This is a genomic window from Pseudarthrobacter sp. NPDC092202 (assembly GCF_044755505.1).
Classification (GTDB): domain Bacteria; phylum Actinomycetota; class Actinomycetes; order Actinomycetales; family Micrococcaceae; genus Arthrobacter.
This window is the reverse complement of sequence record NZ_JBIVRG010000007.1, coordinates 112,953-169,641: the sequence shown is the minus strand read 5'-3', so window position 1 is coordinate 169,641 and position 56,689 is coordinate 112,953. Positions and strand designations below refer to the sequence as shown.

General features: G+C 66.4%; 50 protein-coding genes (2 of these 50 only partly in view). 26 read left to right on the top strand and 24 right to left on the bottom strand.

The genetic code is table 11. From position 1 onward, the window contains the following. From ACIQF4_RS12930 to ACIQF4_RS12915, 4 genes are all read left to right on the top strand, one after another. Positions 1-500, top strand: the 3' portion of a protein-coding gene (locus tag ACIQF4_RS12930; RefSeq protein WP_400515913.1) for a DeoR/GlpR family DNA-binding transcription regulator. The gene continues 307 nt to the left of window position 1, outside the view; the window shows 500 of its 807 coding nt (coding positions 308-807); its start codon lies off the left edge, out of view; it ends in the stop codon at positions 498-500. Further along, positions 497-1,504, top strand: coding sequence for a 1-phosphofructokinase family hexose kinase (locus tag ACIQF4_RS12925; RefSeq protein WP_400515912.1), 1,008 nt, complete (start codon positions 497-499; stop codon positions 1,502-1,504). The genes ACIQF4_RS12930 and ACIQF4_RS12925 overlap by 4 nt, the downstream gene beginning before the upstream one ends. Positions 1,505-1,506: 2 nt before the next feature. Next, positions 1,507-3,567 (top strand): fructose-specific PTS transporter subunit EIIC, encoded by a 2,061-nt coding sequence (locus ACIQF4_RS12920; RefSeq protein WP_400515911.1) that lies wholly within the window; start codon positions 1,507-1,509, stop codon positions 3,565-3,567. A gap of 63 nt (positions 3,568-3,630) precedes the next feature. After that, entirely contained in the window at positions 3,631-3,909 is a 279-nt protein-coding gene (locus ACIQF4_RS12915; RefSeq protein ID WP_104185572.1) for an HPr family phosphocarrier protein, read from the top strand. Between the two features lie 86 nt (positions 3,910-3,995). Here the strand turns inward: ACIQF4_RS12915 and ACIQF4_RS12910 are convergent, their stop codons facing one another. Both ACIQF4_RS12910 and ACIQF4_RS12905 read right to left on the bottom strand, forming a co-directional pair. Then, positions 3,996-4,841, bottom strand: coding sequence for a class I SAM-dependent methyltransferase (locus ACIQF4_RS12910; RefSeq protein ID WP_400515910.1), 846 nt, complete (start codon positions 4,839-4,841; stop codon positions 3,996-3,998). Positions 4,842-5,051: 210 nt separating this feature from the next. After that, positions 5,052-6,212: a Ku protein gene (locus ACIQF4_RS12905; protein WP_400515909.1), complete on the bottom strand. Its 1,161-nt coding sequence runs from the start codon at positions 6,210-6,212 to the stop codon at positions 5,052-5,054. A 40-nt stretch (positions 6,213-6,252) separates the two neighbouring features. Between ACIQF4_RS12905 and ACIQF4_RS12900 the strand changes: the two genes are divergently transcribed. After that, positions 6,253-8,763 (top strand): ATP-dependent DNA ligase, encoded by a 2,511-nt coding sequence (locus ACIQF4_RS12900; protein ID WP_400515908.1) that lies wholly within the window; start codon positions 6,253-6,255, stop codon positions 8,761-8,763. 156 nt (positions 8,764-8,919) lie between these two features. Here ACIQF4_RS12900 and ACIQF4_RS12895 read toward each other — a convergent pair whose 3' ends face one another. After that, positions 8,920-9,180 carry a hypothetical protein gene (locus tag ACIQF4_RS12895; protein WP_400515907.1) on the bottom strand — a complete coding sequence of 87 codons (261 nt, stop codon included), beginning with the start codon at positions 9,178-9,180 and terminating at the stop codon, positions 8,920-8,922. A 527-nt stretch (positions 9,181-9,707) separates the two neighbouring features. Between ACIQF4_RS12895 and ACIQF4_RS12890 the strand changes: the two genes are divergently transcribed. Continuing rightward, on the top strand, positions 9,708-11,324 hold the full coding sequence (locus tag ACIQF4_RS12890; protein ID WP_400515906.1) for an MFS transporter: 1,617 nt from the start codon (positions 9,708-9,710) through the stop codon (positions 11,322-11,324). A 230-nt stretch (positions 11,325-11,554) separates the two neighbouring features. After that, positions 11,555-12,664 (top strand): FUSC family protein, encoded by a 1,110-nt coding sequence (locus ACIQF4_RS12885; RefSeq protein WP_400515905.1) that lies wholly within the window; start codon positions 11,555-11,557, stop codon positions 12,662-12,664. Here the strand turns inward: ACIQF4_RS12885 and ACIQF4_RS12880 are convergent. The 5 genes from ACIQF4_RS12880 to ACIQF4_RS12860 form a co-directional block, all read right to left on the bottom strand. Then, a complete protein-coding gene (locus tag ACIQF4_RS12880; protein ID WP_400515904.1) occupies positions 12,614-13,417 on the bottom strand; it encodes an SDR family NAD(P)-dependent oxidoreductase in 804 nt (267 codons plus the stop codon). The two genes, ACIQF4_RS12885 and ACIQF4_RS12880, sit on opposite strands and share 51 nt — an antisense overlap. 9 nt (positions 13,418-13,426) lie before the next feature. Beyond that, positions 13,427-15,265 (bottom strand): IucA/IucC family protein, encoded by a 1,839-nt coding sequence (locus ACIQF4_RS12875; protein ID WP_400515939.1) that lies wholly within the window; start codon positions 15,263-15,265, stop codon positions 13,427-13,429. A gap of 209 nt (positions 15,266-15,474) precedes the next feature. Next, complete coding sequence (locus tag ACIQF4_RS12870; RefSeq protein WP_400515903.1) at positions 15,475-16,050, bottom strand: GNAT family N-acetyltransferase; 576 nt, start codon at positions 16,048-16,050, stop codon at positions 15,475-15,477. Continuing rightward, positions 16,047-17,477 (bottom strand): lysine N(6)-hydroxylase/L-ornithine N(5)-oxygenase family protein, encoded by a 1,431-nt coding sequence (locus ACIQF4_RS12865; RefSeq protein ID WP_400515902.1) that lies wholly within the window; start codon positions 17,475-17,477, stop codon positions 16,047-16,049. The genes ACIQF4_RS12870 and ACIQF4_RS12865 overlap by 4 nt, the downstream gene beginning before the upstream one ends. Next, on the bottom strand, positions 17,474-19,153 hold the full coding sequence (locus ACIQF4_RS12860; protein WP_400515938.1) for a pyridoxal phosphate-dependent decarboxylase family protein: 1,680 nt from the start codon (positions 19,151-19,153) through the stop codon (positions 17,474-17,476). Before ACIQF4_RS12860 ends, ACIQF4_RS12865 begins: the two co-directional genes overlap by 4 nt. Before the next feature lie 280 nt (positions 19,154-19,433). Here ACIQF4_RS12860 and ACIQF4_RS12855 point away from each other — a divergent pair, with 280 nt between their 5' ends. Both ACIQF4_RS12855 and ACIQF4_RS12850 read left to right on the top strand, forming a co-directional pair. Then, positions 19,434-19,778 carry a hypothetical protein gene (locus ACIQF4_RS12855; RefSeq protein ID WP_400515901.1) on the top strand — a complete coding sequence of 115 codons (345 nt, stop codon included), beginning with the start codon at positions 19,434-19,436 and terminating at the stop codon, positions 19,776-19,778. Positions 19,779-19,970: 192 nt separating this feature from the next. After that, positions 19,971-20,282, top strand: a complete 312-nt coding sequence (locus tag ACIQF4_RS12850; protein WP_400515900.1) for a hypothetical protein — start codon at positions 19,971-19,973, stop codon at positions 20,280-20,282. 83 nt (positions 20,283-20,365) lie between these two features. On the opposite strand, the gene ACIQF4_RS12845 is transcribed toward ACIQF4_RS12850, so the two are convergent. The 6 genes from ACIQF4_RS12845 to ACIQF4_RS12820 all read right to left on the bottom strand — a co-directional run bounded on the left by ACIQF4_RS12845 (position 20,366) and on the right by ACIQF4_RS12820 (position 26,187). Continuing rightward, positions 20,366-20,695, bottom strand: a complete 330-nt coding sequence (locus tag ACIQF4_RS12845) for a GNAT family N-acetyltransferase (protein WP_350001082.1) — start codon at positions 20,693-20,695, stop codon at positions 20,366-20,368. 98 nt (positions 20,696-20,793) lie between these two features. Next, positions 20,794-21,198, bottom strand: a complete 405-nt coding sequence (locus ACIQF4_RS12840) for a DUF1304 domain-containing protein (protein WP_400515899.1) — start codon at positions 21,196-21,198, stop codon at positions 20,794-20,796. Between the two features lie 97 nt (positions 21,199-21,295). After that, positions 21,296-22,147, bottom strand: coding sequence for a class II fructose-bisphosphate aldolase (locus ACIQF4_RS12835; RefSeq protein WP_400515898.1), 852 nt, complete (start codon positions 22,145-22,147; stop codon positions 21,296-21,298). After that, positions 22,147-23,565: a GntP family transporter gene (locus ACIQF4_RS12830; protein WP_231457104.1), complete on the bottom strand. Its 1,419-nt coding sequence runs from the start codon at positions 23,563-23,565 to the stop codon at positions 22,147-22,149. Before ACIQF4_RS12830 ends, ACIQF4_RS12835 begins: the two co-directional genes overlap by 1 nt. Before the next feature lie 202 nt (positions 23,566-23,767). Next, positions 23,768-24,667, bottom strand: coding sequence for an NAD(P)-dependent oxidoreductase (locus ACIQF4_RS12825; RefSeq protein WP_350001090.1), 900 nt, complete (start codon positions 24,665-24,667; stop codon positions 23,768-23,770). Positions 24,668-24,702: 35 nt separating this feature from the next. After that, a complete protein-coding gene (locus ACIQF4_RS12820) occupies positions 24,703-26,187 on the bottom strand; it encodes a four-carbon acid sugar kinase family protein (RefSeq protein ID WP_400515897.1) in 1,485 nt (494 codons plus the stop codon). A 172-nt stretch (positions 26,188-26,359) separates the two neighbouring features. Between ACIQF4_RS12820 and ACIQF4_RS12815 the strand changes: the two genes are divergently transcribed. Then, positions 26,360-27,064 (top strand): FadR/GntR family transcriptional regulator, encoded by a 705-nt coding sequence (locus tag ACIQF4_RS12815; RefSeq protein ID WP_400515896.1) that lies wholly within the window; start codon positions 26,360-26,362, stop codon positions 27,062-27,064. A gap of 159 nt (positions 27,065-27,223) precedes the next feature. After that, the gene (locus ACIQF4_RS12810) at positions 27,224-27,433 is read left to right on the top strand and encodes a dodecin (protein WP_231457108.1); all 210 of its coding nucleotides are present in this window, start codon (positions 27,224-27,226) and stop codon (positions 27,431-27,433) included. An 82-nt stretch (positions 27,434-27,515) separates the two neighbouring features. Here the strand turns inward: ACIQF4_RS12810 and ACIQF4_RS12805 are convergent, their stop codons facing one another. Beyond that, positions 27,516-27,731 (bottom strand): hypothetical protein, encoded by a 216-nt coding sequence (locus ACIQF4_RS12805; RefSeq protein WP_400515895.1) that lies wholly within the window; start codon positions 27,729-27,731, stop codon positions 27,516-27,518. A gap of 127 nt (positions 27,732-27,858) precedes the next feature. Continuing rightward, positions 27,859-28,758 (bottom strand): helix-turn-helix domain-containing protein, encoded by a 900-nt coding sequence (locus ACIQF4_RS12800; RefSeq protein ID WP_400515894.1) that lies wholly within the window; start codon positions 28,756-28,758, stop codon positions 27,859-27,861. Between the two features lie 198 nt (positions 28,759-28,956). Here ACIQF4_RS12800 and ACIQF4_RS12795 point away from each other — a divergent pair, with 198 nt between their 5' ends. From ACIQF4_RS12795 to ACIQF4_RS12755, 9 genes are all read left to right on the top strand, one after another. Next, positions 28,957-29,778, top strand: coding sequence for an aldo/keto reductase (locus ACIQF4_RS12795; RefSeq protein ID WP_400515893.1), 822 nt, complete (start codon positions 28,957-28,959; stop codon positions 29,776-29,778). A 38-nt stretch (positions 29,779-29,816) separates the two neighbouring features. Continuing rightward, positions 29,817-30,788 carry an aldo/keto reductase gene (locus ACIQF4_RS12790; protein WP_400515892.1) on the top strand — a complete coding sequence of 324 codons (972 nt, stop codon included), beginning with the start codon at positions 29,817-29,819 and terminating at the stop codon, positions 30,786-30,788. Then, positions 30,782-31,810 (top strand): SDR family oxidoreductase, encoded by a 1,029-nt coding sequence (locus ACIQF4_RS12785; RefSeq protein WP_400515891.1) that lies wholly within the window; start codon positions 30,782-30,784, stop codon positions 31,808-31,810. The genes ACIQF4_RS12790 and ACIQF4_RS12785 overlap by 7 nt, the downstream gene beginning before the upstream one ends. A gap of 240 nt (positions 31,811-32,050) precedes the next feature. After that, on the top strand, positions 32,051-34,603 hold the full coding sequence (locus ACIQF4_RS12780; RefSeq protein ID WP_400515890.1) for a rhamnogalacturonan lyase: 2,553 nt from the start codon (positions 32,051-32,053) through the stop codon (positions 34,601-34,603). A 28-nt stretch (positions 34,604-34,631) separates the two neighbouring features. After that, positions 34,632-35,465, top strand: coding sequence for an aldo/keto reductase (locus ACIQF4_RS12775; RefSeq protein WP_400515889.1), 834 nt, complete (start codon positions 34,632-34,634; stop codon positions 35,463-35,465). 132 nt (positions 35,466-35,597) lie between these two features. Further along, positions 35,598-35,864 (top strand): GlsB/YeaQ/YmgE family stress response membrane protein, encoded by a 267-nt coding sequence (locus ACIQF4_RS12770; protein ID WP_231457116.1) that lies wholly within the window; start codon positions 35,598-35,600, stop codon positions 35,862-35,864. Positions 35,865-35,975: 111 nt separating this feature from the next. Further along, on the top strand, positions 35,976-36,476 hold the full coding sequence (locus ACIQF4_RS12765) for a hypothetical protein (protein WP_400515888.1): 501 nt from the start codon (positions 35,976-35,978) through the stop codon (positions 36,474-36,476). A 280-nt stretch (positions 36,477-36,756) separates the two neighbouring features. After that, a complete protein-coding gene (locus tag ACIQF4_RS12760; protein WP_400515887.1) occupies positions 36,757-39,066 on the top strand; it encodes an HNH endonuclease in 2,310 nt (769 codons plus the stop codon). Between the two features lie 178 nt (positions 39,067-39,244). Beyond that, on the top strand, positions 39,245-39,895 hold the full coding sequence (locus tag ACIQF4_RS12755) for a maleylpyruvate isomerase family mycothiol-dependent enzyme (RefSeq protein ID WP_350001112.1): 651 nt from the start codon (positions 39,245-39,247) through the stop codon (positions 39,893-39,895). A 48-nt stretch (positions 39,896-39,943) separates the two neighbouring features. Here the strand turns inward: ACIQF4_RS12755 and ACIQF4_RS12750 are convergent, their stop codons facing one another. Beyond that, complete coding sequence (locus ACIQF4_RS12750) at positions 39,944-40,786, bottom strand: putative protein N(5)-glutamine methyltransferase (protein WP_400515886.1); 843 nt, start codon at positions 40,784-40,786, stop codon at positions 39,944-39,946. Positions 40,787-40,886: 100 nt separating this feature from the next. Between ACIQF4_RS12750 and ACIQF4_RS12745 the strand changes: the two genes are divergently transcribed. Then, positions 40,887-41,933, top strand: a complete 1,047-nt coding sequence (locus ACIQF4_RS12745; RefSeq protein ID WP_400515885.1) for a lactonase family protein — start codon at positions 40,887-40,889, stop codon at positions 41,931-41,933. A 245-nt stretch (positions 41,934-42,178) separates the two neighbouring features. Continuing rightward, positions 42,179-45,283 carry an alpha-amylase family glycosyl hydrolase gene (locus tag ACIQF4_RS12740; RefSeq protein WP_400515884.1) on the top strand — a complete coding sequence of 1,035 codons (3,105 nt, stop codon included), beginning with the start codon at positions 42,179-42,181 and terminating at the stop codon, positions 45,281-45,283. Between the two features lie 143 nt (positions 45,284-45,426). On the opposite strand, the gene malQ is transcribed toward ACIQF4_RS12740, so the two are convergent. Beyond that, positions 45,427-47,661 (bottom strand): 4-alpha-glucanotransferase, encoded by a 2,235-nt coding sequence (malQ, locus tag ACIQF4_RS12735; RefSeq protein WP_400515883.1) that lies wholly within the window; start codon positions 47,659-47,661, stop codon positions 45,427-45,429. 215 nt (positions 47,662-47,876) lie between these two features. Between malQ and ACIQF4_RS12730 the strand changes: the two genes are divergently transcribed. Next, positions 47,877-48,419 carry a DUF488 family protein gene (locus ACIQF4_RS12730; protein ID WP_400515882.1) on the top strand — a complete coding sequence of 181 codons (543 nt, stop codon included), beginning with the start codon at positions 47,877-47,879 and terminating at the stop codon, positions 48,417-48,419. 102 nt (positions 48,420-48,521) lie between these two features. Beyond that, the gene (locus tag ACIQF4_RS12725; protein WP_350001580.1) at positions 48,522-48,815 is read left to right on the top strand and encodes a DUF3040 domain-containing protein; all 294 of its coding nucleotides are present in this window, start codon (positions 48,522-48,524) and stop codon (positions 48,813-48,815) included. Here the strand turns inward: ACIQF4_RS12725 and ACIQF4_RS12720 are convergent. Further along, complete coding sequence (locus ACIQF4_RS12720; RefSeq protein WP_400515881.1) at positions 48,732-49,730, bottom strand: DMT family transporter; 999 nt, start codon at positions 49,728-49,730, stop codon at positions 48,732-48,734. The genes ACIQF4_RS12725 and ACIQF4_RS12720 overlap by 84 nt on opposite strands. Continuing rightward, a complete protein-coding gene (locus ACIQF4_RS12715) occupies positions 49,727-50,335 on the bottom strand; it encodes a TetR/AcrR family transcriptional regulator (RefSeq protein ID WP_400515880.1) in 609 nt (202 codons plus the stop codon). The genes ACIQF4_RS12720 and ACIQF4_RS12715 overlap by 4 nt, the downstream gene beginning before the upstream one ends. 129 nt (positions 50,336-50,464) lie before the next feature. Here ACIQF4_RS12715 and ACIQF4_RS12710 point away from each other — a divergent pair, with 129 nt between their 5' ends. Both ACIQF4_RS12710 and ACIQF4_RS12705 read left to right on the top strand, forming a co-directional pair. After that, positions 50,465-50,764, top strand: coding sequence for a DUF4193 domain-containing protein (locus ACIQF4_RS12710; protein WP_350001131.1), 300 nt, complete (start codon positions 50,465-50,467; stop codon positions 50,762-50,764). Between the two features lie 162 nt (positions 50,765-50,926). Continuing rightward, positions 50,927-51,997 carry a quercetin 2,3-dioxygenase gene (locus ACIQF4_RS12705; RefSeq protein WP_400515879.1) on the top strand — a complete coding sequence of 357 codons (1,071 nt, stop codon included), beginning with the start codon at positions 50,927-50,929 and terminating at the stop codon, positions 51,995-51,997. Between the two features lie 121 nt (positions 51,998-52,118). On the opposite strand, the gene ACIQF4_RS12700 is transcribed toward ACIQF4_RS12705, so the two are convergent. The 4 genes in view from ACIQF4_RS12700 to ACIQF4_RS12685 are tightly spaced (at most 55 nt apart) and all read right to left on the bottom strand, a layout consistent with a single transcriptional unit that may run on beyond the window. After that, positions 52,119-53,363 (bottom strand): DUF3500 domain-containing protein, encoded by a 1,245-nt coding sequence (locus tag ACIQF4_RS12700; protein WP_400515878.1) that lies wholly within the window; start codon positions 53,361-53,363, stop codon positions 52,119-52,121. Next, the gene (locus tag ACIQF4_RS12695) at positions 53,341-55,155 is read right to left on the bottom strand and encodes an FAD-dependent monooxygenase (protein WP_400515877.1); all 1,815 of its coding nucleotides are present in this window, start codon (positions 55,153-55,155) and stop codon (positions 53,341-53,343) included. Before ACIQF4_RS12695 ends, ACIQF4_RS12700 begins: the two co-directional genes overlap by 23 nt. Next, entirely contained in the window at positions 55,155-56,051 is an 897-nt protein-coding gene (locus ACIQF4_RS12690; protein WP_400515876.1) for a fumarylacetoacetate hydrolase family protein, read from the bottom strand. The genes ACIQF4_RS12695 and ACIQF4_RS12690 overlap by 1 nt, the downstream gene beginning before the upstream one ends. A 55-nt stretch (positions 56,052-56,106) precedes the next feature. Then, positions 56,107-56,689, bottom strand: the 3' portion of a protein-coding gene (locus tag ACIQF4_RS12685) for an alpha/beta hydrolase fold domain-containing protein (protein ID WP_400515875.1). Its footprint extends 311 nt past the window's final position; only the last 583 of its 894 coding nucleotides appear in the window; its start codon lies off the right edge, out of view; the stop codon is at positions 56,107-56,109.

Sequence of the window (56,689 nt, the reverse complement as noted above, 5' to 3'; positions counted from 1 at the left end):
GCGGAACCACCACCGAAGTCCTGGCCGACATGCTCTCCCGCCGCGCCGCCGTCGAACCTTCCGACGCAACCGAACCGCGGGCGGAACTGGTTGCCATCACCCACGCCGTTCCCATCGCCGGCAAGCTGTCCAGCGTTCCCGGGATTGCCCTTGACGTCCTGGGCGGCCGGGTACGCGGCATCACCCAGGTGGCCGTAGGGCAGGCAACCGTGGAGGCTGCCGGCAGGCTCCGTCCCGACATTGCCTTCATCGGCACCAACGGGATCCACGCAACTTTTGGCCTGAGCACACCCGATCCTGAAGAAGCCGCCGTCAAGGCAGCCTTCGTCCGTTCGGCCCGCCGCATTGTGGTGCTGGCCGATTCCTCCAAGCTGGACACGGAAACCCTGGTCCAGTTCGCCTCCCTGAAAGATCTGGACACCTTGATTACAGACAGCCAACCAGGCCCGGAACTCGCGGCCGCCCTGGAAGAAGCCGGCGTTGACGTGGTGATCGCATGATCGTCACGTTCACCGCCAACCCAAGCCTGGACCGCACGGTCGCACTTCCCGGTCCCCTGGAACGTGGCGAAGTGCAGCGTGCCGTCTCCGTCAGCCAGGAATCGGGGGGCAAGGGAGTCAACGTTTCGCGCGCGCTCGTCGCCTCCGGCCTGGAATCCGTGGCGGTGCTTCCCGGCGCCGACAGCGACCCCGTCCTCGCGGGCCTGCGGGAAATCGGGGTGCCGTTCGTATCGCTCCCCATCGATGAGCCGCTGCGCACCAACGTTGCCCTCACCGAGCCCGGCGGCGTGACCACCAAGATCAACGAACCCGGCCCCAGGCTGGACGAGGACCAGCAGGAGGCCCTCATCAAGCTGCTGCTGGAAAGCTCGCGCGGCGCCAGCTGGGTGGTCCTGGCCGGTTCCCTCCCGCCGGGGTTCCCGGCAGACTTCTACGCCACGGCGGCCCGGCGGATCCGCGCGGCCGGAAACGGCAGCGCCCCGCGCATCGCCGTGGACTCCTCCGGAGCGCCGCTCGCCGCGGCAATGTCCGGCGACGGTGCCGGCGTTGACGGGACCCCCACTGGTTCCGGGAAACCGGACCTCCTCAAACCCAACGCCGAAGAACTGGCGGAACTGGCTGCTGCAGCCGGCTTTGCCACGGCCACCGCTGACGAATTGGAAGCGGATCCGGTGGCTGCCGCGGCAGCCGCCGCCGCCGTCGTGCGTTCCGGTGTGGGTGCTGTGCTGGCAACTCTCGGTTCCAAGGGAGCTGTCCTGGTAACGGCCGACGGCGCGTGGCTGGCCACGCATCCGCCGGTCGCCGCGGTCAGCACGGTAGGCGCGGGCGACTCCGCGCTTGCCGGCTACCTGCTCGCCCACGGCCAGGGCGCCGCCCCGGCCGACTGCCTTCGACAGGCTGTGGCCCACGGTGCCGCAGCCGCCTCCCTGCCCGGTTCCACCGTTCCGGCAGTACACCAAACCACCCCGGATGCCGTAACCATCACGGCCCTTCGAAAGGATTGACAGTGACCCAGCTCATCACCACGGAACTGGTCGAGCTCGACCAGAACCTGGGCAACTCCCCCGAAGCGGTGATCCGGCACCTGGCAAGCAAGGTTGCAGCCACCGGACGCGCATCAGAAGTCGAAGGCCTCTTCGCCGACGCCTTCGCCCGCGAGCAGAAGACCGCCACCGGCATCCCCGGCGGCATTGCCATCCCGCACTGCCGCTCGGCCGCCGTCACCGAACCCACCCTGGCCATGGCCCGCCTGAACCCCAAGGTGGACTTCGGGGCAAAGGACGGCCCCGCGGACCTGATCTTCTTCATCGCGGCACCGGACGGAGCAGACCAGGCGCACCTGAAGCTGCTCTCCAAGCTCGCCCGGTCCCTCATCAAGAAGGACTTCACCGCAGCCCTGCGCAACGCCTCCTCGCGCGAGGAGATCGTGGAACTGGTGGACGGTGCACTGGCTGACAAGCCGGCCTCCCACGCAGCCGCCGCCCCCGCGGATGCTGCGTCCGCTGCTGCCCCGACAGCTGCTACACCTGCTGCCGCCGGTTCTTCTGCCGCCGGGGCCGCCCCCGCAGCCGGGCCCAAGCGCCTGGTGGCCGTAACTGCCTGCCCCACCGGCATCGCCCACACCTACATGGCTGCCGACTCGCTCGTCGCCGCTGCCCAGGAAATGGGCGTGGACCTCCAGGTGGAAACCCAGGGCTCCTCCGGCGCCAAGCCGCTGGACCCCGCCGTGATCGCTGCTGCTGACGCCGTCATCTTCGCGGTGGACGTGGACGTACGCGGCAAGGAGCGCTTCGCCGGCAAACCGGTGATCAACGCACCCGTCAAGCGCGGCATCGACGAGCCCGCCAAGATGGTCCAGGAAGCCCTGGCTGCTGCGGACAACCCCAACGCCCGCCGGGTTCCGCACTTCGGTGCCGAGGAACAGGCAGAGCACGACGCCGAGGAAAAGGGCGAGCACATCGGCCAGAAGCTCAAGCGGGCCCTGCTGACCGGCGTGAGCTATATGATCCCGTTCGTCGCGGGCGGCGGCCTGCTGATCGCCCTGGGCTTCCTGCTGGGCGGCTACGACATCACCGACGTAGCGGACACCGTGGTGGTGGAGAACAACTTCGGGAACCTTCCCGAAGGTGGCCTCGCCATCTACCTCGGTGCTGTGCTGTTCAAGATCGGCGCCCTGTCCATGGGCTTCCTGGTTCCGGCGCTGGCTGGCTACATCGCCTACGCCATTGCTGACCGGCCAGGCATTGCACCGGGCTTCGTCGCCGGCGCGGTCTCCGGGTTCATGGGCGCAGGCTTCCTGGGCGGCATCGTGGGCGGCCTGCTGGCCGGTTACATGGCACACCTGATCGGAACCTGGACCGTCCCCAGGTGGCTGCGCGGCCTGATGCCGGTTGTCATCATCCCGCTGCTCGCCTCCATTTTCGCCTCCGGCCTGATGTTCCTGGTCCTCGGCGGTCCCATCGCAGGCCTGACGCTGGCCCTCAACGGCTGGCTGTCCGGAATGACCGGCGCCTCCGCCGTCGTCCTGGGCATTATCCTCGGCCTGATGATGTGCTTTGACCTCGGCGGCCCGGTCAACAAGGTGGCCTACGCCTTCGCCGTCGCCGGCCTGAGCGCCGGCAGCGCAGACAACCAGGCGCCGTGGCAGATCATGGCAACCGTCATGGCCGCCGGCATGGTTCCTCCCCTGGCTATGGCCCTGGCCACGGTCCTGGACAAGAAGCTCTTCAGCTTGGCCGAGCGTGAAAACGGCAAGGCCGCCTGGCTGTTGGGTGCATCCTTTATTTCCGAAGGAGCCATCCCGTTCGCTGCCGCCGATCCGCTGCGCGTTATCCCCGCGAGCATGCTGGGCGGTGCCCTCACCGGCGCGCTGACCATGGCCTTCGGCGTCACATCGCAGGCACCCCACGGCGGCATCTTCGTGTTCTTCGCCATCGGCAACGTGCTGATGTTCGTACTCTCGATCATTGCCGGTACCATCGTCACAGCCCTGGCCGTGGTGGCACTGAAGCGCTGGGCAGCCCCCAAGACCGCTGATACCGTGGAACCCGTTCCCGCAACGGTCTGACCCTAACCACCACAGCTATCCGGCACTGGACCTACAGCAAGCCGAAAGACAAAAGGAGCAACAATGCCAGAACGCACCGCAACCGTCGCCAGCCGAGTAGGCCTGCACGCCCGCCCCGCCGCCATCTTTGCCGAGGCAGCAGGAGAGTACGACCTGGACATCACCATCGCACGTGAAGGCGAGCCGGCCGACGAGGCCATGGATGCTGCCAGCATCCTTTCCCTCATGAGCCTGGGAGCCTCACACGGCGACGTTGTGGTGCTCCGCGCAGAGGGCGACGGCGCGGACGATGCGCTGAACCACCTGGTCCAGATCCTGGAAACGGATCACGACGCCGAGTAGCGCACCCGCTTCAGCGGCCGCCGTCGGGCCTTCCCTTCCCGGGAAAATGCCCGACGGCGGCCGCTGGCTTTTAAGCCCTTCCTTGCCTATTTGGCCTTCTTGGCTGTGAACAGCAGGTACTCCCACTCCATCTGGAAGGGAGAGTCGCCATGGGCATCGCCGAACGAATCAGCCAGTTCAGTCAGTGCCTGGTCCAGGGCTTTGACCTTGTCCGCGTCCTCCCCAATGTATTTGTAGACGGAGATGGTGGGGCCGTAGTGGGATTTGAAGTAGCGGACAAAATCGCCGGGCTGGTGGAAGCTCCGCACAGCCAGTGTCTGCTTGCGGGACGCGGTGTCCGTGATCCCGTCCCCCAGCAGTTCGCGGACGTGGTCCTCGCTCCCCCACTGCGGCGCCGGCTGGGCGCCGGGCGGAGGCGGGGGTGCGAAAGGCTTCATGGTGGCGAACATCTTGCCGATGAACCCGTCCGGAGTCCAGTGGAGGAGTCCGACGGTGCCGCCCGGCTTGCACACCCTCAAGAGTTCGTCAGCCGCCTGCTGATGATGGGGAGCGAACATGACGCCAAGGCAGGACATCACGACGTCGAACTCGGCGTCAGCGAAGGGCAGGGCTTCCGCGTCGGCCTCCTTCCAGTCCAGGCTGACACCCCGGTTGGCTGCCTCACGCCGGCCGGCCTCGAAAAGCTCAGGGGTGAGATCACTGGCCACCACCTTTGCGCCCATCATCGCCGCCGGAATGGCCGCATTGCCTGATCCGGCGGCGACATCCAGCACGCTGTTGCGCGACGTGATGCCGCAGGCTTCCACCAGGATGGCGCCCAACTCCAGGAGCATCTCGTCTGCGAGGGCCGGGTAGTCGCCGGAGGCCCACATGGCCCGGTGCTTCTGTTTGAGCTCCCGGTCCGCCGTGGCTGCGTCCGTCTGATCGTTCATTTCCGCGCCCCTCTCAGGTGGCAGGTCAGAGTGAGTGACAGCACGCTGTGGGCCACAGCGGAGGCTGTGATGCGACTCATTGTGGACGCCCCGGACGCCGCTGTAAAGGACCCGCCGCAAAGGGGCCGCCGCTACCGCAACGCAAGCAGCCTTAGTAGTTTCTTAGGCATGGCATTGAGCAAGGGAGCAGGCTCCGGAATCCGCGGACCATCACGCAGGCTTGCGCGCCCGCGTTCCTGTTGCCTTTCCCGCGGCGGTTTTCGCGGCAGGTTTTTCGGCGGACTTAGCGGTGGACCTGGCCGTACCGGATTTAGCGGCCGTGGACTTTGTCGCCGCGGGTTTGGACGCACCGGACTTGCTTGCCGTGCCCTTGGCACCGGAGGACGTCGCGGTGCCTGCCTTGTCATCATCCGATTTCGCGGAACTGGTGCTGCGGGCAGCAGGCTTCCCATCGGACTTGGCCGCGGCGGGTTTGGCGGACGCGGACCGCTTGCGCGCCGGCTTCGCTTCGTCCCCGCCATCCCCGGCAGCGTCGCCGGAGTCCCCGCCGGCGTCTTCTTCCGAGGTTCCTGCGGCAGACCCGTCGCCGCGTTTCCGGTCGAGGCTGCGCTTCAGGGCCTCCATCAGGTCGATGACTTCGCCCTTGCCGCCCTCGCCGGCCTCCACCCCGAAGGTTTCCTCCGTGTCCAGGGATTCGCCCTGCTCCAGCTTGGCCTCGATGAGCTGGCGGAGCTGCACCTGGTACTCGTCAGTGAACGAGGCGGGATCGAAATCCGCCGCCATGGACTCCACCAGGGCGGCGGACATGTCGCGTTCCTGCGCGCTGATCCGGACATCCGCCTCCAACGACGGGAAGTTCGCCTCGCGCACCTCGTCCGGCCAGAGCAGGGACTGGAGCACCAGGACATCGTCCTTGATCCGCAAAGCGCCGAGCCTCGTCTTCTCCCGCAGGGCGAACTGGACGATGGCCACCCTGTCCGTGTCCTCCAGCGCCCTGCGCAGCAGCACGTAGGCCTTGGGCGACTTGGAGTCCGGCTCCAGGTAGTAGCTCTTCTCGAACATCATGGGTTCCAGCTGCTCCGACGGAACGAACTGCACCACTTCAATCTCGTGGCTGTTCTCGGCCGGAATCGCCTTGAGCTCGTCTTTGGACAGGACCACCGTCCGGCCGTCCTCCTCGAAGGCCTTCTCGATGTCCGAGTAGTCGATGACCTGGCTGCAGACCTCGCAGCGGCGCTGGTAGCGGATCCTGCCGCCGTCGGCGTTGTGGACCTGGTGCAGACTGATGTCATGATCCTCAGTGGCGCTGTAGACCTTCACAGGCACGTTGACCAGCCCGAACGCGATGGCACCCTTCCAAATGGCTCTCATTCATCAAGTGAACATCACGCAACGCCGCAGGTGAAGCCCCATGCCCGCAGCTAAGGAACGTGTCCGGGTCGCCGGGCGGGAACTGACCCTCACCAACCTGGACAAGGTCATCTATCCGGAGGCCGGCACCACCAAGGCGGACGTGCTGGCCTACTACGCCGCCGTGGCCCACGTCCTGATCCCCGCGGCGTACAACAGGCCGGCCACCCGGAAGCGGTGGGTGAACGGCGTGGGGACCGCAGAGAAACCCGGCGAGGTGTTCTTCCAGAAAAACCTGGAGGACTCGGCCCCGGGGTGGCTCCCCCGGGCCGCCATCACCCACAAGGACCGCACCATCCACTATCCGATGGTCAACGACCCCGCCACGCTCACCTGGTTCGGCCAGATCAACTCGCTGGAAATCCACGTGCCCCAGTGGCAGGTGGATTCCCACGGCAGCCAGCTGAACCCTGACAGGCTCGTCCTGGACCTGGATCCCGGGGAAGGCGCAGGCCTGGAGGCCTGCGTGGAGGTGGCGCTCCTGGCCCGCTCCATCCTGCAGGACGTGGGGATGGAGCCGGTCCCGGTAACGAGCGGCAGCAAGGGCATCCACCTGTACGCCGCCCTGGACAGGTCCCAGACCTCGGAGCAGATCTCCGCCTTCGCCCGTGAGCTCGCGCGGGCCCTCGAGGCGGACCACCCCGACCTTGCCGTCAGCGACATGAAAAAAACCCTGCGCAAGGGCAAGGTGCTGGTGGACTGGAGCCAGAACAACGCGGCCAAAACCACCATCGTGCCCTATTCCCTCCGCGGCCGCCCCACGCCCATGGTGGCCGCACCCCGGACCTGGGAGGAGATTGGTTCCCCGGGCCTCAAGCACCTGGACTACAAGGAGGTGATGCGGCGGGTGCAGGACGGCACGGACCCGTTCGCCGCCGTCGTCCATGCCGACGGCGACCCCCGCCTGGGCAAGTACCGATCCATGCGCGATCCCGCCAAGACCCCCGAGCCGTTCACGGGTGTGCCCGGCAGCGGGGACACCTTTGTGATCCAGGAGCACCACGCCAGCCGCCTGCACTATGACTTCCGGCTGGAGCATGAGGGCGTGCTGGTGTCCTGGGCGCTGCCCAAAGGCGTCCCGGAGTCTAGCGGCAAAAACCATCTGGCGGTCCAGACCGAGGACCACCCGCTGGATTACGCCGGCTTCGAAGGAACCATCCCCAAGGGCGAGTACGGCGCGGGGGAGGTCACCATCTGGGACCACGGAACCTACGAGCTGCACAAGTGGATCAACGGCAGGGAAGTCATCGCCACCCTCACCGGCTCGGAAGGAGGCGGCTTGGGCGGGACCAGGAAGTTCGCGCTCATCCACACCGGCCGCGGCCAGGGAAAGGATTCCGAGGGGCAGTGGCTCATCCACCTGATGGACCCGGAGCGCCACAGCGGACGGCGGAGGCACGCGTCCGGGCCTGGGGAGCAGGAGGAGCCGCCGGAGGAAGGCGACGCAGATAAGGCTGCCGGGCCTGCGGATGCCGGGCTGCCAAAGGACGAGCGGCAGGCAAAGGACGACGGCGGGACGTCCGCCAAGGCGGCAGCCGGCACCTCCGCGCCTGGACCCGAGGATTACAGGCCGATGATGGCCACTTCCGGTGACGTGGCCGACTTGCAGGGCAGCAATTGGCAGTTCGAACTCAAGTGGGACGGGGTGCGGGCCGTCCTGGTGGCCGATGAAAAGGCGGTTCGGATCTTCAGCCGCAACGGGAACGACGTCACCCGGACCTACCCGGAGCTGGCCGAAAGGCAGTGCTGGCCGGAACAGCCGTTCGTGGCGGACGGTGAGATTATCGCCGTCGGGCCGTCCGGCAGGCCCGACTTCGGCCTGCTCCAGGGACGGATGAAGCTCACCCGCCCGGCAGACGTGGCACGGGCCCGGACTGCCATCCCGGTCCAGCTGATGCTCTTCGACCTGCTTAACGACGGCGGAACGGACCTCCGGAAGCTGCCGCTCGCCAAGCGCCGGCAGCGGCTGGAGGAATTCTTCACTTCTTCAGGCTGCCCGGCCGGGCTCTCCCCCGTATTGGAGGAGCGCGTGGAACACATCCTGGAGAGCGCACGGGAACTGGGCCTGGAAGGGGTAATGGCCAAACGAACGGACAGCCGGTACGTGAGCGGGCAGCGGACCCGCACCTGGACCAAGCTGAAAGTGGAGCAGACGCAGGAGGTGGTGGTGGGCGGCTGGCGCCCCGGCAAGGGCGGCCGGCAGGACACCGTGGGCTCGCTGCTGGTGGGCATACCGGACGGCAGGAAACTGCAGTACGCCGGACGGGTGGGCAGCGGGTTCAGTTCCAGGGAACTGACCGAGCTCCGCCAGACCGTTGAACGCCTGGCCAGGAAAACATCGCCGTTCCAGGACGTCCCCCGGGAGGACGCCGCCGATGCGCACTGGATCGCCCCCGAACTGGTTGGCGAAGTGACGTACAGCGAGTGGACCGGGACAGGGCGGCTCCGGCACCCCGTGTGGCGGGGCTGGCGGCTGGACAAGGAACCGTCGGAGGTAGTGCGCGAAGGCTGAGCCGCTTTGCGGCGCGCAAGTTCTTCTGGGGTGCTCCAGTCCCTATGCGACGCGCCAAGTCGTTTGCGATGAAGCAGAAATGTGGCGACACCGTTATACCGGTGCCGCCACATAACTTGTAAGTCGTCAGAATTTTAGCGCGTCCGTTGCGTTTCTTCAGGATGAGTGGGGCATTTGCGGCCGGCTGGTGCGGTGGATGGCCGTCACCGCCGCTCCCTGCCCCATACGACCATGGCCCGCACCCCGCTCCTTCGGGTGCCGCCGCTTTCCGTATCCGTCCGGCCAGGTGCGCTGCCCGGTTCCCGCCATCGGGGCAAGCGGTGCTTCCGCGCCGGGCATGTCGGGGGTGTTCATCGCCTCGGCAAGGTGGCTCGCCACCTCCGGGTTGATCTGCTTTTCCATGTTTTCGTCAGCCATTTTGTTCTTCCTTTCCGCGGTGAAATGAAGTGGTGCCAGGGGCGGCCGCTTTGGGCCTTTTGCGACTGAAGGAGGGCGGGCCCGGCGCGGGCCGCAGGCGTCCGCCTAAGTGAAAAAGAGTGTTCCCATGGCACAACATTAGGGAGGCGCAGCGCGCCTGTGAACCCCCCCCCTTCTTGCCGGGGCCGGAAAGGGCCGACGGCGGCGCGCAGCCAGTGCCGCGGAACGGCGGGAAAGGCCGTGGCACGCGTCACTTTGGGGCTCCGTGGCGGCGGAAATAGCGGCAGTGTGGCGTATACCACTTAAATAGTCCGGCAGTAACGGCGCCACCGGCCGTTCTTCCCAGTGCTGGCAAGGGATCCGCGGGGGCAGGGAAACGCCGCGGAAGTTGTCCATGAGGCCCCAAAAAGGGTTGATCCTACGGCATCAGGCGGCGCTCCGCCACGGCATTCGCGTAAAATTGAAGGCCTGCCCAGAGCGGGGCAGCTACAAGTCGCAAGCAAATGACCTCCACAGGAGTTACCCAAATGCCCACAGACCGAAGCATGACCGACTCTTCCGCAGGCCTTAATCCCGCCTCCGGAACCAACCCAACTGCACCGCCCGGAACGCCGTCGCCGGTGGCTTCCACGAACCCGCGGAAACCAAAAATCCTCGCCCGGCGCCGGCTCAAGGAGTCGGACGTCAACGTGGTTGACCAGCCCATGCTGAAGAAGGCCCTCGGCGGAACCATCGTGGGCAACACCATGGAGTGGTACGACGTGGGCGTGTTCGGCTACCTCATCACCACCATGGGTCCTGTCTTTCTGCCGGAATCAGACCCCACCACCCAGACCCTGTTCCTCCTGGGTACCTTCGCGGCCACCTTCATCGCCCGCCCCCTGGGCGGAGTGATCTTCGGCTGGCTGGGCGACAAGATGGGCCGCCAAAAGGTCCTCGCCGCCACGCTGATGCTGATGGCAGCGAGCACGTTCGCCATCGGCCTCCTGCCCGGATATGCGCAGATCGGACTGTGGGCCGCCGGACTCCTGGTGCTCCTGAAGATCATCCAGGGCTTCTCCACCGGCGGCGAGTACGCCGGTGCCACAACGTTCGTCAGCGAATACTCCCCGGACAAACGCCGCGGCTACTTCGCGAGCTTCCTGGACCTGGGCAGCTACATGGGCTTCGCCATCGGCGCCGCCCTGGTCTCCGTCCTGCAGCTGACGCTCGGCCAGGCAGCCATGGAGGAATGGGGCTGGCGGATTCCCTTCCTGATTGCCGGTCCCCTGGGCCTGATCGCCGTCTACTTCCGGAGCAAGATCGAGGAATCACCGCAGTTCCAGGCAACCATGGACGCCCAGGAGGATCTCGCCAAGCACGCCGCTGCCGGCGACGGGGCCGTTGTCAAGGGACCGGTAGGAATCGTCAAGGCCTACTGGCGCTCCATCATCGTTGCCATGGTCCTCGTGGCTGCCGCCAACACGGCCGGTTACGCCCTGACGTCCTACATGCCCACCTACCTCACGGAGTCCAAGGGCTACGATCCGGTGCACGGCACCCTGCTGACCATCCCCGTGCTGGTAGTCATGAGCCTCTGCATTCCGCTGACCGGAAAGCTGTCGGACCGGATCGGCCGCAGGCCCGTCCTGTGGATCGGTGCAGTCAGCACAGTGGTCCTGGCCATTCCGGCCTTCCTGCTGATCGGCATCGGCGAGATCTGGTCCACCCTGACCGGCCTGGCGCTGATTGCCTTCCCCGTGACGTTCTACGTTGCCAACCTGGCCTCGGCCCTCCCGGCCCAGTTCCCCACCTCCAGCCGGTATGGCGCCATGGGCATCGCCTACAACTTCTCGGTGGCGATCTTCGGCGGCACCACGCCGTTCATCGTCGCGGCCCTCATCGGCGCCACGGGCAACGACATGATGCCTGCGTACTACCTGATGGCAACCTCGCTGATTGGTGCCGTGGCCATCTACTTCCTGAAGGAATCGGCCCGGCGTCCGCTGCCCGGCTCCATGCCCAGCGTGGATACCCAGGCTGAGGCCCGCGAACTTGTTGCCACCCAGGACGAGAACCCGCTGATCAACGTGGACGAACTCCCGTTCGAGACACAGGACATCACGGACTCAAACGGCACCGGGAAGGTTACGGCCGGCGTCTAGCCTGTCCTGCCGCGGCACCGCATGCGGCACAACCCTTCCGGGGCATGTCCTGTAGCCCCCGCTCAGAAGGCCCGTCCAGCGTGTTTCCTTGGGGGAAGCACGGTGGGCGGGCCTTTGGCGTGCCAGTCACAATGACGCCCCATGTCCCCTTTTTTCGCTGGACATGACTGGCCGGACCAGCCGGTGATAGCTTCCAGAGGGCCAAATCAGGAAAGCATCAGGAGGTGGGCATGGAACGGATCCTCCTGCAGGTGCGCGCGCTCCACCGGCTTGAGCCCGCCAGCAATGACCATCTGGCTGCGGCGCGGGTTGCCGTCAGCGTGGCGGTCCCATCCCTCCTGCTCCTGGCGGCGGGCCGCCCGGACCTCATCATCTACGCCGTCTTCGGTGCCCTGACCGGCATGTACGGGCGGTCCGAGCCGCACCAGCTCCGGCTCCGGCACCAGGGCCAGGCCGCCGTCGTGCTGCTCACGGGAGTGGCGGTGGGCGTGTTCCTGTCCGTCAACCATCTCCACTCGTGGTGGCTGGTGGGCGTGGAGGCAGCCCTGGCTGGCGTCGGATCCGTTTTTGCGGACCGGGTACGGCTCAAGCCCAACGGGCCGTTTTTTGGGATCCTGGCGCTGGGGGCCTGCGCGTCGGTACCCACCGCGGTGCCATGGCAGGTGGCCCTGCTCATCGCTGCCGCGTCCGCCGCGTTCTCTGTGCTGGTGGGTTTCGGCGGCTGGTTCCGCCGCAGGTCCTGGCAGCGCGGCGCGGTCCGGGCTGTTCCAGCGGTGACCCCCGCCGGCCACCGGGATCTGCTGGTGCACGCTGCCCGCTACATCCTGGCGGTGGGCGCCGCTGGCGCGGTGGGCGTCCTGACCGGAAGCGGCCATCCGCACTGGGCCATGGCGGCTGCTGCCGTGCCGCTGGCAGGAGCCGACCTCCCCAGCAGCGTCCGGCGCGGCGTCCACCGCATTGTGGGAACGTTCCTGGGACTTGGGGTGACCGCCGTCGTCATCCTTCCCGTTCCGTGGTCCCTGGCGGGGCTCGTCCCGGGCGGGCAGGCCGTGGTGCTGGCCCTCCTGGTGGTCCTCTTCCAGTTCACCACGGAGCTGTTCATGACCCGCCACTACGGCCTGGCCATGGTTTCCTTTACGCCCGTGATCCTGCTGATGAGCCAGCTCGCCGACCCAATCGACCCCACAGTCCTGATCCTGGAACGCGGGATGGAGACCCTGGTGGGGGCGCTGGTGGGGATTGCCGTGGTAGTGGCTGTCCGGCGGGCCGGGACCCGGACGCTGGCAGCGCTACTGGGGCGAACGCGCATCCTTCGGCTTCCGCGCAGGCCCCGCCACTAGCCTCGCCGGCGCAATCCGCGCCACGGCCGCCACCACCTTGTACCGCTTGGACGGGATGGACACGGCTTTGCCCCGCGCGTTGTCCGCCAGGCCCTCACGCACCACCCGCCCGGCGTGCAGCCACGCCCAGGACGGCGCCACCGACTTGTCCATGCCCATCCGGTCGTGGAACTCCGTGTGGGTGAAGCCCGGACAAACGGCGGTGACCTTGATGCCCTGCCTGCCGTACGCGAGGTTGGCCCAGCGGCTGAAGCTCACCAGCCAGGCCTTGGCAGCCGAGTACGTTCCCCGCGGGAGGAAGGCCGCAATGCTGGCTACGTTGATGATCCGGCCGGAATGGCGTGCCAGCATCCCTTTCAAGGCTGCGTGGGTCAGTTCCATGGCCGTTTCACCGTGCAGCTTCAGGTGTTTTTTCTCCTCCGCGATGGGGTTGTCCTCGAAGTTGTGCAGCAGCCCGATGCCGGCGTTGTTCACCAGGACCTCCACCGGCCGCTCCTGATCGGACAGGCGTCCGACGACGGCTGCCACGCCGTCGTCGGACGTCAGGTCCGCCGGGAGTACTTCCGCCGTGACACCGTAGCGCCGTTCCAGCTCCGCTGCGGATTCCTCGAGTCGGGCGCGGTTCCGGGCCACCAGCACCACGTTGTGGCCCTGCGCGGCGAGCTGCCGGGCGAACTCGGCGCCAAGCCCGGCGCTGGCGCCGGTGATGAGGGCGGTGGTCCTTGAAGGTGCATGGGGAGCGTCTGGGGTCATGGGGCAAGCCTAGCCAGATCCCTCCTCTGCGGCCTGCGCTGCGCGGAATTTGGCCAGGGGGTTGGCCAGCCGGCCGGCCATCTGGAGTCCTCCGGAGGGGTCGGTGAGGTCCAGCATCTGCTGGTTGTTACGGAGCTGGAGCCGGTTGAGGCAGGACAGTTCGAAGTCCGCCGCGAAGAGGTCGTGGCGGGCGAACTGGCCTGCAAGTTCGGGATGCCGGGCCTGGTAGTCCTTGATGGCTTCCGCGGCCGTGCGCCAGAAGTCATCCTGGGACAGTGTGCCGTCATCGTCCAGGAGGGCGGCCAGGAAGCGGAAGATGCAGTCGAAGACGTCTGTGAAGATGGCAAGCACCCGTTCGCCGTCCGGGATGTCCGCCTTGATCCGGGACACGTCCCCGGGGAGCTCCAGCCTGTCCCCCATCACCACGATTTCTTCCGCGATGTCCTTCATGATGGCCTTGACCGGAACGCCGTCTTCAAGCACCAGGATCACGTTCTCGCCGTGCGGCATGAAGGCCAGCTCGTACCGGTAGAGGCAGTGGACCAGCGGGACGAGGTAGGCCTCGAAGTAACGGCGCAGCCACTTTTCCGGGCTGAGGCCGGAGCGCTCGATCAGGGCCGCGGCGATGGGCTTGGCGGCGGAATCGGTGTGCAGGAGGGAGGCCATGGTGGCCAGTTGCTGGCCGTCCGCCAGCAGCGGCAGGGGGCTTTCGCGCCAGAGGGCGGAGAGCATTTTGCGGTAGGGGGAGTCGGGTGTGGACCCGGCCTCGTAGTACCCGTTGTGGTAGCCGATTGCTGCCACCTCGGCGATCATGGTGAAGCCGCGCTGGTGCAGGGCGGGGTCCTCCAGGATCAGGGTCCGCAGCCACTCGTTGATGGCCGGCGTGGCTTTCATGTACTGGGGCGACAGGCCGCGCATGAAGCCCATGTTGAGGACGGACATGGCGGTCTTGACGTAGCTCCGCTCCGGTGCCGTGATGTTGAAGAACGTACGGATGGACTGCTGGGCCTGGTAGCCGTCAGTTCCGGTTCCCAGATGGACAATGCGCTGCAGGGCAATCTCCGCGGCGAAGGTGACTGCCAGCTTGTTCTCCCACTGCCACGGGTGGACCGGCATCAGGAAGTAGTGGTCCGGGTCCAGGCCCAGCGCATGGACCCGGGCATGGAAGCTGCCCAGGAGGGGGCCCAGTTCGGCGTCCAGGTGGGACCGGTAATCAAGCCCTTCGGCGGAGGTGAAGACGGCGTTGCTCCGGTGCACGGCGATCCATTCCAGCAGGACCGGGGCGCCGGTTTCCGGGGCGAAGGCGTGATAGTCGCCAATGCCGAACCCCAGCCGCCCGTTGTTGGCAACGAAGCACGGGTGGCCTTCGGTCATGCTGCGTTCGATGGCCTGGAAGTCGGCGGCCGGGTTGCGTCCGCCGGTGATGCCGGCCGCCAGCTGGGCCGATGACGGCTGGCCTGCCCATTGCTTGTATGCGTGGCTTGCCAGGGTGCTGCTGATCTCCTCGAGGTAGACGGGCAGCATCTGGATATTGATGCCAAGGGTTTCGTGGAACGCCGTGATGAACTCAAGCACGTCCAGTGGCGCTTCGGCGCCGTCCCGGAAGTGCCGGATGGAATTCGTGTCAATGGACCAGTGGTCCAGTTCCAGGATGCGCGCGTCGAAGCGGTACTGGTGCGTGCCGTCGGCGCTGCTGAGCCGGTAGCTGCCGCTTCCGTTCAAGGATTTGGATTGGTGTCCGGGCTCGGATTGGTGTCCGGGTTCGGGCTCGGATTGGTGTCCGGGTCCGGTTTCGGGTTCGGGGACAAGGATTCGCTCGTGCGAGAACTCGGCGAGCGCCTTGCGCATCAGGTGCCGGTTGGCCCTGGCCCAGGCCCCTGCCGTGAGGTGCGGGACCTGGCCGACTGGTTGGGTGGTGCCCGGGACGGCGGTGCCGGAGGAGGCGGTGCCAGAGGCGGCGGCGGTGCTTGGCGCGGGCTTGGAGTTGGCGGCTGCGGGCTTGGCGGCTGCGGCCTTGGCGGACGTGGGCACGGTGCTGGTTGGTTCGAGCTGGATGGTCACAGTGATGCTCCCTGGGAGATAAGCGGACGGGACGGGGTGGCTTGCAGGGCGGTGCGGGCGGCGAGGTAGTCGGACCGGTGGCAGAAGCTCAGTAGCGCTTCCTTGTCCGGAAGGGCCACCACGCCGGCATGCTGGAAGCCCAGCCGTTCGTTGAGGGCATGGATCTTTGTGTTCCGCGCATCCGGTTCCACCACGATGCGCTCCACACCGGGCTCGCTGAACAGGCGGGCTAGGACGGCGTCCATCACCGCTGCGGTGTAGCCAGGCTCGGGACCGTCCGACGGTGGGGCCACCAGCAGGTGCATCCCCACGTCTCCGGGAAGGACGGGATAAACGGCTGCCAGCGGCGAGGCTGCCGGCTGGTATTCCTCCATCAGGAAGGCGGGGATGCCACGGTCGAGCCCCAGCAGCGCGTGGTGGTGGCCGCTGGCCTGGATTTTTGCGTACTCAACGGCAACGCCTTCCACGGTGGCCGAAAGCATGCCCCAAAACGAAGCATAGGGCCGGGTCACCCAGCTGTGTACAAGTGCGGCGTCGGCTGCGGCATCCAGGCAGCGGAACGTGAACCTCACGCCAGCACCCCCGCCCCGACGTCTGAGGCGGCAGCGCCGGAAGCCGAAGTGCCAGAAGCCGCGCTGCCGGGAGCCGTGGTGTTCCCAGCCCCACGGACGGCTCGTCCTACCACTCCGGGCCCCAGGGCCGGAGGCGCCCCGAAGTGCTGGAAGGCGATGCTCTCCTCCACCTGATACACCTCCCTGCCGGTGATTTCCCGTAGGATGCAGGAGTTCCGGTACGCGCCCATGCCCAGGTCCGGAGTGACGAAGCCGTGGGTATGCAGCTCGGCGTTCTGGACGAAGATTTCCCCGGGCCGGACGCCGGCGCTGTAGTTCCGGTCCACCGCGAACCTGCCGGCACTGTCCCGGGCAATGCGGTCCTGGACGCCTGCCAGGAATGCCGGCTCCCGGTAGCTGTAGCCCGTGGCGAGCACCACGGCGCCGGTGTCCAGCGTGTAGGAGCTGCCCTGCTCTTCGTGCCTCAGGTGCAGCGTGTGGGTTCCGGCCGCCGGGTTCCACTGCGCGGCGGTCAGGGACGAGTGCGTCAGCAGCTGCGTATCCACCATGCCGGAGAGGCTCCTGGTGTAAAGGAGGTCGTAGATGGCGTCGATCAGGTCGGAGTTGATGCCCTTGTAGAGGTTCTTCTGGGTCTTGTTCAGATGATCGCGCTGGTGCTGCGGCAGGCCGTGGAAGTAGTCCACATATTCCGGGGAAGTCATCTCCAGGGTCAGCTTGGTGTACTCCAGGGGGAAGAACCGGCCGGAGCGGGTGACCCAGTTCAACTGGTAGCCGAGCGCGTCCGCCTCCTGCAGCAGGTCGTAGTAAATCTCCGCCGCGCTCTGGCCGCTGCCCAGGATGGTGATGCTGCTCTGCTGCTGCAGCTCCGCCTTCCGGGACAGGTAGTCGGCATTGTGGAAGGCCACTCCCCCGCCGCCGGCCGCGGCCTCCGCAACAATGCCCCCGGCCGGCGACGGGACGTACGGGGAGGTGCCGGTGCCCAGCACCAGCCGCCGCGCCAGCAGCACCTCCTGCCCGCCCGGGCCGGACACTGAAAGCCGGTACACGCCGTCGTCGTACGTTACGTCCAGCACAGCCGTGCCAAAACGGACCGACGGCAACTGCCCGGCCACCCACTGGCAGTACTGGTTGTACTCAGCCCGGAGCGGGTAGAAGTTTTCCCGGATATAGAAGCGGTACAGCCGCCCGGTCTGCTTGAGGAAGTTGAGGAACGAATAGGGCGAGGTGGGGTCCGCCAGGGTGACGAGGTCCGCCATGAAGGGAACTTGCAGGTGGGCCGGTTCAAGCATCATGCCGGGGTGCCAGTCGAAGGAATCGCGCTGCTCCAGGAAGATGCCCTCGAGGCCTTCCACGGGCTCAGCGAGTGCGGCGAGCCCCAGGTTGAAGGGCCCGACGCCGACGGCGGCAAAGTCGTAGATGCGGCTCATGCGGCGACCTTGGTCTGCAGCAGCCCGGCGCCGGTACGGCGCAAGAGGTGGATGATGCCGGCGATGTCCTCCAGCGTGGCCTCGGCGTTGAGCAGGGTGAACTTCAGGTAGTGGCGGCCGGCCACCTTTGTTCCCGCCACAACCGCTTCTCCTGAAGCGAAGACGGCCGCGCGGATGGCCGGGTTGAGCGTATCGGCAGCGTCCTCGGACAGCCTTTCCCCGTTTTCCAGGCGGGGCCGGTAGCGGAACACAAGGGTGCTGAGCTGCGGCGGGGCGGCCAGTTCAAAGTCCTCATCGGCCGCCAGGACCGTGCCCACGCGGGCTGCAAGGTCGATGGCTTCGTCGAACAGGGCGCCGATAGCGTCCGCTCCCATGATCCTCAGGGTGAGCCACAGTTTCAGGGCATCGAACCGGCGGGTGGTCTGGATGCTCTTGTCCACCTGGTTGGGGATCTCGGCAAGGGCCGCGCTTTCCGGGTTCAGGTAGTCGGCGTAGAACGTGATGTGCCGCAGCATGCTCCGGTCCCGGACCAGCAGGGCACTGGAACTGACCGGCTGGAAGAAGGTCTTGTGGAAGTCCACGGTGACCGAGTCCGCCAGCCGCGTTCCCTCAAGGAGGCGGCGGTACCGGTTGGACACCATCAGTCCGCCCCCGTAGGCGGCGTCGATGTGGAACCACGCACCATAGGCCCTGGCGAGCGCGGCGGTTTCCGCGAGCGGGTCCACCACGCCGAAGTCCGTGGTTCCGGCGGTGGCCACCACCGCCATGGGGACCAGGCCGGCGCCGCGCGCGTCTGCCATTGCCTCGGCGAGGGCAGCGGAATCCATACGATGGTCGGGCGTGCACGGCACGGAGATGACGGCGTCGAACCCCAGGCCCAGCATGGAGGATGACTTTTGGATGCTGAAGTGGCTGTCCTCCGAGGTGAAGATCCGCAGGGAGTCCAGCAGCGCCGGCAGGCGGAGGCCGGCACGTGCCGGGTCCTGCCGGAGGCCGGCCACTGCATGGTTGCGTGCGATCAGCAGTGCCTGCAGGTTGGACTGGCTTCCACCGGAGGTGAAGATGCCGTCGGCGCCCCCGCCGAGGTGCAGCCGTTCGGCCGCCCAGTCAATGAGCCGGCGCTCAATCATAGTGGCGCCGGCACTTTGGTCCCAGGTGTCCATGGAGGAATTGACCGCGGACAGGACGGCCTCCCCCACCAGGGCCGGAATCACCACGGGGCAGTTCAGGTGGGCCGCGTACTTGGGGTCGTGAAAGTAGACGGCGTCGCGCAGGTACACGTCCTCGAGTTCCTGCAACGCGGCTGCCGTATCCGGGAGCGGGACGTCGAGGTCCACGGCACCTACACGGGCCTTCATGCCGTAGGGTCCGACGCCGGTGAACGGCTGGGTGGTCCGCTCCAGCTTGGTGGCCACGGCAGTGACGCCCTGCAAAACCTGGGCGACGTAGCGCGGCGAGTTGCGGGCATTGAGGAGGTGGTTGGTGGCGCCCAGGGCAAGTTCCACCCGGGAGCCGAAGTCCTGGCCCTGCCCCAGTGGACCCTCCTGGCCCCGTGGGCTCTGTTCCCGCGGGCCCTGTTCCAGCGGGCCCTGTTCCAGCGGGCTCTGTTCCAGCGGGGCAAGCGCTGCCGGGGAGTTGGCGGCCTCATCCACATTTGTCTCATCAAGGCGGGGCATCAGCGGCACTGGTCGTCCTTCTGTCGGGAATCACAAAAAATAACAAAGGACAGCCTTACTTAGGTGACCCTTTTAATCAAACTTATGTGATGTATTTCCCGAAATAGCCGCCATTGCTCCGCTTTTGGACGTGTTGTGCCGTCATTGACTGGCACCTGCCGGCAATCTGCTTCAGAATTCCCCGCCCCAGTCCGGGCGTATGACAAGACGCCCGCGATCCTCCGGGCTAGGGTTGGCCCACCAGCGGCCAGTCCGGGCCGCAACTCGCTCAGGGGGATGCATGGAGCAGGAAACAGCAGGCGCAGTGGGATTCCGGGAAGTGGACCGCAACGGCAACCCTGTCCACAATGAAGCCCCCGCCGAGCGGAATGATGGCTATAGCGGAGGCGGCGCCTTGGCCGTCAACCCCTTCATTGCCGCCCTGTGGCTTCTTGCCGCCGCGCTCATCGGCGGAGGCGCCTGGGTGTTCCTCAACGCGAACTCCATGGTGGGCCCCTCCGCCGGCGGAATGCCAACATCTTTCCTTGTTTTCACCTTCGCGCCTTATGCGGTTTTCGCCGGACTCGCAGCGCTGGTCTGCCTGCTGTTCTGGCATGCCCTACAGTGGCAGCGCCGGCATGCCTAGGGAGATTTCACGCCGGCCGGGACGCATCGTCCGCACTGCGGAGCGCGGTCCGGCGTGGACTGGCTCACACCCGGATTTGCCCGGAGATTAGTAAGCATGCTTAGGTATTGGGGTAAATGAACCTCCGCAAGCAGTTCGCGGCGGGGCTGCCAACGTCGGCAGTTCCGTGAAGAAGCCCAAGGATGACCCATCATGACCACCGTTGCAGACCACCAGCTTACGGCGCCTGGAGACACCGGCGCACTGGCACACACTCCGCTGGACTCCAGTGAACCTGCGGACATGGGGCTGCTGCTCACGCTTAACTCCCGGATGCACTGCCGCGCCCCGATGCAGCGGGTGGATCCTGAAGATATGCCTGTCCGGCTGCCCGTGTACGTGGACGGAAGCACGGTGGTACCGATGGGCGCCGGCCCGGATTCCGAGCACGTGGAAACCTACCGGTGCGCTTGTGGTTTCACCATCGACGCGCCAGTAATGAGTGGGCACGCCCTGGCCAGCTGACTGCTGCCGCAAGGCTGTGGCAGCACCTGCTCCAGGCGCGTCCCGTCCGGGCGTCTGACCAGCAGGGCCGATCAGTCCGGGCGTCAGCCCTCAGGCCAGTCAACGAACTGTTCGTAGCCCTCATGTTTCCGCAGGTAGGCTGCGATGAAGGGGCAGTGGGGAATGATCCGTTTGCCCGTGGCTACCACGTCATCGAGCGCGAAGTGGGCCAGCACCTTTCCCAGGCCCTGGCCTTCGAAGCCCTCCGTGGTTTCGGTGTGGCTGAAGTCTATGTGCCCGGGCTTGTCCGTGAAGAAGGACTGGACAGCCAGTTTCCCGTCCACCCGCAGCTCATAACGATGGTCTGCATCATTGCGTGCCAGTGAAACGTCAGGGCTGAACTGATCTTCGGTGGACGTCATGTTCTCGGTCATGGTTCGACAGTGGCACTACTTCACTCCGCTGGCAATGGCTCCTCCCCCACTGCCCTTTCACCGCCGGAAATCTGCCCAGGCCCAGGAGGGTCCGGCGGCTAGGCAGCAAGGGCGGCGACGCCGAGCACGACGGCGAGCAGCGGCGTGGCCCCCTGGGTTGCGGCAGCGCGGAGGTACTTCCTGCCGGACAGTGCCAGGACGAGCGCGGCCAGCAGCATGGAGCCGCAGCAGCTGAAGACCAGGGTCCAGCCTGCGGCTGTGAGGACCGGATCCTCCGCAGCCAGCGCCACGAAACCTGCCCCCGCAAGGGCTCCCACGGCCAGGAACAGATTGTAGAAACCCTGGTTGTACGCAAGCGCTTTGGTGGTCTCCGCGTCATCCTGGCTGGCCACCCCGAAGCGCTTCCAGGTGGCCGGCCTGGTCCACGTGATGGACTCCATGGTGAAGATATAGATGTGTAGCGCTGCGGCCAGGAGGGCAAAAAGGAGGGAGGCCAGGATCATGGGTTGATCCTAGCCTCCCCTCCCGGAGTCTTTGTCCACGCATCCAGGCCCCACGCCGGGTTCAACCCTGCACAGCTGGACAAAACTCCAGTGAACGTCAGCGCGTGAGCGTCGCCAGCGTGGTGGAGGCGAAGCCGCGGGCCGAGCTGTCCCAGTGGCCCAGAAGCCCCTGGAGGTTTTCACCGTCGGACCGGTGCCCCGGCAGCTGGTCCTGCAGGGTGGCGAGCACCCCGGTGCGGAGCTCGGTGTTGAAGTTGACCTTGCCAACGTTCATGGCTGCTGCCTTCACCAGTTCCTCCGCGGGAATTCCGGAGGCGCCATGCAGCACCAGTGGAATATGCGTCCGCACCGCGATGTCCTGCAGGACGTCCCAGCGCAGCTGCGGCTCGCCCTTGTACTTGCCGTGCACGTTCCCCACCGCCACGGCGAGCAGTTCCGCGCCGGTCCGGGACACGAAGTCCTCCACCAGTGCCGAATCGGTCAGGCCGGCCACGGCCACGCCTGACTGGTCTGCACCAAAGGCCCGGTCCTCGTCGCCGGCAAGGCCACCAAGCTCGGCTTCAAGCACCACGTCGGCGCCCAACAGCCTCCGCGCCTCGCGGACCAGCGCAATGTTCTCCTCGTACGGCAGGCTGGAGCCGTCGGCGAGGACGGAATCCGCCCCTGCCGTGACGGCGTCGGCCATCACCTGAAGGTCGCTTGCATGGTCAAGCTGCACGGCCACGGGCACGGATGCGGCGTCAGCGAGGCCGCGGAGGGCTCCGATGAGGCGCAGGCCGTTGGGCGTGGCTGCGGTCTTGGGAGCCACCAGCAGGATGGCGCCGCGGCCCGCCTCCTCCGCTGCGGCCACCACGGCCATGGCAGTGGTGAAGTCGTAGCAGGTGAAGGCCGGGACGGCGGAGCCGTGCTGGAGGGCGGAGGTGACCAGGTGGTCGAGTCGGGTGCGCATCAGACGCCCAGGCCGCCCACGAGGATCCACACCAGGAAGGTCAGGGCGAAGCCGGCCAGGCCCAGGATGGTGGTGAGCACGGTCCAGGTTTTGAGGCCATCGGCCACGGACAGGCCCAGGTACCGGGTGACGATCCAGAAGCCGGAGTCGTTGACGTGGCTGAGTCCGAACGCGCCGAACCCGATGGCTACCAGGATGAGGGCCGTCTGGATGGGTGAGAACCCGCCGTCGGCAACGGAGGCTGCCAGCAGGCCGGAGGTGGTGATGATCGCAACGGTGGCGGATCCCTGGGAAGCGCGCAGGATGGCGGCGAGGATGAACGCCATCAAGATGACCGGAAGGCCTGCGGTCTGCAGGCCTTCGGCGAGGGCCTTGCCGATGCCGGAGACCGTGAGGACCTTGCCGAAAACGCCGCCCGCGCCGGTGACCAGGATGACGATGGCCGTGGGAGCCAGGGCCGAGTCCATGACTTCACCGGTGTGCTGGGAGGACCAGCCGCGGCGGATTCCCAGGAAGTAGTACGCCAGGCCGAGGGCCGTGAGCAGGGCGATCAGCGGGGCGCCAATGAATGCGGCGAGCTGGGCGGGGAAGGAATCCTTGGGCAGGATGACTGCACCCACGGTGCCAACCATGATCATCAGGATGGGCAGAACGATGAGCGTGATGATCATGGCCGGGCTGGGGGCCGTCTTCACCTGGTTCCTGACGGCAACTGAGGAGGTCCCCTGCGCCGCTTCCTGTTCAACCTGGGACGTGCCGGTGCCAAAGAGGCGGAACTGCTCGGCGGTGGCGGGAAGCATGGTGAAGTCGCGCTTGTTCAGCTTTCGGGCAACGAAGTAGCCCAGGACGCCAACGGGAATGCACAGCACGAGGCCCAGGATGGTGGTCCAGCCGATATCGGCGCCGAGGATGCCGGCGCCGCCCACAACGCCGGGGTGCGGCGGGACAACAACGTGGATGGCGAGCATGATGGCACCCACCGGAAGGCCGATCTTGACGGGGTTGACGCCGGCAGCCTTGGCGAAGCCGTAGATGATGGGAATCAGGATGATGAATCCGACGTCGAAGAAGACGGGGATGGCCAGCAGGAAGGCTGCGGCAGTCAACGCTGCGATGACCCGCCGCGGGCCGAGCAGCTGCGTGAACTTCCCGGCCAGCGACTGTGCACCGCCGGAAATCTCGATCATCTTGCCGAGCATGGCGCCGAGGCCAACCAGGATGGCGACGGACCCGAGGGTTCCGCCCATGCCTTCGGTAACGGTCTTGATGACGTCCGGCAGGGGGATGCCAGCCACCAGGGCAACGGCGACGCTGACCACCAGAAGGGCGAGGAAAGCGGGGATCTTGAACTTGATGACGGCCACGAGCAACAGGGCGACGCCCGCTGCTGCTATGGCCAGGAGAGCTAGTGCGCTCATCGTGTGTCTCCTTTGACATCGCCAGTTAAGACTAGCGAGCTGGTTTTTCTAGGGGAATGCCGGGGGAACGGCAGGGAGGGTGCGACGACGGCGGAGGGGGGACCGCCGCCGTCGCACCTGTCCAAGGGAGTTTTGTCCAGCTATGCAGGCCAAAAGGGCCTTTAAGTCGGCTTATCTGGACAAAAACTCCGGGAAGGTGGGGCTACTTGGTGCGCTTGGTGGGGGCCACAACCTTGATGACGGCGGAGTCATCGGCAGCGGCGAGGCCCTGGGCCTGGCCCAGGAGGTAGAGCTGCTCGGCGGCGGCGGCAACCGGGGCTGCCAGTCCGGCGGCGCGGGTGGCCTTGCCCACGATGCCCATGTCCTTGACGAAAATATCCAGGCGGGACAAAACCTCGGCGCCGTCCTCGGTGTACGCCTCGAGGATCCGGGGGCCGCGGTTGGACAGCATGAAGGACCCGGCCGCGCCGGCTTCGAGGGCGGCGAGGGTCTTGGCCTGGTCCAGGCCGAGCGCGTCCGCGAGGGCCATTGCTTCCGCCGCGGCGGCGATGTGGACGCCGCAGAGGAGCTGGTTGACGGTCTTGAGGGCCTGGCCGTCGCCCGGCTTGTCGCCCACCACCGTCAGGGTGGAAGCGAGCAGTTCCAGGGCGGGGGCCGCCTTTTCGCGGGCTTCCGGGGAAGCTCCGACGACGATCAGCAGGTCTCCTTCGCCGGCACGCTTCGGGCCGCCGGACAGCGGGGCATCAACCAGTTCGACGCCGTATTCGGCAAGTTTTTCAACGGTGGCGGGGATGGCTTCGGTGCCCACGGTGCTGCCGAGGATGACGACGGCGCCGCGCTCCAGTACGGAGGCCACGCCGTTCTCGCCGAAGAGGACATCGTTGAGCTGTTCACCGTTGCGGACGGCCAGGAGCACGGCGTCGGCGCCCTTGGCGGCTTCACGGGCGGTGGCGAAGGTGGCGATGCCGGCTTCTTCAGCGAGCTTCAGCCGGGGTTCGGCGATGTCGAAGCCGTGGACGGTGAGCTGCGATGCCAGGCGGGTGGCCATGGGCAGGCCCATGGCACCGAGGCCCAGGACGGTGATGGTGTAGTTGCTGGTCATGGTGTTCTCCATTGAATGTGTGCGGGAGCCGGTGATTAGAAGGTGTTGCTGAGTTTGCGGGTGACGTCGGCGAGGGACTGGTCATCGCCCACGTTGCCGGCGAAGACGATGTAGGGAATGCCCTTGGCGGGGCCATCCACGGGCTCCCAGAGGGAGACGATGCCCGGCAGCATGGGGCCGCGGACAATTGCGTGGCGGATTTCGAGGCCGTGCGCGGCGACGTCCGAGGAGGTGATGCCGCCCTTGGCGATGACGAACCGGGGCGGGAAGGTCTTCAGGGTGCGGTTGACGACGGCGACGACGGCGGCGGAGACCGTGCGGGCGATCCGCAGGCTTTCCGCGGGGTCGTCTGCCTTGATCAGCAGCCGGCTTGTGTGGACGATGACGTCACCGCCGCGCAGGGCTTCGACGACGGTTTCCACGGTCTGGTCAAGGTGCGCTTCGGCGCCGCTGGGGGCACCGAGGAGCTTTTCGACGTCGATCTCCACGATCCGAGCCGCGCTGTGCTGGTCCGTGAGGACCTTGAGCTGGCGGGTGGTGACTCCCACATGGGAGCCGACGACAATCAGGCCCCCTGCCTCGGAGGGCGTGTTGCCTGCGTAGGCCTCGGCGCCGCTGAGTTCGGTGCGGATTTCCTGGCCGATCCGGGCACGACCGAATGGAGGGCCCACCCGGTAGAGGAGCTTCTTGCCGCGCCGTTCGGCCTCTTCGAGGCCGAGGGACAGGGCGCGGAGGTCGTTTTCGGTCACGATGTCGGCCACGATCGGGGTGGAGTCGGTGGCCGGTTCGATGGCGTCGGCAATAGCCTTTGCGGAGATTGCCGGATCCTGCGCGGACGCGCCGGCGCGGATAATGTTCAGGTCCAGCACGATCACCGAACCGGCGGCGAAGCGGCCCTGCGACTTCTCGGCAACGTAGTCGGCCATGACCGAGGTGCTGAAGCCGAAGGTGGCGTCCTTGGCGAATTCGGTCTCGGAGACCGGGGTGAGGGTGCCGGCTGCCTCAGCGGTGCCGCGCATGTAGTGGACTCCGCCGATGGTGACCCGCCCGGCGTCGGGGAAGGCTGGAACCAGGACCACGCCGTCGGTCTTTTCACCGCTGACATCCGCCACGGTCGCGGCGATAACGTCCGGCTCCAGGGGGTAGTGGCCGCGGAGGGTGGAATCGCTGCGGCTGACGAACCCGAGGCGGAGTTCCTGCGGTGAGCCTGCTGCAGCAAGGGCGTTGCGCACCACTTCCTCATTGCGGGCGGCGGCCTCGGCCGGGTCCAGGCTGCGGGTGTTCGTCAGGACGTAGACGGCGGGCTTGGACTGGCTGAAGGCCCAGCTGAAGTCCGCTACTTCCCAACGGGTGAGCACGGGCAAATCCGCCACTGACTGCGTACCGGTGGGATCGTCGTCGAGCACTACCAGGATCCGCGGGGTCTCCGCGTTGGAGGCGGCCAGGGTGCCGGCCACCAGGTGGGCGGGAATCTGGACTTCGGCCGGGTAGGCGGCCAGAACGTCTGCTTCAAGCGTCACGATGCACTCCGTTGTGTTGAATCCGTTATATGAATCCGGGGCGGCGGATCCTGCTGTAAAGATAACTGTAAGATGTCAGACATCTTGCATTTGGTTTAGTGTGGCATACGACATAGGGACGCGCAAGTAGACTTGTCCGACATATGCAGTGAAGGAATCAACCGGGGGCACAATGGCGAGGCAATCACTGGTGGGCCAGGTGGCCGATGAGCTACTGGACCGCATCATCACCGGTGAGTTTCCGCCCGGCGCCACGGTCCCGGGCGAGCACGAACTGAGCGCCCGGCACGAGGTCAGCCGCATGACGGTGCGCGAGGCCATGAAGACCCTGCAGGCCCAGCGGATCCTCAGCGTTGAACGCGGCCGCGGCACATTCGTGAACCCGCTCAACCGCTGGGCGTCGCTCGAGGCGGTGTTGCGTGCCGCGTCGGAGGGGAAGAACGAGGCAGAGACCTCGGTCCAGCTCATCGAGCTCCGGCGGATGCTGGAAACAGGTGCCTGCGAACTCGCCGCAGGGCGGATACGCGACGAAGATATCCGTACGCTCCACAGCTACGTGGACAGCATGCGCGCCGCCCACGAGGTGAACGACGTCGCCGCCTTTGTGGAAGCGGACCTGGCGTTCCACGACCTGATCCTGCATGCCTCTGAAAATGTCTTTGTGTCCGTGCTGTTCGAACCGCTGCACCAGGTGCTGCAGAAGCGCCGCACCCAGACGTCCGCGGTCCGGGAAATCCAGGAGCACGCAATCGGACACCACCAGAAGATTGCCGAGGCGCTGGAATCCCGCGACCCCGTGCGCTCACGGCAGGCCATGGACGCCCACATGCAGCAGACTCTGGACGACCTCAAGAACCTGGTGCTCGAGGCGAAGTAGGCTGGCTTCGCCCTGGGATTAGTGCCGGCGGGGCGGTGAGGACCCTCCCGCCGGCAGCCACGGAACATCGGGATAAGGCTGGCCAACGTTCTTGAAGTCCTACTAGTCTTCAAGAACGGCCCGCAACCGGGAGCCGCGAGGCGATCACTAGGAGCGAAGTTGTCCAACCACACGTACAGCATTTCTGAAATTGTCGGCACGTCGGACCAAGGTGTGGACGAGGCCGTCCGCAATGGCATCGCGAAGGCCTCACAGACCCTCCGGAACCTCGACTGGTTCGAGGTGAAGGAGATCCGGGGCCACCTGGAAGAGGGCAAGATCGCTGACTGGCAGGTCACCATGAAGGTCGGTTTCCGCCTCGAAGAATAACGGTTCCAACGCAACTGGCTCGCAGCCGACGTCCCCAATCACCCGAGAGGGGGACGTTGGCTGCGAGCCAGTTGCCGTTTAACTAGTTGGCCGAGACCATGCCTGCTGCGCGCCGCCGCCAGACTGTTGGGACGCCGTCGAACGCGGGAAAAACGTGGCCTTCGAAGAAGGACAGCACGGTGTGCGGGTCATGGTCCGGACTCCAGAGGCCTGACACCGGGCAGTGCGATCCGGTGGCGGTGGAAGGAACGCCGGCCGCGGCACCCTTGCGTTCCTTAAGCAGTGCGATGCGTTTCATCGTTGAGACCATCCTTGGGTGAAGAAGCGTGTTACTCCAGCCTAGGAAGCGGCCGGTCCTTCCCCAATGGGCTCGTGGCCAGAATCCACCACTTCAACTGGCCAAAAGCACAATGCTCCCCGAGCCCCTACTCCCGGTTCTCCGCAACGGCCGGCGAGGCGTCGCGGGTCCGCGGCTCCGCGGCGGGAGCGGCAGCCCCCAGGCTCCCCAGCAACGCCAGCGCATCGGCCGACGGCGAGCCCGCCTTCGCCGAGTACACCCTGAGCGTCTGGTCGGGATCGTCCGGGAGGACCAGGTTCTCAAAGTTCAGTTCCAGGTCCCCGACGGCGGGATGATGCAGCCGCACGCTGCCCGCCGACCGCGTAGCCACGCGGTGCCCTGCCCACCACTGCCGGAAGTGCTCGCTGTGGACGGCAAGTTCGCCCACCAGCTGGTTGGCCTGGGCGTCGTTCGGGTGCCGGCCAACGTCCACCCTTAGCGCGCCTGCCGCTTCCGCGGCGACAGTCTTCCAGTCGCGAAAGAGCACCCGGGCACCGGGATCAAGAATGAGCCAACGGGTCAGGTTCCGCTCAGCTGCCGGAAGTGCGGGGAAATCAGTGAACAGCAGGAAGGCCATCCGGTTTCCGGCAAGGACATCGCTGCGCCGCCCCAGCACCATGGCCGGCACATCGCCCACCGCTTCAAGGAGCTGCCGGAGTGCCGGGCGGACGCCCTGGGCGGCGGGGACACTGGACCGGGCGGAGCCGGCGCAGTTCTCCAGCAGGTCAAGCATGTGCGCATGCTCGCCGGTGTCCAGCCTGAGGGCCCGCGACACTGCATCCAGGACAGTCCGCGAAGGGTGGATGTTCCGGCCCTGCTCCAGGCGGACGTAATAGTCAGTGCTGACTCCTGCCAGGCGGGCAACTTCCTCGCGGCGGAGGCCAGGCACCCGGCGCGCACCCGAAGCGGGCCCCGCTCCGGCGTCCTCGGGACTCAGTCGGGACCGCATGGCTTTGAGGAATTTTCCGAACTCGGCGCTTTGACCCATGCAGACCATTCTGCCCGGCCGGGTAGTCCCGTTCTACAACGAAGGTAGGACTGGCAGTCCTAGGAAAAACAGAATCACGCAGCCCTGCTGACTTACGGGCGAAAACTGCATAGGCTCGGAAGGGAGCCGGTGGAAACCGCTTTCTTCCTATCGGATCCACGGCATCCGACTACCGCACCAGCGCATCAAGGAGCCCCCATGTCAGAGCTGACACTGAACAACGGCGTCACTATCCCCCAGCTTGGCCTCGGCGTTTTCCAGGTCCCGCCCGAAGACACGCAGCGGATCGTGGAGGATGCCTTCGAGGCCGGCTACCGCCACATCGACACCGCCGCTGGCTACCGCAACGAAGCCGGAGTGGGCGCGGCCATCGCGGCCACGGGGATTCCGCGCGAGGAGATCTTCGTGACCACCAAGCTGCGGAACGGCGAACAGGGCCGGGCGCAGGAAGCATTCCAGAACAGCCGCAAAGCACTGGGCCTGGATTTTGTGGACCTCTACCTGATCCACTGGCCCGTCCCCTCCCAAGGACTGTACGTCCAGGCCTGGAAGGAGATGGAGCGGCTGTACGAGAACAACCAGATCCGCGCCATTGGCGTCTCCAACTTCCTGGCCGAACACCTAAACCACCTGCTGGAATCCGCGGAAATCGTCCCTGCCGTCAACCAGATCGAACTCCATCCCAGCTACCAGCAAGCCCCCCTTGCGGCCAAGTGCCGGGAACTGGGCATCGGAGTCGAGGCGTACAGCCCGCTCGGCCAAGGCGGGGACCTCAACGGAAACGCCGTCACCGCCATTGCCAACGCCCACAACGCCACCACGGCCCAGGTGGTGCTCGCCTGGCACCTCGCTACCGGGAACATCGTGATCCCCAAGTCCGTGGACCCGGGACGCATGCGGGAGAACTACGCCGCATCCACCCTGAAGCTCACGGATGACGAACTTTCCGCAATCACCGCCCTCGAGTCCGGCGCCCGGATCGGCTCCGATCCCGCCGTCGCCGCCTTCACCCAGCTGTAAACCAGCCCACGGACCCCCGTCCCCCGAAAGGACACCCCATGCAGTACACCCATCTGGGCCGCTCCGGCCTGACAGTCTCCCGCCTCTGCCTCGGCACCATGAACTTCGGCCCCCAGACGGAAGAAGCGGACGCCCACTCCATCATGGATTCGGCCCACGAGCAGGGCATCAACTTCTTCGACACCGCCAACGTCTACGGCGGCGCTGGCCACCGCGGCTGGACCGAGGAGATCATCGGCCGCTGGTTCGCGAAGGGCGGCGAGCGCCGCGAACACACGGTGCTGGCCACCAAGCTGTACGGCACCATGACGGACCGGCCCAACGAGTCCAAGCTTTCCGCCTTGAACATCCGCCGGGCCCTGGACGCCAGCCTGAAGCGGCTGCAGACCGACTACATCGACGTCTACCAGTTCCACCACATCGACCGCGACACCCCCTGGGATGAAATCTGGCAAGCCATCGAGGTGGCCGTCCAGCAGGGCAAAATCCTCTACTCCGGCAGCAGCAACTTTGCCGGCTGGCACATTGCCCAGGCGCAGGAAGCGGCGCAGCGGCGCCATTACACGGGCCTGGTCAGCGAGCAGTCCATTTACAACCTCTTCATGCGCCAAGTGGAATTGGAAGTGATTCCGGCCGCCCAGCAGTACGGACTGGGCCTCATTCCCTGGTCGCCGCTGCAGGGCGGCCTCCTGGGCGGTGTACTGAAGAAAGAGCGCGACGGCGTCCGCCGCACCGAGGGCCGTGCGGCGGAGACCCTCAAGAAGCACGAAGACCAGATCCGGCACTACGAGGATTTCGCGGATGAACTCGGCCACGAGCCCGGCGACGTTGCCCTTGCCTGGCTCCTGCACCAGCCCGCCGTCACCGCACCTATCGTGGGACCGCGAACCCAGGACCAGCTCGACGCCGCTGTCCGCGCCCTCGACGTCACCCTGGACGCCGACGCCCTCAAGCGGCTCGATGACATCTTCCCGGGGCACCGCACGGCTCCGGAAGACTACGCGTGGTGAACCCACTCACCCCTGACGCCGACACGGTGGCGCCGAGAAACATCCTTTTCATCGGCGGCACCGGAGTCATCAGCACGGCGGCGGCAGAACGAGCCGTCGCGCTGGGACACCGGCTCACCATCCTCAACCGGGGCCGGTCCACAAAGCCGGTCCCGGATGGGGCGGAAATCCTCACGGCCGATGTGCGGGATGCCTCCGCGGTCCGCGCCGTGCTCGCCGGGCGCGAGTTCGACGCCGTGGCGGACTTTATTACCTTCACGCCTGACCAGGCAAAGGCCAGCCTGGACCTGTTCGCCGGGCGAACCGGGCAGTACGTTTTCATCAGTTCCGCCTCCGCCTACCAGAAACCGCCCACCAGGCTGCCGATCCGCGAGTCCACGCCGCTGAAGAATCCGTTCTGGCAGTACTCCCGGGACAAGATTTCGTGCGAGGAACTGTTCTACCAGGCATACCGCGAGCAGGATTTCCCGCTCACGGTGGTACGGCCTTCGCACACCTACGACCGCACCAAGATCGCCATGGTGGGAGGCTGGACCGACATCCACCGGATGCGCACGGGGCTGCCGGTCATGGTGCACGGGGACGGGACATCGCTGTGGACCCTGACCCACAGCCAGGACTTCGCCAAGGCCTTCGTGGGGCTTCTGGGCCGGCCGCAGGCGGTGGGCGAAAGCTTCACCATCACCTCGGACGAGTACCTGCCCTGGAACCAGATTTACCAACTGTTCGCGCGGGCGGCCGGCGTCCCGGAGCCGGAACTGGTCCATGTGGCTTCCGAAACCATCGCCGCGCACAGCGCCGAACTGGGGGCCAACCTCCTCGGAGACCGCTCACACTCCGTGGTTTTCGACAACACCAAGATCAAGTCCCTTGTGCCCGGCTACCGCGCCACCATCCCTTTCGCCGACGGCGCCCGCGAAATCGTGCAGTGGTTCGATGCAAACCCCGAGCTGCAGACCGTGGACCAGGGCTATATGGCCCTGACAGACCGGCTCACAGCTTGGGCGCGGAGCGGTGCATAAGATCCATCCACCCGCCCTGGAACTGACAGTGCGCGGCTCTCGGATTGCCGGAAGGGTGCGGGGACGCCGGAAAGCTTGCAGCGTCCCCGCACCCTTCCTGCGTCCCCGGCCGCCCCGCCTCTTCTACAACGTTCTAAATATCTTCCTTGCTGCCCGGCGGCAAGGCTTGTTTTCTGCCGCACTCCCCCGCTAGGTTATCGGGGAAGCGTTTTCCCGTTCTTAAATTGAAAGGATTCACTGATGAGTCCGCACCGTACTCCCGCGCGCCTCCTGTCCGTCGCCGCCGTCGGAATTGCCCTTACCGTAGGCTGCCTCGCTGCCCCCGCGTCCGCCGTCGAACGCTCTCCCAAGCCCGGCATGCCGGACGTCCAGCTGGACCACCTTGACCGCGGCCTTGTGGCTGCCAAGACGTCCGAAGGCGTCTTCTTAAGCTGGCGGCTCCTGGGCCACGAGGCCTCCGGTTATTCCGCCACAGGCCTCACTGGCACCGACTTCAACGTTTACCGCGACGGCCAGAAACTGGCCTCTGTCACGGACAGCACCAACTACCTCGACACCTCCGGAACCGCCGCATCCGGATACCAGGTGCGGGCCGTCGTCGCAGGCGTGGAAGTGGACAGCAGCGCATCCGCCACGCCATGGGGCGGCAACTTCGTGGACATCCCCCTGAAGAAGCCGGCTGACGGCACCACCCCCGCCGGGCAGGCGTACACCTACAACGCCAATGACGCGTCCGTAGGAGACGTCGACGGCGATGGACAGTACGAATTCATCGTCAAGTGGGACCCGAACAACTCCAAAGACGTCTCCCAGGCGGGCTACACCGGCAACACCTACGTGGATACCTACAAAGCGGACGGCACGCTGCTCCACCGCATCGATCTCGGCGTCAATATCCGTTCGGGTGCCCATTACACCCAGATGCTGGTCAACGATTTCGACGGCGACGGCCGCGTGGAAATGATGATGAAAACGGCTCCGGGAACCAAGAGCACCAGCTTCAAGGCCGATGGCAGCGTCGGTTCCGAAAACTTCATCTCGCTGCTGCAGCAGGACATCGAGGCCGGCTACTCCAACTCGGACGACTACCGCATGAGCGCGGCGGACTACTACCGGCACATGGTGGAAACGTTCCAGGGCTGGACCGAACATCCGGAGGTGAAGGCCGGCAACTGGCCCGCCACCCTGGAAGAAGCGTTCGGCACCACGCCGAAGTACCAGTACCCCCTCTCCCAGGCGGACGCGGAAGCACTCACCGACTACTTCATGGACGTCTATGCCCCCTCGCGCAGCGCCAGGAACAACCTGCGGGCCTTCGAGGGCTTCATCGTTTCCGGCCCTGAATACCTGACGGTGTTTGAAGGCGCGTCGGGCAAGGAACTGAAGACCGTCGCGTATGAGCCGGGCAGGCACGACGACGGACTCATGTGGGGCGACTACGCCATGTCCCGTATTGAGCCGGGCAACAGGGTGGACCGCTTCCTTGCCGGCGTCGCGTACCTTGACGGCAAGAGGCCGGCTGCGGTGTTCGCCCGCGGCTACTACACGCGGACCACCCTGGCCGCCTACACCTGGGACGGGTCAGACCTCGCGCCCGTGTGGAACGTCGACTCCGGCTGGACGCCCATGACCAACCCGTTCAATGACGGCCCGCACGGCCGGGACGGCACCGATCCGGAATTCGGCACGCTTACTACACAGGGCTTCCACTCGCTCAGCGCAGCAGACGTGGACGGCGACGGCAGGCAGGAGATCGTTTACGGCTCCGCCACCATCGACGACGACGGCTCGCTGCTGTACAGCTCCTTCGACACGATGCCCGACGCCAGCGCCATCCCTGGCGGGGAAGCCCGATTGGGCCACGGCGACGCCATGCACGTCACGGACATCGACCCCGCCCGTCCAGGCAAAGAGATCTTCACGGTGCACGAGGGCGGCACCTATGCCCCCTACGGCTACGCCATGCGCGACGCCGCCACCGGCGAGGTGCTCTTCGGCGCCTACTCCGGCAGGGACACCGGCCGCGGCATGATCGGCGACGTGGACCCGGGCGTTCCCGGCATCGAGAACTGGGCCATCGGCATGCAGTCGGCCGACGGCGACAAGCTGTCAAACGCCACTCCCGGCACCAACATGAGCATCAGGTGGGCCGCGGACATGACCACGCAGATCATCAACGGCTCAGGCGAGCAGACGCCCACCATCGATGACTGGAAGCGTGGCCGGCTGCTGACAGCCGAGGGGACCCGCACCAACAACGGCACCAAGGGCACGCCCAGCCTGGTGGCAGACGTGGTGGGCGACTGGCGCGAGGAAATGCTGGTGCGGACGGCTGATAGTTCGGCGCTGCGCATGTACCTGAGCACCGAGGTGACCAACCACAAGCTCTACACCCTCATGCACGATCCCCAGTACCGTGCCGAGGTTGCCCGGCAGAACACCACCTACAACCAGCCGTCCTACACGGACTTCTATCTTGCCTCGGACATGGACTTCGCCGGCGTGCCCCTGCGCGCAGCCTGGCTCCCCGGCAGCGTGAAGACGCTGCAGCATGTGCTTGAAGACCTGGTGGAGTCAGGGGACGTGTCAGGGCCCGTGGCCAGCCAGTTGGCAACCAGCATCAAGCAGGCCGCGGCCGCTGTTGAAAACGGCGACGCCGCGAAGGCCGGGCAGGCCATCCAGCGCTTCATGGACTTCCTGGCGCAGCAGAAGGGCCCGGATGCCGTTTCTGATACCGCCAGGGTGTCCCTGGAGTACAACGGGGACAACATTCTCAGGGCTTTCAAGGGCTAAGCAGCCGAATCCGGGAGAGACTGTTCCAATGACACGTGCACCGCTGATCACACTCAATGACGGCTACTCCATTCCGCAGGTGGGGCTTGGCACCTGGCCGCTGGCCGATGATGAGGCGGCCACCGCCGTCGTACAAGCCCTGGAAGCCGGATACCGGCATATCGACACTGCCGTGAAGTACGGCAATGAACAGGGTGTGGGCAACGGCATCCGCGCCAGCGGCGTGGACCGGGACGAGCTGTTCATCACCACCAAGCTGGACGGCCAGTTCCAGGGGAATGGCAGGGCCGTGGAGGGACTGGAGGGGTCCTTGAAGCGGCTTGGACTGGATTATGTTGACCTGCTGCTGATCCACTGGCCCCTGCCGGCGCGGGACGACTACGTCTCCACCTGGCGGACCTTTGAACGGCTCCAGGCGGAGGGGAAGGTGCGCTCCATCGGGGTCTCCAATTTCAAGCCTTCACACCTGGAACGCCTGATGGCTGAAACTGATGTTGTTCCCGCCCTCAACCAGATTCAGCTGTCCCCGGCAATAACCCGGACCGCTGAGCGGGACTTCCATAAGAAGCACGGCATCATCACCGAGTCCTACAGCCCGCTGGGCGGCTCCGGGGCTGGCCTGCTCGGCGCTCCCATCCTGTCCCAGCTCGGCGAAAAGCATGGGAAAACGCCCGGCCAGCTTGTCCTTCGGTGGCATGTCCAGAACGGAATTGTAACGATTCCGAAAACAGCCAGTCCGGAGCGTATGAGGGAAAACCTTGATATCTTCGATTTCACCCTGGATCCGCAGGATCTAGCGGAATTGGCTATCCTCGATGAGGGGCCCGATGCAGGCAACGACTCAGACGTAACGGGGCACTAAACCGCCCTGAAATGGGCTTTTTCTTCCAACTGGGGTTGGCAAATAGATAGTAAGCATGATTACTATTGAGGCAGAAGGATGAAGTGTCTCCGGGATCCGGAGGCCTCCTTTACTTAGGAAGAGGAACAAAAAATGGGATTCATTGCATTTCTAATTCTCGGACTTATTGCTGGCGCGATCGCTAAGGCGATCCTCCCGGGCCGCCAGGGTGGCGGCTGGGTCATCACCCTGGTCCTCGGCGTCGTTGGAGCACTCCTCGGCGGCTGGATCGGCGGAATGATCTTTGGCACCGGACTGCAGGAGTTCTTCTCCCTGCAGACGTGGCTGCTGGCCATCGGCGGTGCGCTGATCGTGCTGCTGGTATACGGCATGGTCACCAAGCGTGGCGCACGCAGCTAACAGACGCGCCAGCCAGGAGAGCCGGCCTGGGGACAACATCCCCGGGCCGGTTTTTCTATCTCCCGGCCTCTCTGGCCGGAACTGAACCTTCTCAGGGAGCAGGACCTCATCATGAAAAACAAACTTCTTTTGGGCGTAGGAATTGCCGCCGGCTATGTGCTTGGATCACGGTCGGGACGGGCAGCGTACGACAAACTCAAGGCTCGCGCCGCGGGCATCTGGGACAGCAAGCCGGTTCAGGACAAGGTTGCTGTTGCCACGGATGCCATCAAGGAAAAGGCTCCTGAAGTGGCGGACCAGCTGACTGAGGCGGCCCGCCGGGCAGGCACAGTCATTGGTTCCGCAATGCACCGCGAGGGCACAACCGGTGACAAAAAGTCCTCAACGTCCGACGACGCCGCAACAGCGGGTGCAGCAAGCACCAGCGGCGCGGGTACTTCGGGCAGTTTGGGCACAACCGGTACCGGCGCTGCTGGTCCCGGTGCTGCTGGTACCGGTGCTGCTGGTCCCTCGGGCAGTGACGACCTTGGCGGGGACCACATCCCCGCCCACAGCACACACCCGGAAACGCACAATCTCGGCACCTCGGACGAGACCGGCTCGAAGTCCTGACAGGCCGTTCGTACGGCTTGCGGCAGAGCGGTTCCCGCTTGACAACGTAATCACCGCTTGCGTGTGCTACAACTGAATGGCTTTGCTGGCCGTCGCGATCCTTGGGGGACGCGGCGGCCAGCGGCGTCTTAACGCCTCAGCGGCATCCAGCACGGCAGGCGGTCGCCAACACGGCTCCCCGTGTGGATAACCCGGCCAGGCTGGCACCCGGCTTCCCGGGTTATCCACATAGCCGCTTTAGCCGGCCCTTTTTGTCAGTGGTCTTTGGCAGAGTTGTCCCATGAAGGTGCTTGGGAACCAGCTTGCGGAGTTCAGTGGTTATGCCGCCCTACTCTCCAACGCAAGTTCCCTCCCTCCATCTGGAACAGGCGCCCGGACCGTCTCAGCCCGCCTCTATGAAGTCGTAGGCCAGGGCACTGTGGCTCCCCCGGATCCCGTTTCGCTCCCAGCACCGGCTGGTGACGATGCATCCGGACGTGTCGAGGAAACAGGTGGACAGCCGCAAGCCGGGCTGGCTGAAATCGGGGGCCTCCTCAATGCTGCGGCGCTGGCCGCCCCAGATGCTCTTGCAGTGGCCGGCTATGTTGACGCTTCTGACTTCGCCGGCCAGGTTGAGGACCTCGCCCGGAGTGTCGAATGCCTGCAGCTACTCGCTGCCGGGGCTGTGGACCGTACCCGAAGCGAAGCAATCACCGCCGCGACTGCCGCCCGGTCCGCCCGATCCCGGGGCTGGGTCACCGGGTGGGAGAACGGCGCCGAAATACTAAATGAGACAGACGCCGGCTGGCCGGGCAAGGCCACAACCGGCGGCGCGGAGCCCAGCGAACCGAACCCCGGCGACTCGACATCCAGCGACCAGACGCCCAGCGAGCAGACACCCAGTGCAGCCACTGCTGCTCATGGCGTTGTCACTGCCGGTGCGGGTACCGGGACGAGGGGTGGCGTGCCGGTCGTGACTTCGCCCGCCGACGACGGGTGCAGGAACACCGCGGAGTTCCTCCGCCTCCGGCTCCGGATTCCCCTGCGCGAGGCCCGCCGCCGCCTCGCACTTGCCCACCAGGCCCTGCCCGGCACCAGCCTCACCGGCGAACCCCTTCCACCGGCCCTGCCACATCTCGCGTGCGCCCTTGCCCCGGCACCCAACCCACTTTCGGCTGGGCCAGCCGAAAGCGCAGCGACTCCTGAGGCAACAGCCGCGGACACGCCCAACGACACGACTGAGGGCACGAACGGGGACTCGCTGGCGGCCGTCGCTTCAGCGCCCGTGGTGTCCTCTTACGCCGGGACGATCATCACTGCTGCGCTGGACCGGATCCGGCATCACACCACTCCGGATGTCTTGGACCGGATTGAACATGACCTCACCGCCGCCGCGGCCGCCGCCGATCCCGACTTCGTAGCCCGGTTGGCCCAGCGCTGGGCCGAGACCATCGACGCCGACGGCACCGAACCCACCGAGGAAGCCCTCCGCCACACCCAGGGCGCGTTCATCCGCAAACCACGCCACGGCCTGCACCGCCTCGAAATCTTTGCCACCACCGACCAATACGAACACCTCCTCACGGTTATGAACGCCGCTACCAACCCCCGCACCTCCGTCCCCAACGGCGCCGGCGTACCCAACGGCGCTTGCGCCGACACCAACGCCGGTTCCGGTACAGGGACCGGGACAGACTCCGACGCCGGCAGCGGCACCGGCGGGGGAAGTTGCAGCACAAGGGACATAGTCATAGGCGCCGATAGCGGAGACGGAAGTGGGACCGCGCAAGACTCTGCTTGGCACGACGCCGGCCCGGGGTCCGGCTGGGACCTGGACCGCCGCACCCGCCCCCAAAAACAACTGGATGGCATTATCAGCGCCGTCAAAGCAGGGCTCACCACCAATGCCCTCCCCATCACCGGCGGCAACCGGCCCCAGATCATTGCCACCATCAACTACAAGGACCTTTTCCTCCACCGCGGCGACCCCTCCGGCGGCCAGGAATCCGGCCCGCGCGGCGCAGGCGGGGGTAGTGCAGGCACGGGCACTGGCATGAACGCAGGCACCGGCACCGACGTAAGCATGGACGCAGCTGCGGGTGTCGGCAGCGGCACTGGCACCCGCACGGACCTAGACACCACGACCGGAACAGAACCCAGTCTTGCGTCGGGTAACTTCGTCTTTACCGGGCCCGTGGCCGCCGCTACCCTGCGTAAAATGGCCTGCGACGCCGACATCATCCCCGCTGTCCTGGGCAGCCACGGCGAAATCCTGGACCTCGGACGCAAAACCCGCCTCTTTACCCCCGCCCAGCGGCTCGCCCTCACAGCCCGCGACCAAGGTTGCACCTTCCCCAACTGCACCATTCCCGCACCGTGGTGCGAAGCCCACCACATCACCTACTGGTCAGACGGCGGCCCCACATCCACCAGCAACGGCGCACTTCTCTGCTCAGCGCACCACCACCTCATCCACAAAGAACAATGGATCATCACCACCCGCCACGGCACACCCTGGTACACGCCCCCGAAACACATCGACCCCCAACAAAAGCCCCAACAAAACGGTTACTTCAGGCCACCCCCGCCCCCGCGAACGCAGCGGGAGTGAGAAGACTCCAAGCCGTGACTCGTTCGATAAACCAGGCGGCGAAGATGCGTGATTCCCGATATTGTCACTCTCAGTATTCCTCCCAACGAGACAGCGGCGCCTCCCGTCTCATCCGGGCAGCCGCTGGCACATCGGCTTTGTATGAGCACCATCAACTAACGCCAGCCGAGAGGGTTCCATGACGACACCGACAAGCGAGCACTTATGGGCGCTGGCCCACATTGAGCGGACCACGCTGGCAGAGGATCTCTCTGGACTCAACCCGGAGCAGTGGCAGCATCGTAGTCTCTGTGGGCAGTGGGACATTGAGCAGGTTCTCGCCCACCTCACGGCCGCAGCCAGCCTGAACCAGTGGCAGTGGTTCCGCAGCATACTGGGCGCGCGTTTCCGGCCCGATGTCCACAACCAGCGCAGGCTGACCGAGCACCGCGGCAGGACACCTACCGAGACCCTCGAGCGCTTCCGGGCGGTAATCGGGAGTACCACGGCGCCTTCAAGCCACACTGCGGCCTACCTCGGCGAAGTCGTCGTGCATGCCCAAGACATCCGCCAGCCGCTGGGACTTCCCCGAACACCCAGCATCGAGGCTTTGACCTTCGTGGCCGAATTTTTCGCCGAACGCGACTTCACCGTGGACAGCCGCACAAGCATCGCAGGCCTGAAGCTGCGCGCTGACGACGGACCCTTCGCAACGGGCACCGGACCGCTGGTCACCGGATCGACGCTCGCCCTGGTGATGTCCATGGCTGGCCGTAAACCTTACGTGAACGAGCTCGCGGGACCGGGTTTGCCTGTCCTCCAGTCGCGGATCCAGGGCGCCGCACCCTGACCTGCCTCCGGCCAGGGCCTGGACAAGACAGTGCAGGCGCAATTACCGTCACGTAACTGCCTGGGTCCGCGTGCCCCGATGGAGGGAACCGACCACCACAGTCCCGTCCAGCTCATCATCATGGACGGTCCGGACGGTTAACCCCGCCTCAGCCGCGATCGCGGATGTCCGCCCGGCCTGCTGCCCACTGGTCTCGATCAGCAGGTGTCCGCCAGGCGAAAGCCATTGGAGGGCGTGTGCTGCCACGCGGCGGTGGAAGTCCAGTCCGTCACCGCCCCCGTCGAGCGCAGCGCGCGATTCGTAGAGGCGCGCTTCAGGCGGCATTGTTCTTATCGCTTCCGTGGGGACGTAAGGAGCGTTGACGGCAAGAATCCGCACCCGGCCTTGAAGCGCCGGCGGCAGCGCCGCGAACAGATCACCCTGGTACACGCGGCCCCTAACGGGATCCACATTGCGGCGGGCACAGTTCACTGCCGCAGGATCGATATCAGCCATGTGCACTTCCGCCCTTGGGTGCAGCCGGGCAATGGCCGTACCAACCGCGCCCGAACCGCAGCAAAGGTCCACAACAATCGGGGGCGGTGAAAGAGTCCGGTCCCGCAGCAGGCTTACTGCCTGGTGAACCAGCAGTTCCGTCCGCCGCCGAGGCACAAAAACACCCGGGTCCACGGCGATGCGGTCCCCGCAAAAATCAGCCCATCCCAGAACATGTTCCAGTGGCATGCCGGATATGCGGCGGTCCACCCATTCTGCGAGTACCGCGGAATCCGGGGCCTCAGCTATTAACAGCAGCGCCTCGTCTTCTGCGAAGACACAGCCCGCTACCCGCAGGGCGGAAACCACCGGAGCAAGGGTCTGGGGCTCAGCAGTCGGCTCGCAGTTGCGCATCATCACCCCTTCCGCACGCCCCCGATAGCCAGAGGCGTGGCTGGAGCCCAATGTTAGTGGGCAAGTGCACCGTAAGGCATCCATTTTTTGGCAGGATGGAACCATGACTTCTCCTGCCCCGCACCCCGTCATTTGGACCGGTACCTACACCCCCGACGGAGGAGGCAGGGCGGACGGAATCGGTGCTTTGGCCGAGCACCCGGACGGAAGCCTCGAATGGCTGGGAACTGCGGCGGAGACGGACTCGCCGTCCTTCGTTGCCGTCCATCCCACGCTGCCCGTGGTGTACGCAGTGGCCGAGCAGCGCAAAATGGTCCGGGCTTTCCGCCGCTCCGGCGACTTCGGGCTGGAGCCCCTCGGTGAGCCGCAACGCGCCGGAGAAGCAACCTGCCACGTTGCTGTGGACCCGCAGGGCCGCTTCGTCACCGCAGCCTGCTGGGGCGACGGCCAGGTCCTGCTCTACGAACTGGATGCCGACGGCGGGATGACCCGGCGGCTCCCCGCGGTGCCGTCGGTCGATCCGCACGCCGGCCTCAATCCGGGTGAGCCGCGGCAGAGCCGCGCCCACGCCAGCCTGATGCTGGCGGACGGGCGCATCATGACCACAGACCTGGGCCACGACACCCTTCGGGTCTGGAACTACGTGCCGGGCACCGGGCTGGTTGCTGACCACGAGGTTGTTCTGCCCTTCGGCACTGGCCCACGGCACATGGTTCAGCATCAGAACGGGAACGTGTTCGTGGTGTCTGAGTACTCCGTCGAAGTGTTCATCGTGAGACCGGAAGCGGGTACCTTCGAGCTGGTTTTCCGCGGGCCGGCAACGTCCGGCGGCAGCCTCCCGGACGACTCCGGCGCGGAAATCTGCCTCGGCTTCCGGGGGTCCTATGCCTATGTGGGCGTGCGTGGCTCCAACATCATCAGCGTGCTTGAGGTCGGTGCCGGGGGGACGGAACTGGCACCCATCAAGGACACGCCCAGCGGCGGAAACTGGCCGCGTCACCACCTGGTGAGGGGTGACTGGCTCCACGTGGCCCATGAGCGGTCCCACAACGTGGCCACCTTTGCGCTGGATACCCTCACGGGCTGCCCGGGAGAAGTAGTCCACAATCTAGAGACCCCCTCGCCCACCGCCCTGGTGCCCGCAGGCTAGGGCTCCTCCGGGCAGCCTGTTACGAAACACTGCCGCTTTCCGGAGGGTCCTGGCACGGGCCGGAGAAGCAACCAGCCGGACCGGGACAGTCCAGCACAATCGCTGGAGTTATTCCGTGCAAGCGCTTACAGTTGTGACGTGCCTCACGGAAAGGCTGGCTTTCCTGTGAAACGCACTCCTCCTTGCCGCCTGTTTTCCCTCGGCAAGCCTGAACAGCAGCGACGCTCCCAGGAAGGTCTCACCCCTTGTCATTCCGCACCCATTCCAGCGTGTCCGCGCGCCCCCGCCCCTCCGCCGCGCCACCACCCGCCCGCACATCCCTCAAAACCACCGCCTTCCGTTCAGCCGCCGGGTTGCTGGCGGCCGCCGTCGCGGTTTCAGCGGCAGTCCTCCCCGCCCAGGCCGCACCCGGCCCGAAGGACCCCGGCACGGCGTCGGCCTTCCATTCACTCCGCGCTCCCGTCACGGACGAGAACTTCTATTTCGTCATGGCTGACCGCTTCAACAACGGGACCACCGCAAATGACGACGGCGGCCTAGGCGGTGACCCCATGGTTTCCGGATTCGACCCCACCAAAAAGGGGTTCTACAACGGCGGAGACCTGGCCGGCCTGCTGGACAAAATCGACTACATCCAGGGGCTGGGAACCACGTCCATCTGGCTCACCCCAAGTTTCAAGAACAAGGCGGTTCAGCCCGAGGACAAATCCGCCGGGTACCACGGGTACTGGATTACGGACTTCACCCAAATCGACCCGCATCTCGGCACCAATGATGAGCTGCAGGCCCTCATCGACGAGGCCCACTCCCGTGGCATGAAGGTCTACTTCGACATCATCACCAACCACACGGCGGATGTCATCGGCTACGAGGGCGGCGCCCGCAAGGGATACACCTCCAAGGACGAGGTGCCATACAAGACCGCGGACGGCGAGCCGTTCGACGACCGCGACTACGCCGGTTCGGAGAGCTTCCCGGACCTCGCCCCGGAAACGTCCTTCCCCTACGTTCCGGTCCTGGAGGAGGGCGAGGAGGACCTGAAGGTTCCCGCCTGGTTGAACGATCCCGCGCTCTACCACAACCGCGGCGACACAACCTTCGTTGGCGAGGACGCCTACTACGGGGATTTCTTCGGCCTGGACGACCTGTTCACCGAGCATCCCACTGTCGTGGACGGCATGAAGGACATCTACAAGACCTGGATTGCAGACTTCGGCGTTGACGGCTTCCGCATCGACACGATGAAGCACGTCAACAACGAGTTCTGGCAGGAGTTCGGCCCGGACGTCCTGAGCTACGCCAATGCCCAGGGCAAGGACGAGTTCTTCATGTTCGGCGAGGTCTTCGACACCACCAAGAGCTTCACTTCCCAGTTCACAACCCGGAACCAGATGCAGGCCGTCCTGGACTTCCCCTTCCAGGACGCCGCCCGGAGTTTCGCCTCCAAGAGCCAGGACGCCCGCACGCTGGAGACCTTCTTCGCCGGCGATGACTGGTACACGGACGCGGACTCGAACGTCTACCAGCTGCCAACGTTCCTGGGGAACCACGACATGGGCCGCATCGGCAGCTTCATCGCCGCGGACAACCCGGGATCGTCCGGCGCCGAGCAGGTGGCCCGCGACCAGCTGGCCCACGAGCTCATGTATTTCTCCCGCGGCAACCCCGTCATCTACTACGGCGACGAGCAGGGCTTCACCGGCCCGGGCGGCGACCAGGACGCCCGCCAGACGCTGTTCGCCAGCCAGGTGCCGGAGTACCTCGACGACGACCTGCTGGGCACGGACGCCACGCACGCCACCGATAACTTCAACACCGCGCACCCGCTGTACAACAAGATCAGCGAACTGGCCACGCTCACCAAGGAGCACCCGGCCCTCCGCGACGGCGCACACCAGCACCGCTACGCCTCCGAGGGCCCGGGCATCTACGCGTTCTCCCGTACGGATGCCGGGGACCAGCGCGAGTACGTGGTGGCCCTGAACAACAGCGAACAGGCGCAGACCGCAGAAGTGCCCACCTACATCTCCAAACGCAACTACACCCGCATCTACGGGGACGCTGCCGCTGAAACCAAGACGTCGGAGGCCGGCACGCTGACCGTCACGGTGCCGCCGCTCTCCGCCGTGGTCTACCAGTCCTCCGGGCGGATCCCGCACTCCAAGGCCGCGCCCGCCATCGTCCTCCAGGACCCGGCAGCGGCTCCCGGCGACAACGGGCGCCTCAAGGTGACGGCCGACGTCGGCGGTTCTTCGTTCTATGAGGTTACCTTTGAAGCCAGGACGGCAGGCGGAGGGTGGGCGCCGATCGGCACCGATGACACCGCGCCGTACCAGGTGTTCCATGACGTGGCGGCGCTGGATGCCGGGACGCCGGTCGAGTACCGAGCCACTGTGCTGGACAACGGCGGGCACACCGCCAGCTCGCAGCCACGCACGGCTAGCGTGCCCGCTCCGGTGGTGACGCTGAACAAGCCCGCGGAGGGCAGCAGCGCCGAGGGCCAGGTGGAGCTCAGCGCCACCGTGGACCCCGAGAAGGCAAGCCACACAGTGACGTTCGAACGAAGCGTGGCAGGCGGCGACTGGACTGCGGTAGCCACGGATGATTCCTCGCCCGTGTACTCGGCGGAGGACGACGTCTCCGACCTCGACGACGGTACCAAAGTGGCGTACCGGGCCGCGATGACCGGCCCCGGCTTCAGCGTGGTCAGTGAAACCCGGACGGTGACGGTGGGCGAAGCACCGCAGCCCGACTCCGTGACAGTAGCGGGTTCCCTGAACGAGGCAATGGGCTGCACCAAACCGTGGGATCCGGCGTGTTCGCAGGCAATGATGGTGCTCGACCCCGCCGACAAGGTCTGGCGGCTCACGGTGGATCTTCCTGAGGGGCAGTACGAATACAAGGCAGCGCTCAACGGCGGCTGGGACGAGAACTACGGGGCCGGCGGCGCGTTCAACGGACCGAACATCACGTTGGACCATCCCGGCGGCCCGGTGACGTTCCGCTACGACAACAGCACGCACCTGCTCAGCGCCGTCTACGCCTCCCAGCAGCCCGGGGCTGTGGCGGCCGCGGGGAGCATGAACAGTGAGCTTGGCTGCGCCACGGACTGGGAACCTGCCTGCGACCAGGCACAGCTCATGCTCGACCCGGCCGACCTCGTATGGAAGCTGTCCGCGCCGGCCCTGCCTGCCGGCACCTATGAATTCAAGGCCGCCCTGGACCGGTCCTGGAATGTCAGCTACGGTGCGGGCGGCGCCTCACCGGGTTCCAACATCGTGTTAAAGCACGACGGCGGCCCGGCCACCTTCCGTTACGACCACTTTACGCACGTGATCACGGCCGGCTAGCGGAACCGGCGTCTAGCAGCAATGCGAAGCCACTCCTTCGCCGTTCCGGATCCCGGACGGTCGAGGGAGTGGCCTCGCGTTGGTGGCTGACAGGTTGCTGGCTGACAGGTTGTTGTGCGTGACAACAGGCAGCCGGCGGGCGGCTAGCCGCGCAGGGCTCCTTCCACCGCCGCCAGCAGCGAGTTGAACCGGGCATTCGCGGGAAGATCGTCAAGGAACACCGGTTTGCCGTCCGGCCGGCCCAGCGGAACCTGCCAGTTGGGGTACAGCGCTTCGGTGGTGCCGGGCTGGTTCTGGACCCGGCGCTCCCCCACCGCGTCCACCAGGGCAACGCCCAGCAGGACCGACGGCGTCTGGGTGAGCAGGAGGTGCAGCGCCTCGATGGTCTGTTCTTCCGTTTCCGGATGCCCGCCCGCGGTTCTTCCGGGCAGGTAGCCACGCTCCCGCACCATGGCCAGCATTTTCTCCAGGGCGGCGTTGTGCTCGGCCCGTTCCTCCGCCTCGGACCGCTCCAGCAAGCCCAGCCCGCTGCGCAGCGCCACGTGGTCCCCGGCGAGGTAACCGGCCGTGGGCGGAAGGTCATGGGTGTTGACGCTGGCGAGCGCCTGCGTCCGGTACTTTTCGGGCGCAAGGGGCGAGTCGCCGTCGTACTCGAACCAAAGGATGGACGTGCCCAGGATGCCGCGGGCAGCCAGGTAGTCCCGCACCCAGGGCTCGAAGGTGCCCAAGTCCTCGCCGATCACCACGGCTCCGGCACGCTGGGCCTCCAGGGCGAGGATGCCGATCAGCGCCTCGTGGTCGTAACGGACGTACGCGCCGTCACCCGGGGCGTTTCCCACCGGGATCCACCAGAGCCGGAACAGGCCAAGGATGTGGTCCACCCGGATGCCGCCCGCGTGCCGCAGCACCGTGGCCAGCATGTTCCGGAACGGGATGTAGCCGGCCTCGGCCAGGCGGGCAGGGTGCCAGGGCGGCTGCCCCCAGTCCTGTCCCTGCTGGTTGTACATGTCCGGCGGGGCGCCCACGCTGGTGGCGGGAGCCAGTACGTCGCGCAGTGTCCAGGCATCGGCGCTGCTGTGGTCCACGCCGACGGCGAGGTCGTGCACCACGCCGAGCCGCATGCCGGACCGGAGGGCGGCCCGCTGGGCCTCTTCGAGCTGCTCGTCGCAGATCCACTGCAGCCACCGGTGGAACCCGATGCGGTCCCCGAGTTTGTCCCGCAGCGCCTCGGCCTCCCGGGTGCCCAGCGCGAAGGCGGGATCGGTCCACAGCGGATCACCCGGCGCAAGGTCCTCACGGATTGCGGACCAGAGGGCAAAATCGTCCAGCCCCTTGCCTGAAATCCGGCAGAACTCGTCAAAGGCGGCCTGCCGGGCCGGGGATCGGCGTGCATGGTAGAGCATTTCCAGGGCCTGGAGCTTGGCCGCGTAGACGGCGTTCCGGTCCAACCGGGCGCCATCCTTGTTAAGCCCGGACACTTCCTCACGGAGCTTCTCCACCGCTGCGCGCCGGCGCGGCTTCAGGTAGCCCAGCTCGGGAATGGCCTCGATACGGATGTAGAGCGGGTTGAAGAACCGGCGCGTAGAGGGCGAGTACGGGGACGGCTGCACCGGCGGCACGGGCTCAGCCGCGTGCAGCGGGTTGACCAGCACGTAGTCGGCGCCGCGTTCGCCGCTGATGGCCGCGAGGTCGGCGAGGTCCGCGAAATCGCCGATTCCCCAGGAGCGCCTGGACCGGACGGAATAGAGCTGCGTGGCCAGCCCCCAGCCGCGGCGCTCTTCGAGCGGCTGCGCGGTGCTGAGCTGGCGCGGCGTCACCACCAGGGTGGCCTCCGCGGTCACGTCGCCGGCACGGGCGGTCAGGGTGTGCCAGCCGAGGGGCAGGTCCTGCGGGAGGGCGAAGGTAAGGCGGCGGGTGGCCACGCCGTCGACATCCCGCGGCTGTTCCCGGACGTCCTCCTGGACCGCCTTGACGCCGGAACCGTCTTCGAGGGCAATGCCCAGCTGCACGGCTGCGCCATCACGCGCATGGACCGGGACCAGCGCGGGTTCACCCTGCTGGATGACGACGGCGGGAGGCAGCATCCGGCGCCAGGGGGCCAGTTCAGCTTGCGCCAGCGCGGCCTCGATGGCCTGGTTGGTGTCCGCCTGCACGCCCAAAGCGGCCAGCACCTTAATCAGCGTCTCTCCAGCTACCGTATGCGGCAGCCCATCCCAGCCCTGGAACGAGGTACCCACGCCATGCGCGTCGGCCAGCTTCTGGAGCAGATGGGGGTCCACGGCCGCGCCGGCAGCAGCACCGCCCGCGGCGCGCGAAAGCCCGGGAGGGTCTGTTGGCATCCCTGTGCGCTGTGGATGCTGCTGGTCTGAAGCCGTCATGCGTGTCCGCCTCGTCTGGTGTGATGTGGCCCGAACTTACAGTGCTGCCTGTTGCCCCGGGCGCCTGCACCCCCGCGCACAACCGATTGGTTCAGATTATTGCAGGGCGGCGCAGAGACGAAACCAGGACTGGCCAGCTTGGTCATACGCAGGGCCTCACTGCTTGCCGGCGACTGGTTCCCCCACCCCGGCCTGTTGGGAGGGGGCTGGGAGCCGTGCCTATCATTGCTTGCGTGAAGGCCCTGTTCACTGTCGGTCACGGGACCGCGTCCCAGGCGGAGTTCGCCTCGCGCCTGCGGGATGCCGGTGTGGCGTCGCTGGTGGATGTCCGGATCGGTCCGGGCAGCAGGAAGCACCCCCACTTCGGCAAGGACCGCATGGAGGCGTGGCTGCCGGAAGCGGGAATCAGCTACCGGTGGGAACGGCAGCTGGGCGGTTTCCGCAAGCTTCCGCCGGACTCCCCCGATACCGCCCTGCGCAATGAGTCGTTCCGGGCCTACGCCGCCTACATGCGCACCGCGGACTTCGGCGTTGCAGCGGAAGCGCTCGTTGCTGCCGCACAGTCGGAACAGACTGCCATCATGTGCAGCGAAACCGTCTGGTGGCGCTGCCACCGCAGGCTCATCGCGGACCATTGCCTCTTGCTGGCCGGGCTGCCCGTTGCCCACCTGATGCCGCCCGCCAAGGCCACGCCGCACGTCCCCACCCAGGGCGTGAGAATCCTGGGGAATGAGCTGCGGTACGACGTCCTGGAGTGATGCTTGCGGCGATGCAGCCGGGCCTCTTGACGCAGCGCCACGGGAGTTTTAGCGTCAATACCGATATCCCGTTTAGCCGAAAACCGGGGGCATCCCGTGCCAATGTCCGAAGAGGAACGGCGGCTGCTCAAGGAGCTGGAGCTGGGGCTGATCGCCGACGACCCCCACCTGGCCATGGAGCTGCTCTCCGGCTACCCCGCGCCCCGGTTCAGGGCAGACCTCTTTTTCGGCGCGCTCGCAGGCCTTGCCGGGCTGGTGCTGCTGATCGCCGGCGTCAGCGGCCAGATCGTTGCGCTGGTGGTCCTGGGGCTTTCACTCGTGGGGCTGGGCACCGGCCTGCTGCTGGGCAAGCCTTTCCCCAGCCGGCGACGGCGGCCGGAGCGGCACGCTGGCTGACTGCCGCGGCGCCAGGATAAAGAGGCTGAAGAGGACGACGGCGGCGCCAAGCCAGCCATGCGGGGGCAGCCTCTCACCCACCACCAGAACCGCAAGCAGTGCGGCCACCACCGTTTCAAGCAGGGATATCCCGGTGGCCGTGCTGGCCCGGATCCTGGCCAGGCCCCACCCAAAGAGGACGTACCCGGCAAACATCGGGACCAGTGCCATATAGGCGCCCACCGAGAAATTGACCCATGACTCAAGCAGGGGCCGGCCGGTGACCGCCAGCACAGGCATCAGCAGCAACCCGCCGAGCCCAAAGACAGCCCCCATGGCCGCCCGCGACGAAAGCCCGCCGCCGATCAGGCGGTGGGCCGCCCAGGAATAGAGGGCATAGGTGGCGCCGGCCAGCAGGCCCAGGGCTATCCCGGCCAGGGACGCCCAGGAACCGCCGGGGGAACCGGCGGGCGCGTGCCCGGCGAAGGACAGCAAGGCTGCGCCCGAGACGCCCACCAGCGCTCCGGCAATCCACCGGCGGGTGAGCAGTTTGCCGTCGGCGAAACGCTCGATGAGCGCGGCCGCCACTGGCGCCGAGCCGATGGATACCACCGTTCCCACTGCCACGCCGGAAAGACGCATGGAGCTGTAAAAGGCCAGCGGATAGACGGCCACCGCCAGCGCGCCCAGGGACACCAGGCGCCAGCGGGCCAGCAGGCCCGGCCACTGCCCCGTTATCGCGTTGGCTGCGTACAGTGCCTGCAGCAACCCGCCGACTCCCATGGCCACCGCACCGACGGCCAGCGGACTCACGGACGGCGCAAACGTTGCAGCCGTGCCCGTGGTGCCCCAGAGCACCGAAGCCGCCACCACGCACAGAGCACCCCAGAGCGGCGCCTTGGACGAACCGTTGGCCGAACCCGCTGACGCGCTCACAGGTCCGCCAGCAGCCGGGAAGCAATCATCCGGCACTCTTTCAGGCACGCGTCGTCGCCCTCGAGCCCGGCCCTGGCCATGGCCCCCTCGAGGAGGAAGGCCAGGTGCCGGGCCAAGCCTGCAGCTCGCGGATCGTCCCCCGGCAGCAACTCGGCAACGTGCAGTGCCAGCAGTTCCTCCACTTCTTCCTTGTGTTTCCGGACCGCCAGCCGGCCGGGCGCACCTGCCGGCAGCTCCGCCGCTGCATTGAGCAGTCCGCAGCCACGAAAGCCGTTGAGGTAGGCACCATTGGCATGGTCCGCATAGGCGTCAAAGATCGCCAGCACCCGTTCGATTGGATTCCGGGAGTTTTCCAGCCGCCGCCTGTACAGCTCCAGCCATTCCGCGTGCCGGGCTTCAAGATAGGCAGCTACCAGCTCAGCCTTGGAAGCGAAGTTGTTGTAGAGGCTCTTCTTGGCCACCCCGGCTTCGGCGGTGATGGCGTCGATGCCGGTGGCAGCCACCCCCCGGGAATAGAAAAGCCGCGCCGCCGCCTCGAGCAGCAGCGCGCGGGCCGGGCGCTTTGACGGCGCAGGGGTGTGCGCAACGGTACTCCGGGCAGACACAAGGCTCCTTCGAAAACGGCAGTAGGTAGGTCAGTCTACCTACAACTTGGTTCGGGAATATCCGCGCCCTGCCTTCTGTTGTTGCTCTGTTCAGGACGAACTGCTTCCAGCCGACAGGAGAACGCACCAATGTCAGTTGACTACGACGCTCCCCGGGTAACGCCCGAGGAAGAGCCGAACCGCGGCTTCGAGGAGCTGAAAACCGAGAAGCCGGGCCGAAGGGAGGCCATTGCCGACGTCGACGAAACCGACCTCGCCGACAACTTCGAACTGCCCGGCGCGGACCTGTCCAACGAAGAACTGCTGATTCAGGTGGTGCCCGTCCAGGCCGACGAATTCACCTGCATGTCCTGCTTCCTGGTGCACCACCGCAGCCAGCTCGCCAGGGAGAAGGACGGCAGGAAGTACTGCAAGGAGTGTGAGTCCTAGGATTGCCAGACAATGCGGAAGCGGAGCTGCACCGCTTCCGCCACCATTTAGGCAACGTTGGGCTTTCACTCATTGGAATCCCATCTCGTGACTAACGATGCCAGCCAGCCATGATGTAGGTCACGCTCCGGCGATGGCCGGCCGACTGGAAAGAAGGAACCCATGTCCCTCAGCGTTGAGGAAATGAACAAGCAGCTGCCGGTTGCCAACGCGCTGCCCGGCGAAGCCGTCCCCTACTACATGGCCTCGGGCGAGGGCGCACGCTACGAAATCAACGGCCAGCTGGTGACGATCATTGCCCGTTCAGCGGATACCGGCGGCATCTTCAGCGCCGCCTACATTTCCGGGGGCATGGGGGCAGAGTCGCCATTCGTCAGCCACAAGGTGGAGCACAAGACGCTCTACGTTTTCGACGGGATCCTTCACGTCTGGCTGCCCGGCGAAAGCCGTATCCTCACCCCGGGCGACTCCGTGGTCATCCCGCCGAACACGCCTCACGCGTACCGGATGGCCAGCCACTACACCCGCTTCCTGAACTGGATGACGCCGGGCGGGGCCGAGGCCTACTACGAGCGGGTGGGCACCCCCATCGATTCGCACGTGCCCCCGGTCCGTGCAGGCCGGACGGCCAGCCACCAGGAACAGGCTGAGGTGGGCGCTGAATTCGGCATCACCTTCCCGGACGTGGAACGCGTTACCCCCACGTTCAAGCACGACGCCGGCCTGCCGCCCACGCAGAGCCCCTACTTCCTCAGCGCCCACGAGGGCGAGCGCCTGGCCAGCTACCAGACGATGTTCACCTATCTGTCCCGGCCGGCCAACACCGGCTCGAACTACTTCGCCGTGCACACCAAGGGAGCCAAGACGCCCTACATTCCGCTGCACTTCCACTCGGAACACACGGAGAACTTCATCTGCACGGAAGGCCGGATGTGGCTGTACGCCAACGGCAGGGAAATGCTGCTCACCAAGGGCGACTTTGTCCACGCCCCGGCTGGCACCGTCCACTCCTTCGCCCTGGACTCCCACAACACCCAGATGCTGGGCTTCCTCACACCGTCGGTGTTCAACGGGTTCTTCGAGTACTTCAACAAGCCCACTGACGACTACATGTACACCGAAGGCGGGACCCCCTATATGGACATGGAGGGTTTCGGGCGCGCCCAGGCAGAGATGGACCTCACCGTGGTGGGCCCGCCGCCCCAGCGCCGCACCGCACTGGAGCTCTCCTAGCGCTCCAAGTAACCCATTCAAAAATCAATGGCCCGGACCTCCGAGAGGAAGTCCGGGCCATTTGGGTGTTAAGAACTATCGACTGCTGAGTAGGTGTCGTTATGGAGCCTGAAAACGGCAGTTATGGAGCAACGGACGGATATTGCTTCACCAGTTCGCGGCCGTAGTCGTTCCCGTTGGGTGTGCGGACCACGGTGTGCATGTGGAACGGGGCAGGCTGGTCATTGTCCAGGAAGACGCCGGTGTGGTGGTCGAGCTCCAGCACCACCACGGGACTCTGCAGCCGGAAGTAGAACGCGTCCTGCCCTTCCCAGCCGCCGATCCAGCTGAAAAAGGTTTCGCCGTACTGCTCGCGGATCTCCCGACGGCGGGCTGAACGGGGGCCGGCAGGCAGGTAGGCAATGAAGTCGTCAACCAGGGCGTCCAGGATGGTGCGGACTTCCGCCGGCATGCGGCTGACCCGGATGCCTTCGTAGGGAATCACCCGGTTGTCCTGGAAACACCCGCCCAAATGGCGTTCGTCGCCGGGATGGATGCGGCCTTCCGGCATTGCAGGATCCACCATTGCTTCATACACGGTGGCCTCCGCCCGCAGGTCCGCCGGCAGTGCCTCCATCAGGTCGCGGGCCAGTGCGATGCGCTCCTTGAAGACCCTGACGCCCTTGTGCGGACCGTCGTCGATCATGTCCGGCTCGGCGCCCATGAACACCGGGGAGATCACCATCTGGGTCCCCGCCACCAGGCAGTTGAGCGCGGCATGGTGGCCGAAGATCTGCCATCCCCAGGGCTCAGTTTCGGACGGCTCGCCGTACAGCGCGAAGTTGTAGCTGAACTCGTTCATCAGCAGCGGCAGATCCACCAGGTCCCCCAGGAACCCGTTGATGCGCATCAGGTTGCGGACCAGGTCAAAGCCCTCGGCGCTCAGGGACGCCTCCACCACGGCCAGGGCAGCGTCGCGGACCGGCGTTTCCAGCTCATCCAGCCGCAGGCCGGTGTCGTGCTGCATGAATTCCGGGTTGGCCCAGCTCTGCCATTCCGGGGCGTCCACGGCATAGGTGAGCTTTCCCGCCTGTTCGGGCGCCGCCACCCCCAGGAGCTTCCGGGCTGCTGCCACCATCTCCGCGGTGGGTGCCTCCTCGCCGGACCGGGCCGGCGCCACCGGGAACAAACCCGCACGCCGCACGCCGTCACTGGTGATGCCCACGAAGGGTTGCGGGTACAGCTTCTTCCAGCCCTCGATCATGGGACCGGCAAAGGAGTCCCGCGTGGCGGCCTCCGCGTACTCGCGGGCATCCAGGCCCCTGATTTCCGCGACGCGGGGATGATCGGGGGCAAAGAGGTAATCACGGAATGACGGCGTCGACATAGCTGCTCCTGGCTTCGTCCTGGCTGCTGGTGAATGATGTGCTCTGCGGTGATGCCCCGGCAGATGCGTACCCGGCTGGTGCGAAGCCGGCTGCAACGGTCAGGGCTGCCGCTGCGGCCTCGGCTGAACTCCCGCGCCACGCCACGTGCTGGTCGGGACGGACCAGCACCGCGGGGGCGCCCCACAGTTCGGACAGCGGGGTGCCGTCGTCGGCCGGACCCACCACGGCTACTGTTACCGGAATGCCCTGCCGGGCACCGGCCTCCAGAACCTCGGCGAAAGCATGGCCTCCGTGCACCCCGCCCAGCGCGCCGTCGTCGGCCATCAGGGTGAAACCTCCGCCCAGCCGGCTGTACAGGGACGTGGAATCCTGCAGCCAGGAGTGCGGGAGCAGCGCGCCGGGGGTGGCGGAAGGAACATAGCGGATGGGGTCCTCCGCAGGGACCGGAGACCCGTCCGGCACCACTGCCGGGGAATCAGCGTAGGTATAGCCCAGCACCAGGCCCAGGGAATCAAACTCGCTCTGCTTGACAACGAGGGCTTCATGCGCCGCCTGCCGTGCCGCAACGCCTTCGGGGCCGTGGCCGGCAAGCCGGGGATCGGCGAAGTGGTAGGCCAGGGCCTTGCCATTTGCCGCGGCGTCGCGGATGGTCCGCGCCGCAACCGGGCGCCGCTCCAGGCCGTAGCTGTCCAGGAGCCGGGGGTTTGCCCAGCCCTGTATGACCCCTGCAAGCTTCCAGGCCAGGTTGGCTGCATCGCCCACGCAGGTGTTGAAGCCATGCCCTCCCCAGGGCGGGTTCAGGTGGGCCGCATCGCCCACCAGGAAGATGTTGCCGCGGCTGTACTCGGGGGCCAGCAGCATCCGGGCTGTCCACGGATCAGTGGCCACCACGTCCACGTCCACTTCCGCGCCCACCAAGGAACGGACCAGGGCCGCGGCGTCGCCGGGGGCTACATCCTTGCCGGGATCCACGCCCTGGATGATGGCCCACCAGGTATCAGCCAGGTCCATCCGTCCCACCATGCCGGCGGCCTCTGATCCAACCACCCAGTACTGGACGGCGGAATCCAAGGTGATGGCCGCGCCAAGCTCCTTCGACCGGAACAGGATGCTGATGTTGGACAGTGCAGCGGAGCTTCCTTCCAGGCGGATACCCAGGCTGCGCCGCACCGCGGAGGAACCACCGTCCGCCCCCACCACGTAGCTGCTCCGGATGGTTGCCGTGCTGCCGGAGGCGTCCGCCACGACCACGGCGTACAGCGGCACGGCACCCTGAGCTGCGGCGCCTTGGACATCCGGGCCCTGCAGCGCGTGCACGTCCGTGACGCTCCACCCGGTGATGAAGGTGACCAGCGGGTTGCGGACTGCGGCGGCGCGGAGCACCTCCTCGAGGACAGGCTGCGGGACCTGCTGCCCGCATTCGGGCTGCGGGCCATAGCGGCCGGGAACCAGCTGGAAAGAGTTCCGGAACCGGCGCAGCTCATGGGCTGCCGGTCCGGCGAGGCGGGTGCAGAAAATGACGTCCTGCGCGTAGTCCACCGGGAGCGGCGCCGCTGCCCGCAGTGCGTCCGCCAGACCGAGCCGGCGGAGGTGGGTCATGGTGCGCGCGTTGGTGGTTTTGGCCCGCGGCCTGGTGTGGTCCACGGCGCTGCGGGGTTCAATCACGGTGCTGGGGATGCCGCGCCCCGCGAGGTCCAGGGCGAGGAACAGGCCGCTCGGCCCCCCGCCGGAAATCAGGACCTGCGCTTCCCCCGGGATCTGCTCCCGGACGGCGGCGGCCAGGGCGCCCATCAGGCACGGCTCCGGAGCGTGAGGTCTCCCACCGGAGTGACCAGGGTGCCGAGCCGGTCGATTTCCACCTCAACGGTGTCCCCGGGCTGCAGGAGCCACTGCGGGGTGCGGGCGTAACCGACGCCTTCCGGGGTGCCGGTGGCGATCACGTCACCAGGATGGAGGGTGAACGTCTGGCTGATCAACGCAATGATTTCCGGAACGGAGAAGATCATGTCCCTGGTGTTGCCGTTCTGGGCCTCGATGCCGTTGACGCGGGTCCGGACCTGGAGCCCGTCGCGGAGGTCCCCCACCTCGTCCCGGCTGACCAGCGGTCCGAGGGGGCCGCTGAAGTCGCCGTTCTTGCCCAGTGTCCACTGCGAAGTGAGTTTCTGCGCGGTGCGGGAGGTGATGTCGTTGAAGGTTGAGTAGCCGAAGACGGCCCGCGCCGCGGTTGCTTCGTCCGCGGATTCCACCCGCTGCCCGATGTACGCGGCAACTTCGCCCTCCCAGTCCAGGCCTGCTTCCCCGGCGGGTACCGGGACCGGCACATTGCCTACGGACAAGGACGCCGTCCAGCGGCCGAACAGGGTGGGGTACGGCGGCAGCTCCTGGGCCTTGTAGCTTCCCTCGGCTGCGTGCGCCTTGTAGTTCAGGCCAACGCAGATGACCCGTGCGGAGGCGGGGACGAGCGGCACTTCGGTGACGCTGGTCCGCTCCAGCCAGCTGCCGGCGTCGAACGCGCTGGAAGTAGAACCATGGGAGGCGGACACGGCAGGTGAGAGCGAGGCGGCTTTGTCCTGCCAGCCGCTGGGGTCGGACCAGAAATCGTTGATCGGGGCGAGAGGGAAAACCCGGGAGTCCACGAGGGCTGCTGCCCAGGGTTCGCCGTGGCGGGTGATGCCGATGAACTGCATGGAGGGGCCTTTCAGGTCTTGCCGGGCACGAGCGGGCCGGCGGTTTGCGAAGAGATCAGTGCTTCTGCGCCTGGCGGCGGAAGAAATCTATGGTGGCCGCGGTGGCCTGCCGTGCGGCGGCCTGGCTCCCGTCCGGCAGGGACCACATGTGGTCCGCACCTTCGATCAGGAGAAGTTCGACGCCGGCACCCGCCTTTTGAAGCGCTTCGGCCAGACTGGTGGACTGGGCCACCGGGACGAACCGGTCGGCGGTGCCGTGGACGAGGAGGAAGGGCGGGGCACCCTCACGCACGTAGGTGATGGGGCTGGCCGCCGCCGCCAAGTCCGGCGCATCCGCGGGCTGGGCGCCGATGAGCAGCGCTTCGCGGGAGCCGGGGTCGTCCGCGCTGGCCACGGCGTCGGGCCGGGCCTGTTCGCCCATCCGGGTCAGGTCCGTGGGCGGGTACCAGGCGGCGACGGCCGCGACGCGGTCGTCAGTTTTCCTGGTTTCGCCCTCCATCGCGGCACCCGCCGTGAGTCCCACCAGGCTGGCCAGATGGCCGCCGGCCGAATCGCCCCATGCGCAGATACGGTCCGGATCCACGGTGTACTCGGCAGCATTCCTGCGGAGCCACCGGACTGCGGCCTTGGCGTCCAAA

Excerpts from the sequence above, each read along its gene's own strand:
- ACIQF4_RS12925 (WP_400515912.1), top strand. The coding sequence starts at position 497 with ATGATCGTCACGTTCACCGCCAACCCAAGCCTGGACCGCACGGTCGCA.
- ACIQF4_RS12915 (WP_104185572.1), top strand. The coding sequence starts at position 3,631 with ATGCCAGAACGCACCGCAACCGTCGCCAGCCGAGTAGGCCTGCACGCC.
- ACIQF4_RS12910 (WP_400515910.1), bottom strand. The coding sequence starts at position 4,841 with ATGAACGATCAGACGGACGCAGCCACGGCGGACCGGGAGCTCAAACAG.
- ACIQF4_RS12905 (WP_400515909.1), bottom strand. The coding sequence starts at position 6,212 with ATGAGAGCCATTTGGAAGGGTGCCATCGCGTTCGGGCTGGTCAACGTG.
- ACIQF4_RS12900 (WP_400515908.1), top strand. The coding sequence starts at position 6,253 with ATGCCCGCAGCTAAGGAACGTGTCCGGGTCGCCGGGCGGGAACTGACC.
- ACIQF4_RS12895 (WP_400515907.1), bottom strand. The coding sequence starts at position 9,180 with ATGGCTGACGAAAACATGGAAAAGCAGATCAACCCGGAGGTGGCGAGC.
- ACIQF4_RS12890 (WP_400515906.1), top strand. The coding sequence starts at position 9,708 with ATGCCCACAGACCGAAGCATGACCGACTCTTCCGCAGGCCTTAATCCC.
- ACIQF4_RS12885 (WP_400515905.1), top strand. The coding sequence starts at position 11,555 with ATGGAACGGATCCTCCTGCAGGTGCGCGCGCTCCACCGGCTTGAGCCC.
- ACIQF4_RS12880 (WP_400515904.1), bottom strand. The coding sequence starts at position 13,417 with ATGACCCCAGACGCTCCCCATGCACCTTCAAGGACCACCGCCCTCATC.
- ACIQF4_RS12875 (WP_400515939.1), bottom strand. The coding sequence starts at position 15,265 with ATGCGCAAGGCGCTCGCCGAGTTCTCGCACGAGCGAATCCTTGTCCCC.
- ACIQF4_RS12865 (WP_400515902.1), bottom strand. The coding sequence starts at position 17,477 with ATGAGCCGCATCTACGACTTTGCCGCCGTCGGCGTCGGGCCCTTCAAC.
- ACIQF4_RS12860 (WP_400515938.1), bottom strand. The coding sequence starts at position 19,153 with ATGCCCCGCCTTGATGAGACAAATGTGGATGAGGCCGCCAACTCCCCG.
- ACIQF4_RS12855 (WP_400515901.1), top strand. The coding sequence starts at position 19,434 with ATGGAGCAGGAAACAGCAGGCGCAGTGGGATTCCGGGAAGTGGACCGC.
- ACIQF4_RS12850 (WP_400515900.1), top strand. The coding sequence starts at position 19,971 with ATGACCACCGTTGCAGACCACCAGCTTACGGCGCCTGGAGACACCGGC.
- ACIQF4_RS12845 (WP_350001082.1), bottom strand. The coding sequence starts at position 20,695 with ATGACCGAGAACATGACGTCCACCGAAGATCAGTTCAGCCCTGACGTT.
- ACIQF4_RS12840 (WP_400515899.1), bottom strand. The coding sequence starts at position 21,198 with ATGATCCTGGCCTCCCTCCTTTTTGCCCTCCTGGCCGCAGCGCTACAC.
- ACIQF4_RS12835 (WP_400515898.1), bottom strand. The coding sequence starts at position 22,147 with ATGCGCACCCGACTCGACCACCTGGTCACCTCCGCCCTCCAGCACGGC.
- ACIQF4_RS12830 (WP_231457104.1), bottom strand. The coding sequence starts at position 23,565 with ATGAGCGCACTAGCTCTCCTGGCCATAGCAGCAGCGGGCGTCGCCCTG.
- ACIQF4_RS12825 (WP_350001090.1), bottom strand. The coding sequence starts at position 24,667 with ATGACCAGCAACTACACCATCACCGTCCTGGGCCTCGGTGCCATGGGC.
- ACIQF4_RS12815 (WP_400515896.1), top strand. The coding sequence starts at position 26,360 with ATGGCGAGGCAATCACTGGTGGGCCAGGTGGCCGATGAGCTACTGGAC.
- ACIQF4_RS12805 (WP_400515895.1), bottom strand. The coding sequence starts at position 27,731 with ATGAAACGCATCGCACTGCTTAAGGAACGCAAGGGTGCCGCGGCCGGC.
- ACIQF4_RS12800 (WP_400515894.1), bottom strand. The coding sequence starts at position 28,758 with ATGGGTCAAAGCGCCGAGTTCGGAAAATTCCTCAAAGCCATGCGGTCC.
- ACIQF4_RS12795 (WP_400515893.1), top strand. The coding sequence starts at position 28,957 with ATGTCAGAGCTGACACTGAACAACGGCGTCACTATCCCCCAGCTTGGC.
- ACIQF4_RS12790 (WP_400515892.1), top strand. The coding sequence starts at position 29,817 with ATGCAGTACACCCATCTGGGCCGCTCCGGCCTGACAGTCTCCCGCCTC.
- ACIQF4_RS12780 (WP_400515890.1), top strand. The coding sequence starts at position 32,051 with ATGAGTCCGCACCGTACTCCCGCGCGCCTCCTGTCCGTCGCCGCCGTC.
- ACIQF4_RS12775 (WP_400515889.1), top strand. The coding sequence starts at position 34,632 with ATGACACGTGCACCGCTGATCACACTCAATGACGGCTACTCCATTCCG.
- ACIQF4_RS12770 (WP_231457116.1), top strand. The coding sequence starts at position 35,598 with ATGGGATTCATTGCATTTCTAATTCTCGGACTTATTGCTGGCGCGATC.
- ACIQF4_RS12765 (WP_400515888.1), top strand. The coding sequence starts at position 35,976 with ATGAAAAACAAACTTCTTTTGGGCGTAGGAATTGCCGCCGGCTATGTG.
- ACIQF4_RS12760 (WP_400515887.1), top strand. The coding sequence starts at position 36,757 with ATGAAGGTGCTTGGGAACCAGCTTGCGGAGTTCAGTGGTTATGCCGCC.
- ACIQF4_RS12755 (WP_350001112.1), top strand. The coding sequence starts at position 39,245 with ATGACGACACCGACAAGCGAGCACTTATGGGCGCTGGCCCACATTGAG.
- ACIQF4_RS12750 (WP_400515886.1), bottom strand. The coding sequence starts at position 40,786 with ATGATGCGCAACTGCGAGCCGACTGCTGAGCCCCAGACCCTTGCTCCG.
- ACIQF4_RS12745 (WP_400515885.1), top strand. The coding sequence starts at position 40,887 with ATGACTTCTCCTGCCCCGCACCCCGTCATTTGGACCGGTACCTACACC.
- malQ (WP_400515883.1), bottom strand. The coding sequence starts at position 47,661 with ATGACGGCTTCAGACCAGCAGCATCCACAGCGCACAGGGATGCCAACA.
- ACIQF4_RS12725 (WP_350001580.1), top strand. The coding sequence starts at position 48,522 with ATGTCCGAAGAGGAACGGCGGCTGCTCAAGGAGCTGGAGCTGGGGCTG.
- ACIQF4_RS12710 (WP_350001131.1), top strand. The coding sequence starts at position 50,465 with ATGTCAGTTGACTACGACGCTCCCCGGGTAACGCCCGAGGAAGAGCCG.
- ACIQF4_RS12705 (WP_400515879.1), top strand. The coding sequence starts at position 50,927 with ATGTCCCTCAGCGTTGAGGAAATGAACAAGCAGCTGCCGGTTGCCAAC.
- ACIQF4_RS12700 (WP_400515878.1), bottom strand. The coding sequence starts at position 53,363 with ATGTCGACGCCGTCATTCCGTGATTACCTCTTTGCCCCCGATCATCCC.
- ACIQF4_RS12695 (WP_400515877.1), bottom strand. The coding sequence starts at position 55,155 with ATGGGCGCCCTGGCCGCCGCCGTCCGGGAGCAGATCCCGGGGGAAGCG.
- ACIQF4_RS12690 (WP_400515876.1), bottom strand. The coding sequence starts at position 56,051 with ATGCAGTTCATCGGCATCACCCGCCACGGCGAACCCTGGGCAGCAGCC.